This window comes from Streptomyces olivochromogenes (genome assembly GCF_001514115.1).
Lineage (GTDB): Bacteria > Actinomycetota > Actinomycetes > Streptomycetales > Streptomycetaceae > Streptomyces > Streptomyces olivochromogenes.
This window is the reverse complement of sequence record NZ_KQ948471.1, coordinates 89424-147094: the sequence shown is the minus strand read 5'-3', so window position 1 is coordinate 147094 and position 57671 is coordinate 89424. Positions and strand designations below refer to the sequence as shown.

Genomic DNA, 57671 nt, shown 5'->3' with positions numbered 1-57671 from the left:
TGACAACTAGATGCGGGCATGCGCGCCGAGGTTCCACACCGACCGGCGAGATGATCAGCTCCCTCGCGCGATCTCGTGCAGCCTCTCCAGGCACTCCCCCGTCCCCTCGTTCTTCCGGGTGTACGTCACCATCCGGGCGCCCGCCTCGAAGCCCGGCCACAGGTCTGTGTGTTCCGGGGTCGGTTGACCCACGTACAGGTTGAGGAACTCCTTGGTGTTCGTGCGGCTGCATTCCTGCGGGGTCAGCTCGCCGTCCGGACCACCGTGTCGCCGGGCGGGGTGTCAGCCGCTTCTTCCTGCTGTGGGGTGTGGTCCGGGGGCGCCTCCGGTGTCAGTCGCTGCGGGCCTGGGGCAGTACGCAGTCGGCACGGGACCCGCTGGGCTTCCTTGCGTCCCCGGTCGGGCGGCCTGTCCGCGGCCTGGTGCTGATGGTGCTGGTCACCACCGCCGGCGTCCACGACAGCATCCCCGCGAAGGAACTGCTGTTCCGGCTCGCCCTCACACATCCCGAGATCTCCATCGTCCGGGCCGGCTCCGCCTACGGCGGGAAACTGGTGACCTGGGCGAAGAAATACCTCGACATCACCATCAAGACGGTACGGCGCCCGCCCGACGCCAAGGGCTTGGTCGTACTCCCGCGGCGCTGGGCAGTCGAGCGATCCTGGTCGTGGATCATGCGCGCCGCCACTGCCGCGACCACGAACGGCTCCCCGAAATGAGCGAATCCCTCATCACCTGGGCCGCCATCACCGTGATGACCAGACGGCTCACCCGCCGCAAAGGCCGCACCGCCCCGCCCGGGGTTCCCCACCACGCGTCGAGTCACGGGTGGAACCGCCACCGGCCCTCAGAAATGACATCCAGCTTGTCGTCCCTGACTCGAATGGCCGTCTCGTCGTCGATGAAGTAGATCGGGAAGTCCGCCCGCGCAGCGATGCGATCAGCCCAGGCGTCGTCCCGCTCGGGGAAATCCGGTGAGTACAGGTGGGGCTTGAGATACCAGTCGAAGAGGCCGAACGGCGGCTCCACTGTCGTCGCGCCGAGCACGTGGAGGTCCGTCGCGTCCCCGATGACGTCAGCGGAGTGCTCGGTGAGATTCCGGCTGAAGATCATTGATCCGGCGCTCACTCCCACATAGACCCGGCTCTCCAGCGCCTCCAGGAAGCCGTTGGCCAGGTCGTTGCCGGTGATGCTGCGCGCAAGGTGGTAGTGACTGCCGCCCTCGACATAGATGACGTCGGCGTGGAGCAGCCGGTCGAGCACCATCTGCCGGGGCAGGCCGTTCAGTTCCAGGACGTCGAACTCCCGCCAGCCGAGGCCGTGCAGCCGGTTCATGTCCGCGACGAACCACCCGTGGTCCCCGGGCTCGGCAACGGACGCCGTGGGAACGTACACGACGTTCGCCGACCCGAACGGCTTTCCCAGCATGTCCCGCAGCGCATCCCGCAGTGTCTCGTTGCGCAGGCCACTCGCCGTCAACAGAAGCTCCATCGGGCGAGCCAACCACGGCTGACAGGCGCGCGCAACGAACCCAGGATCACCACCGCCGTCATGGCATGGGCCGCATCAGGAACAGGCAATCAGCCTGCGGTGCCCCAGACGGTCAACTGACCGCGTCCGTCGCTGCCCTGGATACGGAGCGCTGCATCGGTAGCAGTCCCCTCGGCTTCGTCCTCACCACCACGGGTGATGCGAGTACGTGCGCTGCCGCATCGGACGCACACAGGGGCCGTCCCTGTGCGAGGCAGGCATGGTGGCGGAGAGCGGAGGGGCTTGTCCTTCACTCATTCTCAGTGGCCTGACTGGGTAATTCCGTCTGCGAGTTGTCCGACCACGTTGAGGATCCCCTGCCCGAAGGCGGTGGGGGCGACCAGCACGCCGAAGACCAGCACGATGAGCACGGTCAGCTGCTCGTCGGATCGTTTCCGCGCCTGAGTGCGGCGCCGAAGCCGCGGGATGATGATGACCGCCAGGAGCACCGCCAGGGGTGGTCACGGTTGCTCCGGTCTCTCACGGCGACCGGAACGGCCGAAGCCGGCACTGTGCGATTCGCGGGCCGGGCGCCCGGCTCTGGATCGGTAGGCATAGGGGTGCAGAGCTTTCCTGCGGTCATGAGCCACATGCCTGGAACACCTGCACGTCTGGTGGTGAGTCCGTTCCGGCCACTTCTGGTTATGGTCGCGCGTGTGGTCGCAGAGTTGCCGCCCGGCCAGTAGCCGAGCCGGCGACAACCCCGCCGCCCATCAACCGGATACCAGTCGGCGAAGTGCTCATCGGTGAACAGTTCGCCCAACCGGTCACGCACCCACATGGCCGCCGTGCCCCGCGGAATACTCGCCCGCGCCATCCGCACCGTCAACGGCGGAATCCTCCGCCCGAACCTGAACCCATCGACATCGCGGCCACCCCTCCGACCGCTCGGACCACCCCGCCCGAACCAGCGCAGCACACCGCACCGATCCACCGGCCAACCATGACATGGCTTCACCGAAACGAATGGAGATCGCCAACGGCATCCCGATTGCGTGACGGAGCCGTTGAGTTGGCACACCTCGAGGCCGCAGGGAAAAGATCACCGCCTGCCGACGAGGCGGCGCCACCTGATTGGGGAATGCGACGGAGAATCCGCCGGTGCGAATATTCGGACAGGTGGCGACTGTTACGAGGCCCATCGGAAGTACAGGAGTGGATATGCTCTGGACCGGAGCGCGGGACACCCGAGCGAGGGGTGGGGGATGCAGATCAAGCCACGCCAACACCTGCTTGATATATGGCAGGCGGTGTCACGCCATTCGTTTGAGAGCGGTGAATGGGACTGGGGTGAAGAGGGAGGCCTCAGCAGTGTCGCCGACGCCGAGCGGCTGTTGTGCCTGATGTATCCGGCCACGGAGATCCCCGCATTCCGGTTGGACGACCCGGACACCCTGCAACACGACGTGCAGACCGCGCTGAAGGATGTCGGCGGCCCGACGGAGATCCCGGTGAAGCTGGTGCGCATCCTCGCCGAGTTCATGGACACCTATACCGCCGAGGACGAGGGGCCCAGCTTCGCGGGCGGTCATTACTTCGACGCATGCGACCCCGGCGAGGAACTCACCGAGGAACAGCGCCGGCTGGGCGTCGTCGACTCGTTCTCGATGTCGATCACTCTGTGCCTGGCCACCCTCGGCTTTCTCAAGGTCTACAGGGGCAGAACCCGGCGCGCCGAGGTGCACGCCCTCATCGAGAAGCTCAGGGCCGCCACCGAGACCCGGCTCACCGCCGCCATGGTGAGCCTGCTGCGCTCCTTCACCGTCAACGTCTTCGATCCCGACGATCCGCAGGGCCGCACCCTGTGCGACATCCTCGGTCAGGGGCAGATCTCCCGGCGCGTCGTGGTGGAGCGATTCCAGCAACGTTTCAAAGCACTGCGCGCCACCGTCAACGAGCGCCTCGTGCTCGGCGTCGACATCGCCGACCGCCTCACGGACCAGAACCAGCTCTTCGAGTGCGGGTGGGCCTGGACCCTGGTGAAGGACTCTCCGCCGGTCGAGACCAGGGAGCCCATCGGCCGGCAGCCCGCCGGCGTCGCCTGGCCTGTCCCGTACCTCTACTTCACCGTCGTCGCCCTCGACGGCATCCAGGACCTGTCCTCCGAACGCACCCTCACCCTCGGCCTGCTGACCCCTGAGCAGCAACGGCTCGCCGAGGCGTTACGCCTGCGGTGGGAGATCACTCAGCAGTACTGGTCCGGCATCGCCCGGTTCGGCGACGTCTGGCCGCTGGAGGACATCCGCTGGCGCACGACCGGGCAGAGCATGGAGTCCGCGTACTTCTCGTTGTCGGCCGCCTCCATCCTGGTCCACGACCTGGTCCGCCGCCGCGCCACCGACGAGGACCTCACCCGTACCGTCGCGGTGATGGAACGGCTCGCCGAGCACAGCCGGATCAGCAGCCGGATGACGGAAGAGGACACGGCGATCGTCCTGCATGCCCCGGGTGTGCGACTGGCGCTCCAGGGCAGCGGCGACACCGGCCCCCCGATGCAGTGGACGGTGGCCGATTTCCCCGCCCAGTTGCTCAAGCGGAGCATCCAACTCTGCGCGCTGTCACGGAACGTGTCCTCGCACGACCGGCTGCTGAGGCTCACCGAGCGCGTCTTCGCCCACGTGTGGGAGCGGCGGATCCGCTATGGCAAGGGCGCCGGCCTGTGGGACGACGTCCAGGCCGTCTACCCGAGCGCGCCGGCCATGGAGCGGCCGCCGTCCTGGAGCTTCACCGAACGCGTCGTCGAATGCATGGTGGCCGGCCACTGGCTCTACAACCAGGCGCCGCTCCGCAGCAGCGAACTGGTCCGCAGTGCCTCCTCGCTGCTCAGCGAGGCGACCCACCTGTTCGGCGGGGAATTCCTCGAACCCGCCTCGGCCCAGGACAGCTCCCGCAGCCGCGCGCTCAAGTCCGTCGAGGCCGGACTTGCCCGGGCACGGGAGGTCCTCGACCAGCAGCCCGGCACCGCGATGGCACTCGTCCTGGGAGCCCTGGCCGAGCTCGACAGCCTGGCGCGGGGCAGGCGCGCCGCCTCCCGGGGAGAGTGAACGGTGCTCGTCTTCGCCGCTTCGGACAAGGGCGGCACCGGCCGCTCGGTCACCAGCGCCAACATCGCCTTCCACCGTGCCCTGGCCGGGGACGACGTCTGCTACCTGGACTTCGACTTCGGCTCGCCCACTGCCGCGGCGGTCTTCGACGTACCGAGCGTCATGGGTGGCATCGTCCAGGGCGGCCTCCACTCCTACCTCCAAGGGCAGGCGCACGAGCCGGTCCGGCTCGACGTCTGGGCGCGCACCGAGCACCCAGTACTGCGCCACCGGCCTGCCGGCTCCGGCAATCTCGTGCTCTTCCCCGGCGACCGCAGCGGCGGCGAGTTCGCCGTCGGCAACGACTCCGTGATCCGCGGCATCGACCTCTTCTTGCGGCTCCACAGCGAGTTCGACGTGGTGCTGGTCGACCTCAGTGCCGGCCGCAGCTATGCCGTCGACCTGGCGCTCGAGGTCACCGCGCGGCCCGAGCTGCACGGCGTCGGCGCCCGGTGGCTGATCCATCACCGCTGGACCCGGCAGCATGTGATCGCCGCCTCCGGGTTCGCCTTCGGCCCACGCGGCATCCTCAGCGGCGGCGTCGCCCGCGGTCACGACGTCGAGGAACTGCGCGGCAGCATGCGCTTCGTACGGGCCGCCGTGCTCGACCCCGAGACACCGCCGTGGTCCTTGGCGCCGCCCGCCCAGTCCGCGTGGATGCGCACGTGCGACCAGGGCCTCCACCGGCTCGCCGCCGACCGCGGCGTCGGCTACAGCGCGATGCTCGGCTCCGTACCGCTCGAACCCGTGCTGCAGTGGCGCGAACAGCTCATCACCGACGAGGACGTGTTCTCCAGCCGGGTCGCCGGACCGGAGACGCTGAAGGCGTTCCAGGACCTGGCCGGGAAGCTCACCGACGACGACGCCTGGGGGATACCGTGACCGAAACCGGATCCGGCGCCGTCTTCCGGGAGACGACCGCCGAGCCGCGCACCCAGGCGGTGCCACTCGCCCATGTGTCACTGGAACTCGGCCACCTCTCCATGGAGGACTTCGAGGCCGGTCCGGAACGGCTGCGCGAGCACTTCGCCCGGGTCCGGCCCTGGGCCGACACGGCGCGCACGGTCGCCGCCGCCGGCGGGCGCGGGCCCCGGGTGAGCACCTGCTTCCTGGTGGACGAATACTGCACCCCCTCCGCCACCCCGGCCGCGCTCCTTCCCGTTCTGCTCGCCGAGGCCGAACGGGCCGGCCTCGTCATCGACTACCTGGCCCGCGAGTCCGGCTGCGCCGTCGCGGACGGCGTCCCCGTCGCCGAAGGGGTCGGGGCACGCCTCGTCGAGTCGCCGCCCCCTGGCAGTGACGGTTCCCGGCCTCCGGTCGGCCAGACCGGCTGGCTCTCCAACGGCCGCCGCACCCCGGGCACGCGGACCGTGGCGGCGATGGCCGACGCCGCCGACTGGCAGCCGCCGGCCGAGACCACCGCCCGGCGGCACTCGGTCTTCCTCGACGCCGAGCTCTGGGACGCGCCCGGCGGCCGGCGCGTCTGGTCGTGCTCGTTCCTGGCCGCCGTCTGGCAGCTGGCCAGGCTCGGCCTGCTGCGGCACTTCGGCGAACCCGTTCTCCAGCCCGTGCCGTGGACGGCCGGCGAGGACTTCCCGGACGACTGGGACGCGCTGCCGCCCGTGATCCGGCTCAACCCCTCCGCTGCGCCCTTCTCCGCCTACCGCACCTGCTCCGTCCTGCCGTCCCGCTTCCTGCCGGTCGAACATGCGGTGCGGGTCGTCCTCGACCAGGTGGACGTCGAGCCGCACGCTCTCGCCCAAGTCTCCGAGCGCGCCCTCGGCGAGGGCCTTGCGGTACCCGAGGAGATCCCCGACCGCATCTCCTACGTCTTCCACGAGGGGCCCTGACATGGCCGGGCCCGCCAACACCGGTGAGCGCACCGAGCAGAGCCCGGAGCCGGTACTGGTCTTCGGCGAGGTGCACACCTGCCTGCTGCAGCACGGCCAGGCACTGACCGGGCGCGGCGCCGCCGACCTGTTGCGGCTGCGGGCAGACGAGCGGGTCCGGCTCTCCGAGCGACCCAACCTGTACGTCCGGTCGCCCGACGTGCCGACCGGCGTGGACTGCCATCTGCCCTCCGCCTCCGGTGCCAAGGTCCGCGCCGTCGGCACCGTCACCGCCCGCGCCACGCTCACCGAGGGCCGCCTGCTCCAGGCCGGCGCCCACTGCACGGTCACCGCCGACGGCCCGGGCCGGCGCCGCCGCTGGGGCCACTACCTGGCCCGCCCCGGCGTCGTCGAGCCGTTCGGCACGCTTCCCGAGCGGGACGTCGCCGACGGCTGTCTCGGCGCCGGCCGTCGCCCCGGTGACCTCGACCTGGGAGCGATCGCCGACCGTACGCTCACCCGGGTGCTGCGGGACCGGGCACTCGACAATCAACCGCCTTTCAAGTCCCAGGTCACCCGGCTGCGTTGGGTGGCGCTACGGGCCGCTGACGGCGAGGGTCCCTCCCTTGAGCGGTTCACCCTCGCCGGGGACGGACTGCGGATGGCGGAGCTACGGCTGCCGGCGGGCATTCCTGCGGCCGCCGCCGCGGGGCTCTGCCATGACCTCGCCCTGCACGACTGGCTGCTCACGACCCTCGTCAGGATGGTCGAGCGCAGTCGGCTCGGTTCGACCGACGGGCGGGACGCGCTGACGGCGCTGCGCCCCGCCGTCGACCACCTGATGCACCTGTGGATGCCGGCAGCGCGCGTGGACCAGCCCCTCCGCCCGCTGTGGGAGGCGTTGGAGCGCGAACCCGGATTCACCAGGCAGTGGCAGATCCTGGTGCAAAGGATCAGGGACCAACTGGCCCTGCAGACCGCCGCCCACCTGCAGCCCTGACCGCCCGCCGACGGGCTCGGGCCCTGCTTTCGGGTGCGGACGTGCACCATCCCTCCGGAGGAGATCACGACACATGGCTGGACCGTCGAACACGCCTGGTGCCGCTGCACTTTCCGCTGCGCACCGCCCGCCGATTCTGCTCAGGACGCTGAACGCCGTGTTGGTCGGAGGAGGCGGCTATCTGCTCACCAGCCTCACCGAACAGCCCGAAGTCTGGAAGCTGACCGTCTCGATCCTTGTGGGCGGCGCGGCGCTGATCGTCCCGCTCATGACCGGCTTCGCGAGCCGGCTCGCCTCGGTCGAGGAGACGCTCGCCACGCACGACTCCGAGATGAAGGAGCTGGTCGCCGACGGCCTTGCCCGCGTCAACGAGGTCACCGAGCTCTTCGAGCTGGTCGATCGTTCGGCGTTGCCGCGGGACGAGGTGACGCGGCTGGTCCGCAGTGCGACGACCGCCGGGACGGCCGCCCCGGCGATCGTGCAGGACTTCGTCCGTGTGGAGGTCATGCGGCTCACCGCGCTGATGGAGAACCTCGGCCTGGAGGTCGTCGACCGGGAGGGAGCGGACCACGACTGGATCATGGCGCTCACCGGCTGCGCCGCCTTGACCATCGACGCCACCAGCACCTGGGCCGACCGGGACCTCTGGGGCAGCGAACTCGGCGCTCGGTTTCTGTGCGCGCAGCGCGACGCGATCGAACGTGGTGTGCGGATCCGGAGGCTGTTCATCATCGAGGAACCGGAGCACGACACCCTCGAGCTGAGTCGGCTCTGCGAGGACCAGCAGAGCATCGGCATCGAGGTGCGGGTGCTGGCGCTCTCCGGACTGTCGCCCATCGCCCGGATCACCGGGATCGACGACTTCATCGTCTTCGACGAGGCGCTCTCCTACGAGATCGGCTCCGACCTGCGCGGAGTCGCCGCCAGGACGGTCATCGACCTGCGCTCCCACCGGGTCGCCCATCGGGTCCAGCAGTTCAGGACGCTCTGGGAGGCCGGCCAGTAGCGCCGGCAGCGGCGCCGGCCGCCCTGCCCGCAGCGCGAAGACTTCGTCCGGCCCCCTGGCTGTGAAGGACGGCGGCCCGGCGCCAGGCCCGGTGCACACTGAGGGACATGCAGCACGGACAGGTGCGACCTGCGGTCGAGGGGGACCTGGCGGCTATCGCGGCCCTGGAGGCGCGCGCGTTTCCCGGTCTCAGCTATCCGTACTTCGCACTGCGCCAGCTGTTCGATGTCCATGGCCACCACATGCTGGTCACCGCCGGCGCCGGGGGGCTGGGGCTGTACGGCTACGTGCTCCTGGCCGGCGACGGCAACGGCCGGTCGTGGCTCCTCGCGCTCGCGGTCGATCGCGCCCACCGGCAGCAGGGGCACGGGCGCCGCCTGCTCGACGCCGTGCTGGGCCTCGCGGACGACAGGGAACTCGGCGCGGTCTGGCTGAGCGTGGCGCCGGACAACCACCCCGCTCTGCGGCTGTACCAGGCGGCGGGCTTCTGCCTCGCGGAGCGGCGCCGCGACTACCTCGGGCCGGGCCAGGACCGCCTGGTGCTGGTCCGTGAGGTACCCCGCCGGACCCCTTACTGATCGTTTCAGAATGAGGTACGCAGGCGGCGAAGGTAGATGAGGCTGCAGGCCAGTTCGAGCAGACCCTGGTGGCTGCCGGGCTGCTGCAGGAAGGACCTTCAGTCTTCCCCGGTTCCTGCCGGGATCAGGTGCGGCGCGCGGGCTCCGAGGATGCCAAGCACCTCGTCCAGGGCCGTCCTGCGGAGCTCGGGGAAGAAGTCCCGGTCGATCCTGCCCTCGCGGGCCCAGATGCCGGCGAGTGACTCCGCGCAGTGCTGGGCCAGGACGCTCGCGAACTGCTCCCGCCGAAGGATCTTGAAGATCTCCTGTTCGAACCAGGCTCCCGAGTGGTCCTCCAGGTCCATGGCGGCGTCGAGCTGGTCCCCCTCGGGCGCATCAGCATCATTGAGGATGGCGAGCAACTGGACCGCGACGACATCGTCCGGCTGTGACCTCATCGACCCGGCTCTCCCTCTCGAACTGATCTTTGACTCCGCGGCGATGCTCTCACCGAAACGGCTCCCTCTGACGCCCTGTCGCTGGCGCACTCCGCCTGCCCTCGCTTCCTCAGTCCGACCGAGGTCACGGAGGAGTTCCAGATCTCCGAGCCGACGACATCATCCTTGGACGCTGGCAGATTTCCTATCGCTTTAGCCCGCGCCTTCCGTCACCCGGCAGGCAGCCGGGCCGTCACAGCGGAGCACAATGCCCTCGCCCGGGCGTCGGTGTAGCCCTGCAGTATGCCGACCGCCTCACGCCGGTGCGACGCGGCAGTGGACGGATCGCCGGTCCGGTCCAGGGCAGCCGCCAGGTTCTCCAGCGCGCCTGCGACCCGCCAGTCGTCGCCGAGGTCCCGGAACTCCGTCACGGCGAGACGGTGGAACTGCACGGCTTCCTGCGGCCGGTCCAACGCCTGGTAGGCCAGCCCGGTCATGTCAAGCGCCGTCCCCTCCATCGCCTGGTCACCCAGGAGCCGGCCGATCGACGCGGCTCGCTGAAGCGCGGCCAGTCCGTCCTCGGCCCGGCCTGCCGCGAGGCAGATCCGCCCGAGTTCGGTCTCGCACTGGCCTTGGTAGATGACGTTGCGGGTCTCGTACGCCATGTGCAGGGCCTGGCCGATGTGCCGGTCCGCGTCGGCCAGGAGGCCCGTTTCCCGGTCGATCGTCGCCTCGACCCACAGGCATTCCGAGCGGGCTCCGGGGCTCTCGCCCTCGTGCAGCTCCCGGAGCGTGGCCGCCACGCACTCGCGGGCCTCGCTGTGGGCACCTGTGTCGAGCAGCGCCTCGGCCCGCCCGATGAGTCCCCATACGATCCACAGACGCAGCCGCAGCCGTCGGGCGATGTCCAGCGCTTCCTCGTACGACTGCAGGGCTTCGTCGAGCCGGCGCCCCAGCCGCAGCGCGTGCCCCAGCATGACCAGCGCGGCGATCGTCTGCCACGCGTCGTCGGCCTGACGGGCGGCGGCCAGCGCGGCGCGGCTGTGCTCGACGGCCTCCGCGACACGGTGCGCCTGCCGGTGCGCGATGCTCATGCCGAGGAGAGTGACGGCCTGGCCGAGCAGGTCCTCGGACCGCCGGGCGGCCAGCAGCGCCTGGTCGGCCATCGGCAGCCAGCCCTGCACGGGATGCCGGTCCAGGAAGGGCGTACGCAACAGGGCCGGCAGCTTCCACGCCACCTCATGGAGGCCGGCCTCGGCCGCCGTCCTGCTGACCGCCACCAGGTTGTCGGTCTCCACGGTGAACCAGGCCATGGCCCGTTCGTAGTCCGAGACGTCCGGAAGCCCGGGCAGGTCGGCCCGCGCAGGATGCACATGCCAGTCGTCGGCGTACTGCGCGTCGTGCACCTCGGCAGCCGCCGCCATCGCCTCCAGGTACCACTCGCACAGCCGCCGCGCCGCGGCTTCGCGGCCTTCCGGCGTCTCGTCGTTCACCGCCTGCTCGAAGGCGAAGGCCCTGAGTAGGTCGTGGAATTGGAAGCGGTCGTAGGCGGACGCGGAGATCAGATGCGTACCGGCCAGGGAGTCGAGCAGCCGCCGCGCGGTGACGGTGGAGACGCCTGCCAGGGCCGCCGCGGCATGCACCGAGAAGTCCGGCCCGGGGTGCAGGCCCAGCAGCCGGAACATGCGGGCGGCCTCGCCGCCCAGGGCCCGGTAGGACCAGGCGAACACGGTGTGCACCGCGTCGCCGTCGTCTTCCTCGTCCGCCGACAGCGCTATCCAGAGGGAGGACTCGTCCTGCAGATCGCTGATCAGTTCGCTGAGCGGCATGTGCGGCCTGGCCGCCGCCCGCTCGGCCGCGATGCGCAGCGCCAGGGGAAGACGCGCGCACAGACGGGCGAGCTGGATCAGTTCCGGCTCGGGGTCGGGGCCGCGGTGCCCCCGGGTGCTGTCCCGTAACAACCGTACGGCCTCGTCCTCGGCGAGGACGTCGAGGTCCAGCCGGTGCGCGCCGTCGCGGGCCACCAGCCCGGACAGCCGGTCACGACTGGTCACCAGCACCATGCAGGAAGCGGTCCCGGGCAGCAGCAGGCGCACTTGGCGTACGGCCGCGGCGTTGTCTAGCACGATGAGCATGCGCCGCCTGGCCAGCAGGGACCGGTAGAGCGCAGCCTTGTCCTCGGGGTCGTCGGGGATCGCTCCGGGAGCGACCCCCAGCGCGCGCAGGAAGCGCTCAAGCGCCTGATCGGCGGTGACGGGCGGTCCCGCGTCGTAGCCCCGGAGATTGACGTGGAGCTGGCCGTCGGGGAATCGGTCCTTGACCCGGTGCGCCCAGTGCGTCGCGAGGGAGGTCTTGCCGACGCCGGCGGTGCCGGCGATCGTCGAGATCACGACGGTCTGCGATCCCTCGGCGCCGCGGGCCAGGATGTCGTCGAGGCTGTCGAGCGCCGTCTGCCTGCCGACGAATCCCCTCACGTCTGCGGGGAGTTGCCGTGGGCTCGGCCCCAGCGCGGGGTCCGCGTGGTGGAAGTGGATCCCGCCGGTGACGTCGCGCGCCTGGACCACGTCCCAGGCGCTCCCGGACAACTCGGAGCGTGTCGCCCCGGACCGGTCGGGACTGCGTTCGTCCCGCCCTTCGGTGCCTCCCATCGGCACGGCCTCCCGGTCGCAAGCAGCTGACCACCGCCCATGCGGCGTCCTCCTCCCAGTCAACCAGTTGAAGCGCCCAGCAGCGGTCGTATGCACAGCATTTGACGGGCCGTCGATCTGGCCGCGATCCGGGCGAGTCCCTAATCTGGAGCGGTGGCTGTCTCAGCGGATCCTGAGGTCGTCGTTGTCGGGTACGGGGTGGCGGGGCTGACCACCGCACTGGTGCTGTCGGAGGCGGGACGGGCGGTCACCGTCGTCTCCGACCGCGTGCCCCAGCGTACGACGTCGGCGGTGGCCGGGGCCCTGTGGGGGCCGTACGTCTTCGACGATCCCCGGGTGCTGGACTGGAGCCTGCACAGCCTGCCGGACCTGACGGCGATCGCCGCCGATCCGCGGTCCGGCGTCCGCATCGTCCAGGGGATCGAGGCCTCGCACGAGCCGGCGGAGTCTCCCGCCTGGCTGCGTTCGGTGAGCGGATTCGCCACCTGCGGCCCGTCCGAACTGCCGTCCGGGTTCGGCTGGGGGTGGACCTACCGGGCGCCGGTCTTCGACATGCCCGTCTACCTCGACTACTTGATGGGCCGTCTGGTCGCGTCCGGGGCCGTCGTCCGGCTGCTGGACGGCCCGCTGCGCGACCTGGACCAGGCGCTGGACATCGCTCCGGTGGTGGTCAACTGCACCGGACTGGGGGCCAGGGATCTGGTGGGCGACCGGGAAGTGGTACCGAGCTGGGGCCAGTTGGTGATCACGGAGAATCCCGGGATCGAGGGATTCTTCTCCGACTTCCCCGAGAGTGAGGACCCCACCTACTGGATCGCACACCCCGACCACGTCGTCCTGGGCGGGATGGTCAGGCACGGCAGAGGCGACCTGCGGCCGGACCCGGAGGCCGCCGAGCGGATCGTGGCGCGCTGTGCCGCCGTCCTGCCCGCACTCGGCCGTGCCCGGGTCAGGGAACTCCGGGTCGGACTGCGGCCGGTGCGGCCGCGCGTACGGCTGGAACGCGGCACCCACCACGGCGCTCCCGTGGTGCACAACTACGGGCACGGAGGCTCGGGCGTCACGCTGTCGTGGGGTTGCGCGCGGCAGGTTCAGTCCCTGATCGGTTGAGGAGAGGAATGCCGTGACCGTGTCCCTGCCGCTGGATGCCGAGCGCTACCACCCGGACCCGCGAGAACCTGTGGACCGCTGGTTCCAGACGGCGAGCGCCTCCAACGTCCGCACGACGATGGCGGTCGTCACCGACCTCGTGGGCCCGTCGTGTGGCGCCGTCGTCGATCCCTTCGCCGGCGGGGGCAGTTCGGCGGCGGCGGCCCGGCTGATGAACCTGCCGTTCTTCGGGATCGAGATCGACCCTGTCCTCGCCTGCGTCAGCCTGGCGAAGAGCCGGGCCACCGTCCGCCATGCGCGGATGCTGCGGCGACTGCCGCCGATCCACGACGTCAAGGGCCTGCTGTCGGTGCTGGCGATGCTCCCCGCGTGCGGCAGCGCCGACGAGGTGACCGTCGCGTCCTGCCTGGCCGTCGTGCTGGCACTACGGGCCTCGCGCGGTACTCCGCTCGGGTACGAGGAGGTCACCGGCGATCTCGCGCGCCACCGGCCCCCCGCTGCCACCGGCCGGCTGGTGTGCGCGGACGCAACGGCCCCGGCCGGCTGGCGCGACCTGCCGGTTCCGAAGGAAGGCGCCGTGCTGTACACCTCGCCGCAGTTCGGACGGCGGTCGCCGCTGCTGGGCGCCCCGCCGCGGCTGACCGCATCGGCTCGCGATGTTCTCGCCGCCGCCGAGGCCGACCACGGGCGGGAGGCGGCCCCGCGGGATTCGGGCTTCGCCGCAACCACCGCGGCCATGCTGCGTCAGGCGGCCGCGATGATGCGGCGTGCGACGGTGGTCATCGAGCACGAGCCCGACGACGACGGACACGACGCGACGCAGGAGGCCCTGGAACAGATCGCCGCGGCGCTGCCAGGACGGGTACACGACGCACGGGTCATCGTCTGCGGACAGTTCACCTGGCGCGGGCCGCTGTCCCTCATCGTCTTCGATCTGCGGTGAGGGTGCGAGACGTCCTCGACCGTCAGCGGTTCGCCTCGCTCCGGGCCGAGGCGATGTCGGCGGCCAGGGGCCGCATGCCACAGGAGGGCACATGAATGAGCAGCTCATCGTCCTGGTGACCGGAACGGCCGTGGTGCCACCAGAGGCTCGCCGCCTGATCGCCGACCGTGGATTTGCGCTGCGGGAGGTCACCGACGACCACGTGGGTGCCGACGACCTGCATGCGGCACTCGATGGCGTCTCCGGGTACCTGATCGGCGGATACGAGGAGCCGGAGGCCGCCCATTTCGAACGAGCCGCGGCCCTGGAAGCCGTAGCGTTCGTCGGCACCGACTTCCAGAGCTACCTGCCCGGCTGGCGCACGGCGTACGACTTGGGGATAGCTCTCGCGAACACACCGGGCGAGAACGCGGCCTCGGTCGCGGAGTTCACCGTCCTGCTCGCGCTCACCCTGGCCCGCCCGTTCACCGACGCCATTGTGAGAACCCCGCGTTCCCCGGCCGACCCGGTCTCCGCGGTGTCGCCTCCCGAGGGCCGCGAGCTGGGCGGTCGTACCCTGGGAGTGGTCGGAGCAGGCAGGATCGGGGCACGCGTCGCCACGATCGCCCAGGGACTGGGCATGAGCGTGCTGTACACGTCCCCGCGGCGCAACCAGGCGCTCGAGGCCGCCACGGGTATCGCGTACACCGACCTCGACGGCCTCCTCTCCCGGTCCGACGTGATCAGCCTGCACCGCCCGGGGCTCACCGCGGACGAACCGCCGTTGCTCGGCGCACGGGAGCTGACGCTCTGCAAGGACGGCGCTCTGCTGGTGAACACGGGCCATCACGATCTCGTCGATCCTGTGGCGCTCGCCTGGGCCGTCGAGCACAAAAACCTCCGGGCCGCGGTGGACGGCCACGGATCCGGCGACGCCTGGGCCGCGCTCACGGCGCTCGGCCCGGAACGCTTCCTGTCCGTCCCCCAGATGGGCTTCCTGACCCGGGACGCGGGGCTGCGCGCCGGCCTGCGCGCCGCCCGCGCAGTGTGCGACGTGCTGTCAGGGACCGGCTCTCCCGACGTCACCAACCCCGACTTCCGCGAACGGCGGACAGCCGTGCAGCGCCGCGGCGGCGGATGATGCCGGGGAGCCGAGGCGGGCGGGGCTGCCGGACTCAGCGGGGCGCGAACGGCTTGGTCTGGTAGGGGAAGGCGGCCTCCGCGCCGGCGGGACCCCGTGGCAGAGACCTGGCGTACGTCCTGTGCAGCCACCGGTCGTGGCCGTCCCAGCGCGGCGTGAACGCCGTGCGGCCGTGCACGACGCGAGTGTTGTCCAGGATCAGCAGGTCACCGGGGCGCATTCGCACCGTGTCGGTGACCTCGTCCAGCGCCTCGGACAGCGCCTGCAGGGCTCGACGGGCCGATGGGTCGCCGGGCTCGAGCAGTTCGCGGTCGAAGGCGAGCCGAGGATCAGCGGGAACGCCGTCGACGACCAGCACGTGCGCCTGCGGGCTCGATCCGTCCGTGTGGCGGAAGGCCAGGTCCGTGCCGCATGTCATACGGTGCTCGCGCAGGATCTCCCGCTCGGCGGCCCCGAGCAGCGGCAGCGCGGCCCGGGCTGCCGCCACGGTCGTCCCGGCAGCGCCGTCGTGGTCCGCGCGTGAGCACGCGAGCAGCAGGAAGTCCGGCCGCCACCGGTGGTAGAGCATTTCCGAGTGCAGGGTCAGCGCAGTGGTCGAGCTCTGTGCCGACAGCGGATGGGCGTTCGGCGACGGGTAGATGTCCTGAATCAGACTGCCTGAGTGCAGCTCGCGGTAAGCGGTGGGCACGCCCATTGCTGTGCATATCGCCAACAGCCAGCCTTCCATGGCGAGCAGCGGGCGCTCGAGCGGGGCGGGCCTGCTGTCAGGCGTACTCGGCAGCGCGCCGGGGGCGCAGGGAAGATCCGTCACGTGAAGATAGCCGTGGCCGTCCTGCCCCGTTCTCAGCGCCTTCAGGCGCTCCAGAAGCGGGCCTGGCAGCTCGGCGGCCATCTTGGCTGCGGCACGGGCGAACGCCGTGACATCGTGACGCGGCACCGCGGGCAACGCCACGAGCAGGTCGTCGAGTCCGTCGCGCCATTCCCCGCACGACATGTGTACGGAACGCCCTGTACCCATGGCCCGTCACTCGGCTTCCCACGGCACCAGGGAGTCGTAGAACCGGCAGCGCGCGTCGAGTGCCGCGCTGACGCCGTACTCGATGTCCGCCCTGTTTGAGGGGACTTCCGCCGCGGCGTCGATCAGCGACTCGAGGAGTTCGGTGTGCCGTGTGTCGGCTTTCATGTTCTCGGTGAAGTACGAGAGGTCGGCTGCCGGGAAACGGGATCGGACGGCGGCTTCCAGCGGGCGGAATTCGGCGAGCGACAGATACTCGTTCGCGTAGCAGAAGGCTCCCACTCCTCGCCAGGCGCTCGACGTCGTGAGTTCGCGCTGCGTTTTGAGGAACGCAAGCGTCCCGTCGGTCGCAGGGCAGTCGAGTCGGTCTCTGTCGACTCCCATCGACTCGAGCAGGTTGTCGAGCAGCACGGCGTGGGCCTGGTCGGGATTTCCCTCACCGAACTCCTCCCACAGGTTCTCGGCGAGCACCGTCCTCATGCCGAAGTCATCGGCGTACGAGATCAGTAGACCGATGGACCGGGGAAAGGCGTACGACACGTGGCGTTCCTGAAGCCCCCAGGCGACGAGATGCTCGGGATCGGCCCTGTCGGAGGCCACCAACGCGAGGAAGGGGTGGCGAAGCACCCTGTGCTGGTCCACGAAGCTCCGCAGATGTTGCGATGTTGCGCACATGGCGTCCACCTCCGCAGTATCCGATCGGCTCAGTCTTGCGTCGACGGCGTCTCCGCCCCGGGGGTGGTCGGGGGTGGAGGCGGGGCGGGGGTGTTGAAGGTCAGACCGGAGAAGTCCCGCCCTTGCACCACGTGCCCGTACTGGGTGCCGCCGCTGACCGTGTTGTGGATGTCGCCGTCGTTGGTTCGCATAAATTTCGCCTGTTCATGCCACTGTCGCAGGTCGGCGGAGAACTCCGGATCCACCGCGGCGCGCGTCGCCAATGCGGTGCTCAACGCCCGTGCGCGCGCCGTGTCCCCGGGCTCCTCCTGAAGCCGGATCAGCTCCGCCTCTCCGGTGCTGACAGCCGGAGCCTGCGCGGATGCGTCGTGGCCGTGCCCGAACGGGCGGCGTACCAGCGAGGTGAGCCCCATCCACGCCTGGTGGCCGAGCGCACCGGCGGCGCCTCCTGCCAGTTCCGCGAGCAACGCCGCCGACACCGGATCCATGCCCCCACCGCCCTCGGCGCGTCCTGCCCGTCCAGGACTGGACACGTTACCGGCCCGGCGATGCCTCACGGGAGGTAAGTGCGGAATTGGTGCATACTGCGACCGCTCGCCAGCCGCACCGCGCAGCGGACCTGCTTGTCCGGGTCGAGCACCGCATCCCCGGAGGGGCGGCGCACGTATCACATCGGCAGGGCGAAGCCCGGCTCACCGCGGCGGGCCTTGTTGGCCTTCCCGGCCTGCATCCGCTGCTTGATCAGGTGGAGTTCGGCTTGTCGGGTGGCCGGAACTCCTTGCGGGGCTCCGGACCCCTGAAGGCCCTCTGGAGACGCGGTGACGGATTCGGCCAACTAGCCTCTCTCTGAGGCCAGTTGGTCTGTTCTTGTCTGCTCGCGGGTCGACACGCTTCGGTGGGCGGCTGTTACGTTGAACCGTGGCCCAACACGACGGACGGAAAGCCGGTCCACAAGGGCCGGAGCCCACCCCGCTGTGGCGGAACCGGGACTACAACATCTGGTGGTCCGGGGTGGCGGTGTCGAGGCTGGGCACCAGTGTCTCCACCTTGGCGTTCCCGTTGCTGGTCCTGGCTTCCACCGGGTCCGCCGCCGCTGCCGGGGGCGTCGGTACGTGCGGCAGTGTCGGTCTGGTGGCCGGTCTGTTGCCCGCGGGGGTGGCCGCCGACCGCTATCCGAGACGTGCTCTGCTGATCGGGTCCTCGCTGGTCCAACTGGCCGCCATGGGTGTCGTCTTCTGGATCGTGGCCGCCGGGCGCCTGTGGCTGCCGCTGATCGCGGCCGTGGCGCTGGTGCAGGGCCTGGCGTCGGCGGCGTTCGCCGGCGCGGCGGCACCACTGGTGAAACGCATCGTTCCCGCGTCACAGGTCAGGACCGCCTTCGCCCGGGTCGAGGCACGCGACTACGGTGCGCAGTTGGCCGGAGCGCCGCTCGGCGGGGCGCTGTTCTCATGGGCGCGCTGGGCGCCGTTCCTCGTGGACGCCCTCTCTTTCGGGGCCGTCGCCCTCGCCTGCCTGTTCCTGCGCACCCCCCTGGGACCCGACGCCGCCGACCGGCCCGCCGGGCGCCCTGCGCTGCGCCGCGACCTGGGCGCGGGGCTGGCGTTCATCCGAGGCAGCGCGTTCCTTCGGTACGCACTGGTGTGGATGGCGCTGATGAACCTGTTCTTCACCGGGATCGGATTCATGTTCATCGTGACGTTGCGGCACCACGGCGCGTCGCCCTCGCAGATCGGCGCGGCCGAGTCGATCGCCACCGCGTGCGGCCTCGGCGGCGCGCTCGCCGCCGGATGGGTCGTGCGGCGTCTGTCCGGCTACCGGATCATCCTGATCGTCTCCTGGATGGTCGCGGCGGGCGTCGGCGGGATCGTGGTGCTGGCGTCCCGGCCATGGCTGGCGGCCCTGTGTCTGGGCGCGAGCATCCTCTTCGTGACTCCGCTGAACGTCGTGTTCGCCAGCGGCATGGTGGCGATGGTTCCGGACGCGATGACCGCACGCGTCATGACCTCGGCGAACATGGCCTCGCAGTCGTGCGGCTGGCTCGCCCCCGTGGTGTGCGGCGCGCTGGCGGACGGTCTCGGAGTCCAGGTGCCTCTCATCGCCATCGCCGTCGGCCTGGCCCTGCTGGCAGTCGCCAACCATGTCGTGCCGGTCGTGCGCCAGTTGGGCGAAGTGCCGGAAAGCGGCGGGGAATCGGAGTCCCGCACCGACCCGGACGAGCAGACCATCGTGTGAGACGGGCCGCCCGCCCCGGGTTCGGCGGCGTCACCCGGCGGCGGACGCTCCCACGACCAGGCAGGTGTAGTCCACGCCGATCCGGCCGCCTTCCTCCGCGTCGAGGAAGGCGGCCACCTCGCCCAGCAGCCGCCGCCGCAGCGCCTCGGGCAGGGCGAGGTGGCGGCTCTCGGTGGCCAGCAGTTCACAGAACTGCCGGGAGGTGAGACGGGTCTGCCAGGGCACGGCGGTCTGGGTCACGTGCCGGAAACCGTGGGCTCGCAGTTCCTCGGCGTAGCCGTCGAGGTCGGACTCCGACAGGGAGACCCGGCCGCCCGGCCCGGCCGGCAGGCCGCCGGGGAGGACAGAGGCATAGACGTCGTTGAGACGGGGCGCGTCGCGCAGCACGTAGGAGCCGAAGTTCCAGGCGAGCAGGATCCGGCCCTTGGCTTCGAGGCACCGTGCTGCCTTCTGTGTCCGTTGTCCGGGGCGCAGCCAGTGCCAGGCCTGGCCGCACGCCACCAGGTCGAACCGCCTGCCGCCCGGCTCCCATGTCTCGAACGCGCCGACTTCGACGGCCAGCCCGCCTGCCGAGGCGACCTCCGCCATCCGTGCGTCCGGCTCGACCCCGGTGACCTCGTGGCCGAGCGTCGTCAGCGCGGCCGCGAGCTTGCCGGTTCCGCATCCGATGTCGAGTGCGGTGCCCGGCGGGCCGGCGTCCAGGGCGGCCAGGGCCCCGGTGAGGGCTTCGAGGGGGTAGCCGGGGCGCAGCCGGTCGTAGTCGTGCGCGCGGGCGCCGAAGCTGGTGGGCGCCCATACCGCTTGGTCCGTCACATCAGTCCTCCGATCAGGGTCACGAACGTGTGCTGCGGAAGGAAGAGCACATAGGTGCCCACCGAGGCGAGGCTGAAGGGTACGAGGCGTTTGGGCAGCAGTGCGGTGAAGGCGGCGTGCGTGAGGAGGCCGAGGAGTGCGCCCGCCGGCCAGGTGGCCGGGAAGATCAGCAGGAGAGGGAGTACGGCCTCCACGGCGATGGTCGCCAGTGAGGGCAGGAGCCAGCGGCGGGTGGCGAGCGAGGGGTCGGCGGTGGCGAAACGGCGCGTGAACCAGTCGGGGAAATAGTATTCGCGCCGTCCCGGGGGCAGTTCGTCGCGCAGCGCGGCCAGTTGCTCGAACATCTTCTGCAGAGTGTCCCCGCTGGTGAACTGGCGGGAGGCGGCCTTGAACCAGGCGCTGCTCCAGTACACCTGGAACATCAGCACGACGGCGGCGGCCTGCGGCCAGGAGGGTCCTGCCGGCCCGGGTGCCCGTGCGGGATCGAAGAACGCGGCCGGGGACGGGGCGTCCAGCAGCGACTGCAGGCTCAGATAGGCGTCGGCTCCGGTGGCGAAGACGAAGGGGACGCACATCATGCCCAGGAAGAGGATGTTGAACTTGCGGTCGAAGGTGAACTCGAACATGCACCAGGCGGCCACGACTCCCGCGGCGAGCGGGGTGAGCACCCCCGCCAGCAGACACAGCACCGCCACGGCCCGGGCGGCGTAGAAGACCTTGAACGCCGTGGGGCTCAGCAGCACCTTGACGGCCATGTCGTCCTGCTCGTACCGCCAGCGCACCAGTGACTTGGGGTGGAGGTCGAAGAACCGCGCCATGCCGTAGACGTGGTCGGCGGTGATCTTCCACAGCAGGGCGGCTGCCAGGATCAGGCGGAAGCAGCACAGCGCCGGTCCGGACGCCGTGCCGTGGACCGGGAAAGCGGCCGGCAGCAGGTCATGCACGCACGATCCTGCCGTTTCTGACCGCGATCCTGATGTGGCCGAAAGGCACCAGGAGTACGCCGTCCCCGACCACGCGCAGGCCGTGTTCCTCTTCGAGGTAGCGCACCAGCGAGGCGAGCGCCTCCGGGGAGCCGAAGTGGTCCTGGCGCAGTTCGTACTCCCAGGGGCACACGGGCCGCCCGTCGCGTACGTCGTGCAGCCGGGCGCGGTAGCCGCCGATGTGGGAGAACATCGCCCAGGAGCCGAAGGACCCCGGTGCGGTGAAGAAGCCGCGCCACACCAGCCAGGCCACGGCCCCGCAGGCGAGGACCGCGGCCGCGACGTCATTGACCATGCCGGCTCCTTCGGGAGGTCGGGTCAGGAGGTTGGCGTACCGCTCACAGGACCATGGACGGGACGGGCCACCGGTCGATGAGGCAGGGAGCCCACCAGTCGAGGCCGCCGAGGTCCAGCACGAGGTGCTCGGCGCGCAGTGCCACGAGGACATCGGGATCGACGCCGCTCACCTGCTGCTGCTCCAGCAGGGTCGCTGCTTGCACGTATGCGGGCTGGAGCAGGTTGAACCGTTGCAGCACTCCGTCCCGCCGGTCGCGGATCTGTACGAAGCCGGGGCCTCGGCGCCAGACGCAGCGGCCGATGTAGAACCGGTTGCGCCACTCGGTGAGGCGTTCGGCCGGCCGGGTGCCGTCGAGGGAGGCCGGGGGCTGAAGGTGTGTCAGGTCGCGTGCGGTCAGGGCCGGGTCGGCGCGCCGGCCTGCCCGCAGCTGCCAGCGCACCAGCAGGCCGCGGGCGGTGGCGACCCGGACGAAGTCGAGGGCGCGCAGATCGCGGGGGGTGGGCGAGCTCAGGTTGACGGGCTCGTGGAGTTCGGCGTACCGCACGCCGCGCGCGTACAGGTCGTGCACGTGACGCGCGGGGGGCGAGCCGTTCGGGGTCGTGGACGGCGGGGTCAGGAGATCGTCACGCATGTGGACTCCTCGGCCAGTTCCAGGGCCAGTTCGGGTCCGCCGCTCTGCGAGTCGCGCCGGATGCGGCACAGCAGTTGGTTCTCGTCCTCGGTGGCGAGGTGGACGGCACGGTCGGCCTCGACGAAGATCAGTCCCTGTCGCCGCCAGTCGCCCAGCAAAGCCTCGACGCGGTTCTCGTCCCAGGCGCGAGTGACCTGGGCCGCGCGGCGTACCAGTTGAGCGACGGACCTGGGGTCGTGCAGGGCGCGGAACAGTTCGGCCTCGACGGGGTCCTGCAGGGTCATGGACCGCCAGGAGAAGCCCGGCCGGGAGTTGGTGAGCGTGATGCGGTCGCCGCGGTCGACGTAGGACAGGCTGCTGCGGATGTAGTTGTCGGCCCACTCCTGAAGGGCTTCGGCGAGCCGTTCGGCGAGCTTGCGGTCGATGCCCTGGGCGGGGGTGTCGAACAGGTAGGCGAGGTCGGCCAGTTCGGCTTCCGGGAGGTCATAGGTGATCTGGTACTGCGGGTTCGGGCGCCGGTCGGCGAAGCCCAGCTCGGGGCGGTCGAAGTAGGGGCTGAAACGCTCCAGCGCGATCCTGTTCGCTCCGGTGCTGGGGTGGAGGTGGTGCAGGGCCGGAAACTGCTCGATGAGGGGCAGGTAGTCGTCCTGGGTCTCACCCGGGAACCCGTACAGGTAGTTCCACGCCACCGACAGTCCGTGGGTCTCGGCGTCCCGGAGGAAGCGGATGTTGTGGGTGCCGCTCACGCCCTTGTCCATGATCTTCAGCACGCGGCTGCTGAGGCTCTCGATGCCCGGCTGGACGCTGACCACACCCGCCGCACGCATCTGGGCGATCTGCGACAGCTTCATGTTCGACTTGACCTCGTACTGGATGCGCAGGTCGAAGGGGGCCTCGGCGAGCTTGTCCAGGACGGAGTCGAGGTAGGACATCTCCAGGATGTTGTCCACGGCGTAGAAGTCCAGCACATGGTGGCGCCCGGCGAGCGTGAGGATCTCCTCCAGATAGGTGTGCGGGCTCTTGCTGCGGAAGGTCATCGCGGAGCCGTTGAGTCCGCAGAACGTGCAGTGGTGCTTCTCGCCCCACCAGCAGCCGCGCGCGCCCTCGACCACGAGCACCGGCTCGTACCAGGACTGCACGCGCGAGCGCCTGAGGCGCTCGAAGTAGGCGTCGAAGTCGGGCGCGGGGATCTCGGACGGCGCAAGGAGCCGCTCGGTGGACGGGTTGCTCACGCTGGCGCCGCCGTCGCGCCGGCACAGGCCGGGGATGTGCGAGGTGTCCGGCTCGCCGTCGGTGTGAAGGGCCTCGACAAGTTGCGGGAACGTCCGCTCCGCCTCGCCGCGTACGACGTAGTCGAGGAAGTCGAAGTTGCGGTGCAGCGCGTCCCCTTGCGGGCCGTCGCAGTTGGCTCCGCCCATGACGGTCGTCGTGCCGGGGGCCAGTTCCTTGATCCGGCGCAGCAGTGCGAGTGACGCCACGTTCTGCTGGAACGTCGAGGTCGCGCCCACGAGATCGGGACCGTCGGCGACTATCTGGCGTGCGGTGGCTTCAATGAAATCGGGAACGATCCGGTGCAGTCGCAGACAGGTCTCCAACTGGTTGTCCGTGATCTTTCCCCTCAGTCCGGCGGTGAACTCGTCGACCCGCCACGAGGGGTCCTTGTAGAGGGCGGAAGAGAACACCCAGTCGCCGCATCCCAGGAAATAGCTGTGCAGGGAGAAAAAGCTGAACTCCGGGGCGCCGAGTCCTCCTTGCTGGTCCATCCAGTCGGCGAACTCGATGTTGGCGTAGACGGTCTTCGTCTCGATTTCCGGGAAGGTGTCCGCGATCCTTCGCGAAAGGATCCCGAGTGCGAGCGAAGGGGTTGCTGTCGTGGCCCACGGCATGCAGACCAGCGTGATCTTCATATGCCCTCCGGCGTGAGCCCGTGTCTCCCGGGCGGAAGCACGGAGCAAGGCTTGGAAGCGAGGCCGCGCTGGTCAGAAGGTGACGTACACCATCACCGATATCATCGTCGAATCGACGTCTTCACGGTTTTCCATCTGCGGGTTGTTGTGCACGACGGTCTTCTCCATGGCGCTCCTCCCCCGGCCGTTCGATGGTGACAGGGCGGGCATGGCATGCGGCCCGCCCCGGTGCGGTGACCCTGCCATGCCGATGTTCTTTGAACGCTTCCGGTGCGACCGGATCCTCGGGTTGCACCGGAAGCGTCTGGAAGACCCCGCGGGAATCCGGTCGGGGTCCTTCTGGACAGCGTCAGAAACTGACGCTGACTCCCACTGTGACCAGGGCAGAATCCGGATCGTCGATCTGCGGGTCGTTCTCCACGACGGTCTTCTCCATGATGTTCCCTCCCCTCCGCCGCTCGATGGAACCGGCACTCGAAAGGTGCGAAAACAGCGCCAGCGCGTCGTCACTCTTTCGGAAGTGTGGTGGGCGTGGAACGGCCTGTCGTGCCCTGTTCCGCTCAGCGGAACCGAAGGCCCGAAACGGCCGGTCCGCTGCCCGGGCCTACTGGGGCCGGACCGGGATGTGGCCGGACGGCCTGCCGGAGGTGGCCGCGGAACTCAGGCGGTCGAGGATTTCGGCGCGCAGGGAGTCGTCGTCGGGCAGGCCGAGTTCGCCGGTGAGGGACAGGGCCCGGGTCCAGGCGTCGCGGGCCGCGTCGGGCTGGTGGGCGCTGCGGTGTGTGTCGCCGAGGCAGAGCAGACAGGCGGCCTCGCTGTGGCGCTCGCCGGTGGCGCGGAACAGCTCCGCCGCCCGCCGGTAGCGGTCGACCGCCTGCTGGTACCGGCCCAGGTGATGATGGATGTAGCCCAGGCTGTCCAGGATGTGGGCCTGCCCGTCCACGTCCCCGGCCTCGTGCGCGAGCTCGAGGGCCTGCTCGCAGTGCGCCAGCGCGCCGAGGTGGTCGCCGAGGTTGGCCTGCCGCCAGCCGATGTGGTTCAACGCCGCGGCCTGTCCTGCCCGGTCGCCCGCCGTCCGGTAGTGCTCCAGGCTCCGGTACGCGTGCTCGAGCGCCTGCCGGGGGCGGCCCTGTGCCCCCGACATCCGCGACAGATGCTGATGTGTACGGGCCTGCCCCGCGTCGCTGCCCAGCGTGCCGAACAGCTCCAGTGCCCGCAGGTAGTGCTCCCGGGCCGGCCCCGGGCGCTTCAACCGGTCCAGCGCCAGCCCCAGACCGCGGTAGGAACCCGCCTGTCCGGCGAGGTCGCCCTCGCGCCGGGCCGCCGCCAGCGCGCTGCGCCCGGCCGCCAGCAAGGCCTGCCAGTACCCGTGCCGGTCCAGAAAGCTCGTCAGCACCGTGACCAGCCGCCACACATGGCCGTCGAAGTCCGGCGGCGGCTGCCGCACGATCTCCAGCAGCACCGCGTGCTCGGCGACGAGCCAGGCCCGCGCCTGCCCGTAGTCGGCGGGCTCCTGCACGTTGGACCCCGGCGCGGCCGGCCCCGTCGCCACCGGATGGGGCTGCGGGGTCACCAGTACATCGGCCGCCCTCGCGGTGTGCAGGTAGTGATCCATCATCCGGTGCAGCGCCGCCCGCCGCACCCGCTCACCGTCGTAGACGGCCGTCAACTCCCCTGCGTACACCCGCAGGAGATCGTGGAACGTGTACCGTCCCGGTACGTGCTCGACCAGCAGGTGCCCGCCGGTCAGTTCACTCAGCAGTCCCCGGGCCCGTTCCGGCGACACCCCCGCCAGCGCGGCCGCCGCCGCCTGTCCCACGTCCGGCCCCGGATGCAGCGCCAGCAGCCGGAACATCCGGGCCGCGCCGGTGCTGAGCGCGCTGTAGGACCAGGAGAACACCGCCCGCACCCGGCTGGCCTCCTCTCCCCCGTCCAGTGCGTCCAGCGGGCCGCCCGCCTGCCGCAGTTCATCCGCCAGCGCTCTGAGCGGCCTGCCCGGCTGTACGGCCGCACGGGCCGCCACCACCGCCAGCGCCAGCGGCAGTCCCGCGCACGAGGCGACGATGTCCGCCACGGCCTCCAGCTCGGCCGCCACCCGTCCCGCCCCGAGCCGCTCCGCCAGTACGTCCCGCGCCGCGTCCGGACTCAGCGAGTCGACCGCCAGCAGATGGGCGCCCTCCGTCACCGCCAGCCCGGTCAGCCGGTTCCGGCTGGTCACCAGCGCCATGCAGCCGACCGCGCCCGGCAGCAGCGGACGGACCTGTTCCTCGTCCCGCGCGTTGTCCAGCACCACGATCATCCGCCGCCCCGCCAACAGGCTCCGGTACAGGCCCACTTGGGCCTCCAGGCCCGGCGGCACCCGCTCGGGCCGCACCCCGAAGGCGTCCAGAAACCCCCGTACCACCTCCGTCAGAGGCGCCGCCGCCCCCTGCGGATCGAATCCCCGCAGGTTCACATACAGCTGCCCGTCGGGGAACGCGCCTGCCACCCGGCGCGCCCAGTGCACCGCCAGCGCCGTCTTCCCGACCCCCGCCATGCCCGACACCGCCGAGATCACCACCGCCGCGGATTCTCCCTCCGCCGAGGCGAGGATCGCCGCGAGGCGGGCCAGTTCCTCGTCACGGCCGGTGAACCCGCGTACGGCCATGGGCAGTTGGGCGGGACGATCACCCGGTCGCGCCCCCGCGGACGGCGGCTGCAGCGGGGGCTTGGCCCGCGAAGCGGACTCGGACTGGTGGCCCCGCAGGATCGCCTGGTGCAGTTGCCGCAGCGCCGGTCCCGGATCCGTACCCAGCTCTTCCGCCAGCCGCTCTCGGACGGCGGCGTAGCAGTCCAGCGCCTCCGCGCTTCGCCCGGTGTCGTGCAGCGCCCGCATCAGCGCTTCGGCCAGGGGTTCCGCCAGCGGATACTCACCGAGCAGGCCGGTCAGCGGGCCGATGACGGACACGGGATCACCCAGGCGCAGCTCCGCGCGGGCCCACCCGACGGCGGCGTCCTGGCGCTGCCGCCGCCAGGCCTCGCGCATCCGCGCCGCCCACTGTCCCTGCAGACCGGACAGGGGGTCTCCGCGCCACAGGCCGAGTGCGTCGCCCAGCAGCCGCGCCGCCCGCGCCGGGTCGCTCCGCTCCACCGCCCGCGCCTGGTCGATCAGTTGCCGGAACCGGTACACGTCCACCTGGTCCAGGCGGGCTTCCAGCAGGTACCCGCCCGAGCGCCGCGCCACGCGTAAGGGCTCTCTCGCCGTTTCGGCGGCCTGTTCGCACATCCGCCGGATCCGGGCGACATGGGCGTGCACCGCGGCCCGCGCCCCGTTCGGCGCACGCGCGCCCCAGACCCGCTCGATGACCACGTCGACGGCGACGGGCCGGCCGACGTCCACCGCCAGGGCAGCCATCACCGTACGGCGTTGCGGCGGGCCCACCTCCACCACGTGGCCCCCCACCGACAGTTCCACAGGACCGAGCAACTGCACGTCCACCATGTCGTCTGCCTCCCCTCCGGGAAGCGTCCTCCCCTGGGAGACAAGCATTCGACAAGGTTTCAAGCCACACTCCAGTGCCAGTCTGCTGGGGCGTGGTCGCACGGACGGGCGATGACCGCGTCCCGTCCGAGCACGGCGGCAGGGGCCGTCGCCTGCCGGCTGCGCAACGGGCAGACGGGGGAGGCGCGAGCGTGACCGGACGTGGAGTGATCGCACCGGGGATACGGGTGGCGGTGCAGCGGTCGGGGGTCATGCCGGAGGTCATGCCGGAGGTCATGCCGGAGGTCATGCCGGGAAATCTTCCGTCGCCGCCACCGGCACCGGCACCGGCACCGGCACCGGCGCCCGGGTCCGCGGGTGCGGCCGCAGGCACGGCTGGTGCGACTGCCACGGCTGGTGCGCCTTCGGCGGCGGGCGTGGGCGGACGGAGCGTACTCGAAGGTGCTTTCGCGTTGCTGGAAGCGGTGGAACGGGCCGTGGAGGCCGGGCCGACCAGGCTGGCGTCCGAATGCGGGCTGCCCAAGACGACCGCGTACCGGCTGCTGGAACAGCTGGCGGACCTGGGTGCGGTGGAGCGGTGCCGCGGGAGTTACCGGGTGGGCCTGCGGATGTTCAGCCTCGGGCGCGAGTGGCAGCCGCATCCCCGGTTGCGGTCCGCCGCGAGGGAACCGGTGCGGCGTCTGGTGGAGATCACGGGTATGACGGCGGGGATCGCCGTGCTGTGGAGGGGCGAGACCCTGATGGTGGAGTGGAGTCCCGGCGAGGCCGAGCAGCCGGTCCCGCTGCGGACCGGTACGACCTGGCCGTGGTTCACCGCGGCGGGCAAGGTGCTGGTAGCCGGGGCCCATCCGAACCCCCTGCTGGGGCCGCTTCCCGCGTCCTGGCTCCAGGAGGCCGCCGCGATCCGGGACCGGGGTGCCGCATTCGACGAGGAGGAAGTGACGAGCGGGGTGTGCTGCACGGCGGTGCCGCTGCTCGGAGCGGACGGCGCCCCGGTGGCGGCCCTCTGCGTCCTGACCGATCCCGCGCACCGCTTGGAACGGCTGGCGGAAGCCGCCCGGCAGACCGGCCGCGTGATCAGCGCGGGCCTGCGCGGCCGGTGAACCGGAAACTGACGGACCGGCGACCCTCCGCTCCGCGGCTGTCGGGTTCGCATCCCACACATGCTTCATGCGAGAGCGCCGAGTTCGGGCGGCGGATCACATCTGCCCTGACATGACTCGCATCATCGCTGACATCGCGGTATCCCTCGACGGCTTCGTCACCGGGCCTCGACCCCGGCCCGGACGGTCTGGGCACCGGCGGCGAGACCCTGCTTCGCAAGGCCCAACGGGCCACCCGCAACATCCGTGCCAGAGCACGGGAGTTGTGGCGACGCGGGGCCCCTTCAACGGTCCCTGCCCGTTCCCCGGAATCACCCGGATGGGGCTGGACGCAAACACAGCATCACACCCAGTGATGCCCGTTGTGCAAGCCCGGCGCTTTAGCGACGCTCGCAGGCCCTGATAGGCGGCCGGTTGGACCGCGTAGCCGCCCGGGGCCCGGGTGAGGCCGGTGACGGCGATGGTGGCTCCTACGGGGAGAGCGAGATGGGTCAGTGCCTGGTGGGCGGTGAGGCCGTTCATGGGAAGGCCGGTCGCGTCGTGCAGGTCCGCTTCGTCCGGCAGGGGCGCGGCGTGGTCCTGCGGGGTGACGATGCATTCGGCTTGGGCACCGCCGTACGGGTGTAGCGGGTTGACGTACGCCATCACACGTTGGCCGGGGGTGAAGTCGGTGCCGGGGCCGGTGGCGTCCACGGTTGCGGAGGCGTCCATGCCGGGGGTGCGGGGCGCCGAAGTTGTGGATGCCGATGGCTCGCACGGGACTCGGGATCTCCGTTCTGGAGGTCGGCGTCGGTCGCGTGCGGCGGATGCTCCCGTGGCGGGCTTGCGTGCGGTTTGCAGGGGGTTCGGGTGGCGCTGCGGAGCCGGCGGGGTGGGCCTGCGGCCGCGGGCGGTCTGCGGTGGCCGGCCGGCTCATGACTACGTGTGCGCCGGTGCGTGCGGGGTGAGGTGGCGGGCCAGGACCTCGAGGGCGTCCTTGACTTCCTTGAGTTGTTGGGGGGTTGCGTCGTCGAGGGCCGTGGTGAGGGCGTCGTCGATGGCGCCCGCCCTGACTTCGGCGACACGGCCGGAGATGTGGGGGGCCTGGCGGACCAGGAGGCGGCGGCGGTCCGCCGGGTCGGGGGCCGTGATGACGGCGCCGGCTTCCTTCAGGCGGGCGACGGCGGTGGAGACCTGACTCTGGTGGAGGCCGGTGCGGGCGGCGATCTCGCCGACGGCGCTGTCGGGGTGGGTGGCCAGGTCACTGGCGACGATGAGGACGGACCGGACACTGCCGCTGTAACGGGCGAGTCCGCCTTCGGGTTCCGGGATCGCGGCTTCACCGATCTTCATCAGGGTGCGTCCGAGGAGGAACAGCTCTACTCCGTTCATGCGCCCACATTACATCAAAAGAGATACATCTTGCTTGATGCATCTCTCTTGATGCATCACAAAAAGATGGGTTACCGTCGTTGCGGAGACCCGGGCACCGCCGGGGCGAAGAGAAGGAGCACAACCGTGCGCAAGTGGCGAGGGAACCCGTGGGCCGTCCTGGTAACGCTCTCGCTCGGGTTCTTCATGACCCTGCTGGACCTGACGATCGTGAACATCGCGATCCCGGACATGATGAGCGGCCTCGGCGGCTCGCTGGACCAGATGCTCTGGGTAGTCAGCGGGTACGCGCTGGCGCTGTCGGTACTGATCATCACAGCGAGCCGGCTCGGGGATCTGCGCGGGCCGCGGACCCTCTTCGCGGCGGGACTCGCCGTCTTCACCCTCGCCAGCATCGCCTGCGGGCTCGCACCCACCGCCACCGCGCTGATCGCCGCCCGGATCGTCCAGGGTCTGGGCGCGGCGCTGCTCACCCCGCAGACCATGACAGTGATCGTCGCCGTCTTCCCCGCCGAGCGGCGCGGCACCGCCATGGGCATCTGGGGCATGGTCGCCGGGCTGGCCACCCTGTCCGGCCCGACCCTGGGCGGCGTCCTGGTGTCGGCCGTGGGCTGGCGGTGGATCTTCCTGGTCAACGTGCCGGTCGGCGTGGCCGCGTTCGTTCTGACGTTCCTGGTGGTACCCGACATCCGGCCCTCGCGCACCCACCGCTTCGACCTCACCGGTGTGCTGCTGTCCGCCGCCGCCCTGTTCTGCCTGGCCTTCGGTCTGCAGGAGTGCGAGAAGTACCAGTGGGGTCCGGGCATCTGGCTGCTGCTCGCCGTCGCGGGCGCACTGGGCGCCGGGTTCGTACGGCACCAGCAGCGCCGCCAGGACCGTGAACCCCTCGTCCCGTTCGCGCTGTTCAAGGACCGCAACTTCACCGCGATGACCGCCCTGGTCGGACTGGTCTCCGTCGCCATGCTCGGCCTGGTCCTGCCCTTCAACCTGTATCTGCAGTCCGTGCTGCACCTCAGCGCCGTCAAGGCCGGGCTGGTGCTCGCGCCCTCCTCACTGGTGTCCATGACGGTCGGGCCCTTCGCGGGCCGCCTGGCGGACCGTATCGGCGGCAAGTACGTCCTGCTCACCGGACTCGTCTGCTACGCCGCCGGCATCCTCGCCATCACGCTGATCGCCGCGCCCGGCAGCGTCTGGTACGCGTTCGTCCCGGCCACCCTGGTCACCGGTCTCGGGGTCGGCTGCATCATCGCCCCCATGTCCACCGAGGCCATGCGGCACATCCCGCCGCAGCTCGCCGGTGCCGCCTCCGGAGTCAACAACACCGTGCGGCAGATCGGTTCGGTGGTCGGCGCCGCCGCCGCCGGCGCCCTGCTGCAGGGGCGGCTCGCCGCCGAGCTCGCCACCGGCAAGACGTACGCCGCCGCCTTCACCGCCACCCTGCACACCACGGCCCTGCTGCCGCTCACGGTGCTGGCCGTCGGAGCGGCGGCCTGTGTGATGCTGCGCAGCCGCGCCGCACGGCCCGAGGCGGCGGGGGTGAGCGCCCCGGCAGGCGCGGGCCGGCCCGCCGTCGGCCGCTGAACCGGACGGCACGGCAGGGCCGTCATCCGCGACAACTCCGCACGTACGAAAGGCCGGTGCCGGCATCCCGAAGGGGCGCCGGCACCGACCTGCGCGGTTCTCGCGGGAGGGAGGGCTACGGCATCAGACCAGGCCCTGGGCCCGCATGGCCTCGGCGACGCGTTCGAAGCCGGCGATGTTGGCGCCGGTCGCGTAGTCGCCCGGGGCGCCGTAGCGGTCGGCGGTGTGCCAGCACAGGTCGTGGATGTCACGCATCACCGTGGCCAGTTCGCTCTCCACCCGCTCCTTCGTCCAGCTCTCGCGGGCACTGTTCTGCCGCATCTCCAGGGCGCTGACCGCGACACCGCCCGCGTTGGCCGCCTTGCCGGGTCCGTACGCCACGCCCGCGTCGCGCAGAATGCGGACGGCGGCCGGGGTGACGGGCATGTTCGCACCCTCCGAGACCGCCTTCACTCCCCCGCGCACCAGAGCCAGGGCGTCCTTGGCATCCAGTTCGTTCTGGGTCGCCGAGGGCAGCGCAAGGTCGGCGGGGACCTCCCAGACCGAGCCGCCGGGGACGTAACTCGCCGAGGCGCCGCGCCGATGCGCGTAATCCTCGACCCGGCCGCGCTCAACTTCCTTGACCTGCTTGAGGAGGCCGAGGTCGATGCCCTTCTCGTCGACGACGTAGCCGCCCGAGTCGGACACCGTCAGGGCCCGCGCCCCGAGTTCGCCCAGTTTCTCCACCGTGTAGATCGCGACGTTGCCCGAGCCGGAGACCAGCACCTGCTGGCCGGGCAGGTCCTCGCCGCGGCGGCGCAGCATCTCGGCGGCGAAGAGGACGTTGCCGTAGCCGGTGGCCTCGGTACGGCCGGCCGAGCCGCCCCACTCGACGCCCTTGCCGGTGAGGACCCCCGCCTCCCACCGGTTGGTGATGCGCCGGTACTGCCCGAACAGGTAGCCGATCTCGCGGCCGCCGACACCGATGTCCCCGGCCGGTACGTCCGTGCTCTGCCCGATGTGCCGGTACAACTCGGTCATGAACGACTGGCAGAACCGCATCACCTCGGCGTCCGAACGGCCCCGCGGGTCGAAATCGCTACCGCCCTTGCCGCCGCCGATGCCGAGGCCGGTCAGGGCGTTCTTGAAGATCTGCTCGAAGCCGAGGAACTTCACGATGCCGAGGTTGACGGAGGGATGGAAGCGCAGACCGCCCTTGTAGGGGCCCAGCGCGCTGTTGAACTCGACGCGGAAGCCGCGGTTGACGTGGGTGCGGCCGGTGTCGTCCTGCCAGGGGACGCGGAAGAGGATCTGGCGCTCCGGCTCGCAGACCCGCTCGACCAGGGCCGCCTCCCCCAGCTCCGGGCGGGCCGCCAGCACGGGGGCCAGCGTCTCCAGGACCTCCCGGGCCGCCTGGTGGAACTCCGGCTGGGCCGGACTGCGGCGGACCACCTCGTCGTGGACGGCGGTGAGGTGGTCCCGCGCGGATACTGCGGATGCTGTCATGGCAACCCCTTCCGGGCCGATGGCACATGAGCGAGCGTCAGTACACTCCGCCCGGCTAGGGCCCCGGCAAAGCAGCGCTCGGCCCGGCCGGCCCCGCCCGCAACGCCAGTGCCGCCGCCGTTGCGGGACGCGGTGCCAGGTCGTGCACGCTCCAGCCGTCAGGGGCAGACGCGTGGGGGCCGCAGCCGACGTACGGCTCCACCGCGCCCTCGGCCGGCCCCTGGCCCGTGGCCTTGAGGCAGACCTCCTCGCGCGCCTGGCAACGGGCGAACGCGGTCGGGCGCTCGTGCCCCGGCAGAGCGGACAACTCGGCGCGCTCGCACGGGTGGAGCAGCCCCGCCACGTCCGCCGCCGTCGCGGGCGAGGGGACCTGCTCGGCGTCGACGCCCACCGGTACGGCGGCGAAGGCGGCCGGCACCAGGTCTCCGGCATACGACAGGGAGAAGACGCACCGGGCCCGCGCCGGCGGGCGGCTCGACGACCGGCCCCCGGTCCGGGCAGGGCTGTGAACGACGCCGCACTCGCGGCCGAAGCGGTTGGCCTCCGCGGCGGAGCCCGTCATCCGGTGCAGCCCCAACCTGTAGGCCACGGAGGCGATCTGCTCTGGCGTCAGATGCAGCTCAGATGCAGCTGCCACCGCTTGATCCCGTGATCACACGACGCCGAACGGAACTGCTCCACCAGCTGCCGGTCCGAATCCGCCTCACCGGACGTCGACTCGGGCCGGGGACGGGACTGGGCGTAGGCGAGGCTGTCGTGGCCCTACGGCGTCAGACGGGCCGCCACCGCACGGGCCGACCCTCCAGCGCCGACAGCTCCGCGCGGTCCTCGCTCCCGGCAAGCTCCACCAGGCCCTGGTTCTCCGGGGCGTTCACCTGCCGCTGGTGCGCCGGGAGGAGCTCCGTGTCCAGCGCCCAGCCGTGCCCGGCCGCCTGCCCGCGCTCACACAGCGCCTCCAGCACCGACAGCGCCCTCTCCCAACCCCTCACCCCACTCCCCCGCGTGGGCCTGTGCCCGTTCGTGTCCGCCGACCTTGAAGTGCTCTCCCAGCTGAAGCAGGGAGATTCCCGCCTACCTTGCGGTGGCGGGCTTGACGCGCGGTGCGCGCCTGGCGACTGCCCTCCCGGCAGCCGGGATGAGCGCGAGGCCCATCCGGTACAGGTGCAGGATGTTGCGGGCCGCGTTGTGGTCGGCGTTGCCGGACCATGCGCAGTCGGAGTTCTTGCACACGAACAAGGCCTGGGTCTCCCGGCTGCCGGGTGTGGTGAGGCCGCACGCGGAGCAGCGTCGGGAGGTGCCCGGGGCGGGGACCTTGGCCAAAGTTCCGCCTTGGCGGGCGAGTTTGTACGTCAGCATGGTGACCGTGCGGCCCCACGCCTGTCCGCTGATCGAGCGGTTCAGCCCGGATTTCTGGGCGACGTTCTTCCCCGGCTCCTCGATGGTCCCTCTGGCGGACTTGACCATGCTCGTGATCTGCAATGCCTCCACCACCGCGACGCTGTACGTGCGGGCGATGTCGGTGGTGGTCTTGTGCTGCCAGTCCAGTGCCCGGCGCTTGGCTCTCGCGCGCAGTCCTGCGATCTGGTCGTAGGTGTGGTGCAGCCGGCGGGAGGTGCGTTCGCCGGGCTTGCGGTGCTTCTTGCGCTGTGCGGCGCGCTGTTCCAGGCCCAGGAGCCTGGCCTGTTCCCGGTTGGTCAGCCACTGTCCGTGCTTGTACGTCTCACCGTCGGAGAGGGCCAGGGGCACGGTGATACCGACATCGATGCCGACCTCCGGCCCCTGGTGCGTTTCCGGCGCCTTTTCGAGGGTCTGGACGCGGAAGGCGATGTGCCAGCCGAGCGTGTCTTTGACCAGGCGCGCACCGGTGATGCGGTTTTCCTTGCCGGCCTGCTTGCCGACGGGTAGGTCTTTGGTCCAGCGGAAACGGACGCGGCCGATCTTCGGCAGACTGGCCATGCCCCACCGGCGATGGACACGGACGATGTTCAGATCCCTGCCCTGCGGCACATCAACGGTCAGGGTGCTGCGGAAACGGGCCTTGAAGTTCGGGGCGTCCGCCCGGCCGTCCCAGCAGTTTTTCCACGCCTGAAAATACGTCTTCAACACCGCCTGCGCGGCCTGCGCGGGAAGGACGGCGAGGAAGTCGACGTCCCTGCGGGCCTGGCGGATCGCGGCGTCCGCGTCCGCCAGGGTCCGCTTCTCCTTCGGCATCATCTGCCACCAGGCGTGCAGGAGATTCCACACCGTGCGGGCCGCGTGCGCCTGATCGTCAGCCTTGAGCGCCAGGGCAGGGGACAGCGCAAGCCGGGCGCGGTGCCCGAACTGCCGCGTCTCCAAGCCGCGATCACTCACGGACGACACACTACGGTGTTGGTTTAGGTCACCACGCTGGAATCCAAACCCCGATGTGCGCACCGGCCGTCACGTCGTGCACAACCTGCACGTCCACTTGGTTTTCGTCACCAAGTACCGGCGGAAGGCGTTCACCGACGCCACGCTGACCCGCTGCGAGGAGGTCATGCGCGAGGTCTGCACCAACTTCGAGGCCGAGCTGAAGCAGTTCAACGGAGAACAGGACCACGTCCACCTCCTCGTGCACTACCCGCCCAAGGTGCAGCTCTCCAAACTGGTCAACAGCCTCAAAGGCGTCTCATCCCGACGCCTGCGCCAGGAGTACGACAGCCACGTCCACAGGTATCTGTGGGGCGGGCACTTCTGGTCCGGCTCCTACTTCGCCGGCTCATGCGGCGGAGCACCGCTGACCGTCGTACGCCAGTACATCGAGGACCAGCAGCGCCCCACGAGCTGAGGCAGACAGCACAGACGCATGCTCACACGCGAGTCAGAGCAGTTCCGAGATGGCCTTCACCCTCGCCGTAAACGACGGAGCACTGGCCAAGATCAGAGGTAGATGCTTACACGCCGGCCGCGAGGCACTTCTGCCGGTCCTCTGCCTGACATGCCCGGCGCCGGGGACTCGAGCCCGCGGGAGGGAATTCTCCAGGCGACACCCACACCAGCATGTCACATTTGTCACTTTATGTGCATGTGTGTAGCAGTCTTGGGGCGTGACGAACATCCCCAAAGACCTCAAATACACGAAGGACCACGAGTGGCTCCTCACCATGACCGGCGGCAAGGCCCGCGTCGGCATCACCGACCACGCCCAAAAGCAGCTCGGCGACCTCGTCTATGTGGAACAACCCAACATCGGCGACCGGTTTGACGCCTACGAGCCGTTCGGCTCCGCGGAATCGGTCAAGGCTGTCACCGAGCTCTTCATGCCGGCCGCCGGCCAGGTGACCGCACGCAACGATCGGCTGAACGACGAACCCGAGCTGGTCAACACAGACCCGTACGGCGACGGATGGCTGATCGAGATCAGCCTGCAGAACCCGAGCTCCGACGGCCTGCTGAGCGCGAAGGAGTACGACGCCTACATCACGTCCGAGGACTGACCCCTCACGCGAGGCGGGGCCCGGCCAGGCCCCGCCGCATCCCTCGCAGTCACGGGCGGCGGGACGTACCGCTATGGGCGGATGCCGACGTCTTCGACGATGGCCAGAGGGAAGCCATGGCCCGGCGCCCTGGTCGAGGCCGACCCAAAGGGGGCGTGAGCACTATCGGCCGGCCCGAACTGACGGATCCGGGTCTTGGGTGCGACCGCGCACCCGAGCGCTTCCGTCGTGGCGCAGGCCGCATGGAATCTGGTCATGGACCTCGAGGACGCGGGCTGCCAGGCCCGGTTCCTCATCCGGCCATCGGCCCCATCAGGGCGCCGCGAACGCCGCCCCGTGCGCCCGCTGCCCGCACCGATCACCTATCACCTATCACCTATCCGGAGAAGATCATCCGTCTCGACATACGTCGACACGAACGGCTCGGCGGCATCCTGCACAAGTACCAATATGCGGCGTGACCAGCATGGATGGGGTTTACGGCAGGCGCAGCCCGCGGTGTTGCCCAGGGTGAGTGGTCAGGTAGTGACGGGGCCGCACAGAATGGGCTGGAACATCGGGGTGGGCTTCTTGTCCTTGGACAGGATCTGAGAGCCGTCGCCGAGGTGGATGTTGAGGTAGGTTGCGCCGGTCAGCTGGGCGGACTGATTGGGGACCTTTACGGTCTGGTCGATGACGCCTTGGCCATCGGCGGTAAGGTCTCCGAGCATCACCAGGACCGGGCCTTGCTTGGTGCACGTGCCCTGGTGCAGGTGCGCCGCGTGCCGGGAGTTCGGTGCCAGTCCGGTGGCCTTCACCTTCACGGTGTAGGTCTTGGTGGCGGCGTTGTAGGCGACGGTGGCGTCGCCCTCCCTCTTGGTGGAGCCGACAGGCTGCACCTTCACGGGTGAGTTGCCGGGCATACCGCTGGGCAGCGGCACGCACGCGATCGGTTCCTTCTGCTGCTGGGAGTCGCCGTCGCTCAGCCGTACTACCAGGACCGCGTTGTCGGGCAGCCCCCGAAGTCCTGACTGCGTGCTTTGGACAGTGGTCTTGAGGTTGCCGAAGTCGTCGTCGGTGACGGTCGGGAAGGACACCAACGCGGAGCCGGACTGCGGTCGGGCACAGCTGCCCGGCACTATGTCGACAGCGTGTTTGATGCCGGGTGCGAGACCGGTGATGTCGAACGCGGCGGAGACCTTTCCGCCCGGCAGGCCGAGCTTGACTGTGCCGACCGGCTGGGCCTTGACTGCGACCTTCGCGGAGGAGAAGGCGCCCTTCGACACGGACGGCGAGGCAGAGTCAGCAGCCAGCGGCGAAGCCGCGGCGGCCGCCGACGGCGAGGACGAGGACGAGCAGGCGGTAGCAGCCAATGCGGTCGCTATGGCAATGACGGCGAAGGTCGCACGCCGGATGGCTGTGGACATGGGGATCCCTTACTTCGGCAGTGTGGTGTCAGCGGCTCGTACGAGCAGGGTCGGCAGACCCGTTCCCGCTGTGATCTCAATGGGGGGTTTTACCTGTTTCGGCATGTTGTACGCGCATCCGCAATGGAATCCACTCCACTGGTCGCGGCATGCAGGATGGCGGTGCCATCTCACTGCCCTCAGGCGGCGCACCCCTCGGTGTGTGGTTCGTGCATCCGGTGTTGCAGGACGAAATGGGGGGTGCGCGGGCCGTCTGGCGGGGGTGGGGGAAGGCGAAGGGGGAAGAGGACTTCCTCCAGGCGGCCGCATGTACCACAGCCGTCTTGGTGACCACCCCGTCGAGGTCGAAGAGGCAGGCCACGTTACCTTCGGGCAAGCCGAGCTCGGCCATACGGCACCTTTCCCACGGCGGCGCGGCATTGAGGGGTGTCAAGTGCCACAGCCGACGTGCTGTTCGACGAACAGGGTGTGCCCCCTGTCCGCATCCGTTGCGTCGTGCGGGAGGAAGAGGTACTCATGGCCGATTGCCGGCCCCGCACCAACCCGCCACCCGTGCGAGCACGCGTCCAGGCGTCTCGCTTGTCCTGTCAAAACTGCCGCACGACCCGGGCCGGACGGTGTCCCCCGAGCGGAGGACCAGACGGTGGACGCTGCTCATGTGCGCGCCTCCTGCCGGGGTCCACGACCGATGCGGCGGGGCTTCTGTTGTGGTCGCCGGCGGACTGCAGAGAGGCGGCCGTCGAAGGTGAGCTGTGGGCGTTCTCGCCTCCACAGGAACCGGGTTGGCCACGGGAGCTGGGCTGTGGCAATGGCAGCGAGCCCAGGCCCGTGAAAGCACGGGCGAGCTTCCGCGCCCAGCGGGGGCAACCGACGAAATGCGGTGCTCGGGGTGACGGAATGCGCGGCGCGCAAGGTCAGTCGGTTGGGCGGCTGCCTCAGGGCTTTACGACGGACCGCGGGACGGCGACGGGTCCCCGGGGGAGCCATAGCACCAGGGGCGCGGGGAACTGCGCGACAAGCCACAGCGGAGCGTTCGGACGGGGACGCACCCCCGGGAGCATGACGGCGTTCTAAGATCCACCGCATGTCTTGGATACGTCGCCGAGCGCGTGACGCCGAACCGCCGCCCGAACGCCTGCCGGACCTGGAGTTCCTCGCTCTGGTGAAGGCCAGTCTGGAGAGGTACGCGCCGGGTGTGACGGAAGGGACCGAGCTGAAAGGCAACTCCTTGAGCAGCCCGCACGGGTGGGCGATCGGCGTGATGCCGCCCGTGCACGGCGGTCCCCACCACTACGACCTGGTCGCGCTGCCGGACACGAGCCTCCAGCCCGACGTGCCGTGCTTCATGGACTGCGTTGTGGCGATCGCCGGGGACGCCCCCAAGGCGGCCGACACATGGGTGCAAACCGCCGGTGCGTGCATGTTGGAACTCCTGGACCGGCGCCAGCACTTCGCCGACCATGCCGGTCCCGATGACGAACGCGGCGTTCCCGGGTGGCACTGCATCGCCTCCGGGGCCGTCGGCCTCGGCGTCGACGCCGAGGAGAACCGTCGCCTGCAAAATTCCCTGGTCGACGCGAACGTGCTCCACCACATCGCGGACACGTTCACGGCAGACCTGGAATCGCCGTTCTTCAACGGCATCAAGGTCTTCTACGGTGGGCAACCCGGCAAGATGCAGGCGGAGATCCGCGTCAACGGGGAACGTCACGAAGCGGCCTCCGCGGCCTTGGCGGCCATGGACCTGCCCGAACCCCACGCGTTCACGATGGTCCGCGCCTACGCCCTGCTGCTCCCCATGCCGGAAGACGGAACCGGGCCGCTGTATCCGCCAGCCCGTCTGGACCTCACCCACACCCGCGCCTGCGGCTGCGGGAACCAGCCGACGTGAGCGCGATACTTACAGTGACGCGTCGGCGGGAACCGGTCATAAGCACCCAAATCGACGACACCGGCCTACCGCGGTTCACCGGGAAACTCCGCTCCTTCGTGGGACGCGCTTGAGGAGGCCCAACGTACGTCCGTCATTCGCCGGGACCCCTCCACCGCGACTGGATCAAGCAGGCTGACACAGGTCAGTCTGCTCTCCGGCGTCGCCGTTCCTCCGGCCGGACTTGGTCCGGGCAAAGATGCGTGACGGTCGGCCCGACGCGGATTGACGGGAGACCTCCGGACTGCAACCCGCCGCGTCACATGTCGCGGCCACCGCTGCACACCAACTCGGTGTCCTGCGTGCCAAGTTGGGTGAACGGTACGCTGCGGTCGTACGCGGAGACAACGAATACAACACGGCCTTCGCCTGATCCTGTGCTCCGGCCAAAGAGGCACCTGCCCGGCGGCGGAGACACCGTCCGAGTCCTGGTGGACCTCGCGTATCCGGGCGGCGGGCTTCGCGTCGGCCGCCTGGCGGATCCCCCGCTCGCCCGCGGTCCTGCGCCAGTAGCGGAAGCTCGGATCGAGCGGGCGCCCACCGGAAACTGCCGGCCGGATCGGGGGGCACGATGGGGTGGTGGATCCGCCGTTCGGCCTACCCGGAGCCGTGTACGCACGACCTAGCCTGGAGTCATGTACGCACGACGCCGTCACACCTACTTCGCCATGATGGGGACATGTATCGCGCTCTTCGTCCTGGCCTGGGGCGTCGTGCGTATCTGGTCGGTTCCCGCGGCGGTCGGCATGTGCGTGGTCGCCATGGTGATCCCGCCGGTGGCCGCCATCGTCGCGAACCGGCGCGGCCCCGACGACCGCTGGTGGGACGCCCCGTCCGGCGACCCGAAGTCCGACGAGTGGTGGGACGAGATGGACGGCAAACAACGTCGCTGAAGCCCGTTCCACGGCCACAAGGCCGCTGCCTCCTCACACAGCTACCGGTTCTCGGCGAAAGTGCGGGCCGTCGTCGGCGCCGGCACGAAACATGTGGTCGCCGGCACATGGGAATGGTCTGCGGGATTACGCCGCCTGCATCGGCACCGTCCGGTTGCCCCGCGTCGCAGACCGGGAGCAGGCATGCGAGAAGGCGTATGGCGCGCCACGGGCTCCTCAGCGGCTGCCGTCCGATCGGTGTCAACGCAGGACATCCGTGCGGCGTTCGTCCTGGACCCACTTGCCGGCCTTGGACCCACTGCCGGCCTGGATCCCCATCCCCTCCCCTGCCGCGTCCCGCCGCATGGCTGCCGACGGCGGCCATCACACCTTCAACACCGCCATCGCTGTGTCCAGCGGGGGCATCCGCCAGGGTCTGCGGCCGGTCCGGTCAACCGGTTCCCGGCCCGCTCCGGTGTGGCGCCTGAGCGGCGCGTATCCGGCGGCAAGCACTCCGACGCGACTACGGCAGCCCCCACCGTGCGGTCCCCCGGTTGACGGATCCGACCGGGCACTGGAATGCGTTCGAATGGTGAGCAGTTCCATCGACGACTCCTGAAGCCCGCAAGGCAGAGAAGGATCACGAACCATGGCGTTTCAGCATGCCCCCCATCAAAGCCGAGCCGGTTATACGATTCGGCAGATAGCGGACCGGTTCGAGGTCTACGCCCGCGGTGGAAGGTTCATCGGAGAACACCTCCTTCAGGCCTCCGCAGAGCATGAGGTGGCCGTACTTGAACGCGCCGGCCGAAACAGGGAATTGCCTTCCGTTCTTGGAAACTAGCGCAGGGAAGTGCCGGCAATGAGGTACGCCGGCGCACGGGTGCAGCAGTCCGCCGAAGGCGAGGGCGTAGGCCGTGATGACCCACTGACGGTTGCCGTCCGATATCCCCAGGTCCTGCTGGGCGGAGGGCAGTGCGATGTTCACGATGACCGCTTCGTCACCGGCCTGATCGGCTTCGCCGGCGCCTCCGCTCTCGGCGGCGCCGCGCAGGGCGAGGCCATGATGCTCGGCGCCCGCGCCCTGCAGGGTGTGTTCATCAACTCCGGCCCCGGACAGTACCCAGATCACCGGTTCCGACGCCGACGAGAGCGCCGGGGATGGGGGTCAGCCGGCGGGCGGGTCTTCACCCTCAGGCGCTCAACTCGTCAGCCGGCGGCCGCGCGTGCCGTTGGAAAGGCCATGAGGTTTTCGAGTCGGCCCCTGACCGGCGGTCAGGGCCAGGGGCGGGCATCCCGCCGGCCGCGGACGGTCCGTGCCGAGTGGTGGCGCGGCTACCGTGGGTGCACGGCGTAGGTCAGGTGCGTCACCCGCGACGACGGCTCCGAACGGACCGGCTCCAGCGCGACCCTGGACGCGTCCACGCCGTCGAACAGGCGGGTGCCGGCGCCGAAAAGCACTGGTGACAGCGTGATCGAGAACTCGTCGACCAGGCCGGCGTTCAGGTACTCCAGGATCGTCGTGCCGCCGCCGGCGATGCGGACGTCGCGGTCGCCGGCGGCGGCGCGGGCCTGGTCGAGGGCGTGCTCGATGCCGTCGTTGACGAAGTGGAACGTGGTGTTGCCGGGCCGCTCCCACGGGTCACGCTTGGTGTGCGTCACGACGAAGACCGGGGTGTGGAAGGGCGCCTCCTGCGGCCATGACTGCTCGCCGAGGTCGAACATGCGCTTGCCCATGACGCTCGCGCCGGTGCGCTCGAACGTCTCCCGCGCGACGTCGTTGTCGAGGCCCTCCTCGCCGCCCTCGCCCAGCTTCAGGTTCTCCCGGAAGAACCGCAGCGGGAAGATCCACTGCTGCAGCTCCGTCCACTGCGCCATCCAGCGCCGAACGTCCGGGTCGTCCTGCCTGTGGGGCGCGAAGAGCTCGTCCTGGGCGGGCACGGGCTCGGGTGCGATGAAGCCGTCGAGCGACATCGACACGCTGAAGAACACCTTCCCGGCCATCAGCTCTCCGCCCCCTTCCGCGCGAGGTCGCTGACGTAGGCCGCCAGGCTGCTCAGGGTCTGCCGGCCGCCCTCGATCGCGTGGTACTTCTCGACCGCCTCGTCGCGCAGTTCCTTGGTGGGGAACACCGTGCGCATCACGATCCGGGTCGCCGCGCCGTCCGGCGCGAAGGTCAGGTCCGACTCGAAGGCGTTCGGGTCGTCGCGGGACTCACCGTGCAGCAGCTCGATCCGCTCCGGCGGGACGATCCGCAGCCAGCGGATCCACTCGGAGTAGTCGGTCCCGTCCGGCCCGTGCAGCACGAAGACCCACTCCCCGCCCTCGCGGAACTCGAAGGACCGCGTCGCGGTGGTGAACCCCTGCGGACCCCACCACCGCGACAGGTGCCGGACCTCGGTGAACGCCTCGAACACCAGCTCCCGCGGGGCGTCGATGACCCGGGAGATCACGATCTCCCGGTCGGCCGTCGCCGGCTCCGCCCGCGTTTCTTGCCTTGGCCCTGCCATCGGTCATTCCTCCTGCCGTGTCTGCTTGAGGTCCTGCACGTAGGTGTCCAGCCGGTCGAAACTCTCGTTCCAGAACCGCTCGAATCCGCCGACCCACTCGTGGACCGGCCGCAGCCCGCGGGCGTCCAGGCCGTACAGGCGCTGCTTGCCCGCCCCGCGGACCCGCACCAGCCCCACCTCCCGGAGCACCCGCAGGTGCTTGGACGCCCCCGGCTGGCTCATCCCCAGCTCCCGGGCCACGTCGGTCACCGGCCGCTCCCCCGCCCGCAGCAGCGCCAGGATGTCCCGGCGCTGCGGCTCGGCGATCGCGTTGAACGCGTCCGACGTCGTCGCTGCTCGTGCCATGACCGCCATCATATTCCCATATCGGAATGCGTCAAACGGGTTGGGAATCGGGCGAGTCTGGGGTGGCAGCACCGGGGGTTCTTAACTGCTGTGGGCTTCGTCATCGAATCTCAGCGTTTGTCAACTTCCGTTAATGGTCGGGGGGTTGTCGGTGGCGGCCGGTAGCCTGATCGGGTGATCGTCACGCATGCCTACCGGTTTGCACTGGACCCGACGCCTGGTCAGGTCGGGGCGCTGCTGCGGCATGCCGGTGCGGCCCGGGTGGCGTTCAACTGGGGTATCGCGCAGGTGAAAGCGAACCTCGGGCAGCGGGAGGCGGAACGGTCCTACGGCATTGCCGAGGCCGGTCTGACGCCGTCGTTCGGCTGGTCGATGTATTCCATGCGCAAGGCCTGGAACGCAGCGAAGACCGAGGTGGCGCCGTGGTGGGCGGAGTGCTCGAAGGAGGCGTACGCCACCGGGCTGGACCAGCTCGCCCGGGCCTTGAAGAACTGGTCCGATTCCAGGCGCGGCAAGCGCAAGGGCCCGCGGATGGGCTTTCCTCGCTACAAGTCGAAGCGGAAGACCACGCCGTCGGTTCGGTTCACCACCGGCACGATCCGCTTGGAAGACGACCGCAGGCATGTCACGCTCCCGGTCCTGGGAACGATCAGGGCGCATGAGTCCACACGGAAGCTGCACCGCCGGATCGCGGCCGGCACGGCGGTGGTGAAGTCGGCGACCGTCCGCCGCGAGGCGGGCCGCTGGTTCGTGTCCTTCACCTGCGAAGTCGAGCGCACCGACCGTACCCCGTCCCGAGCGGATACGGTGATCGGCGTCGACCTGGGCATCAAGCACCTCGCGGTGTTCTCCGACGGCCGCCCGACCGCCGAGAACCCCAAACACTACGACACCGCGCGCCGCAAGCTCGGCCGCCTGTCCCGCACGGTCGCCCGCCGTCTGGGCCCTGACCGGCGCACCGGGCAGCAGCCTTCGAAGCGTTGGCAGCGCGCGGATGCGGCCCGCAACCGGGTGCACTACCGCACCGCGAACCTGCGGCGGGACGCGCTCCACAAGCTCACCACCAGCCTGGCCCGCGAGTACGGCACGATCGTGGTGGAAGACCTCAACGTCTCGGGGATGCTCAAGAACCGCAAACTCGCCCGCGTCGTGGCCGACGCCGGGTTCGGCGAGATCCGGCGTCAGCTCGCCTACAAAACCCGGTGGAACGGCGGAACGCTCGAAGCGGCGGACCGCTGGTTCCCCAGCAGCAAGACGTGTTCCGGATGCCAGGCAGTGACACCCAAACTGCCTCTCCGGATACGGATGTACGTATGCGAACACTGCGGACTCGTCCTCGACCGGGATGAGAACGCGGCACTGAACCTCGCCGCGCTCGTGAAGCGGCACGTCGCCGGGAGTGGCCCGGAGACAGAAAACGGACGTGGAGCCGACCGTAAGACCCCGTCCTGCGGGGCCGGTGGTATTGAAGCGTCTACCCCGCATTGATACCTCCTGGTATTGAGTGAGACGGGGACCTTCGCCCAGCAATGGGCGAATCACTGAGACTCGTAGAACTCGGTGAACGGCTGCAGCCACAGCACCTCGCCGCCGGTCGCAGGCTCCGGGCGGCACTTGGCGAGCAGGTCCAGGCAGGCGTTGGTGGCGATCCGGTACAGCCAGGCCCGGAACGTCGACCGCCCCTCGAAGGTCTCCCGCCGCCGCCAGGCACGGAGGAACGTTTCCTGCACGGTGTCCTCGGCGTCCTCGAACGACCCGAGCATCCGGTAGCAGTGCACGTGCAGCTCCCGCCGGTGCCGCTCCGCCAGCCCCGAGAACGCCGGCTCCTCCAGCCGCGTGTCCGCACTCATCACGTCATCCTTCCGTCTCGTCGTGTCCCGTCGTAGGTGTGACGGGTGCGGGCGCGAAAACTCATCACCAGGGTCGGTCGGCATGGCTGAGCGTTTCTCATCCTTGGCAGGCCGGGTTTTCGACGTGGTGGAGAACGAGGATGGCCTGCACCATTGCGGTCGTCCGGGAGGGGCTGCAGCGCAGCTTGGTCAGAATTTTCCAGGTCTTGAGGGTGGCGACGGCGCGTTCGCCGCGGCAGCGGATCCGGGCGTGGGCCTTGCAAACCGCTCCATGCACCGTCTGTGCCATAAAATAGTCACCACACAGGCGAATCGGTTCTCAGCGCCGCCACAGCGAAGTTCACGGAGACATCGGCTTCTTAAGAGAAAGGTGGGAGCCGGCTGTCCGTGGTGTATCTGCGCGGGCGCACCGCCCGTGCAGGCGCGCCGGAGTCGATCCGGTTGTGATGGCGTTGCGTACTCCAGAACATTTCAAGGAGGGCTCGGCATCGCAAGCCACCCCCTGGCACAGCCAGCTCCAGGGCGATAGCCGGTAAGAGGATGACATGACACTTCCGGACTCATTCCCGACCGCTCGAGAAAGTGGCCGACCAGATCGAGGGGACATGGCCGAAGTGCCTGCCCTGCACCTGCAAAGGGCCTTTAGATGGCAGGCGATACTTCGGATCGCCATCGTTGTTGCACTCACGGCAGACTTGGCAGTGTTTCCGCCGTCTGAGCAGATGCAGATTTCGGTGACGCTGGCTGCCGTCTATGCTCTATGGACCTTTGGAATGCTCTGGGCGTCCTGGAGATCGCGCAGGCCGTATCCAAGCTGGGTATATCCACTGGTCGACCTGGCTTTGCTCACCGCATTGATAGCAATTTCCGGCGATTTTTCTGACCCGAACTGGAGCTCGCCGGTATCTGCTGACATTTTTCTCTTCATACCCGTCCTCGCCTCGTTCCAGATGCGGCCGGTTCTTACTGCGGCATCTGGAGTGCTCGCAGCGGCGAGCTACGCCGTCGGTACTGCCGTCGGCCATCTGCAGCAGCCGTACTGGAATTTCATACTCATGCACACCCTGTTCATTCTTGTGGTTTGTGCGGGCTGTGTACTTCTGTCGGATGTCCAGCAGCACAGGGTGAGGGCGATAAGAGAGTTGGCGGAACATCGCCTATGGCTGCTGGACCGGATCATGGCGACGGAGGAGAGGGAACAGCGCAAAATTGCGGAAGTGCTGCACGATGGCGCATTGCAGAACGTTCTGGCGGCCAGGCACTCCATCGACGAAGCGGCATGCAGCCCCGGGGTGACCGATGCGCTGCAGCGTGCCGATCAGGCTCTTGCCGCGGCAAGCAAGCAGCTCCGCTCGTCGGTACGCACCCTGCATCCTGAAGTCCTCGTTTCAGGGGGGCTGGTGCCCGCTCTGCAGCATCTGACTCAACAGGCTTCCGAGCGCGGGAGATTTCACGGAGAGGTTCGGTCCAGCATCGCGTCTGCAGGTTCTGTGGATCGACCGCTCTACTGGCTGGCTCGCGAAATTCTGGAGAATGCCGTGAAGCATGCGCAAGCAAATAATGTCATCGTGACCTTGCAGCAGAACGATTCAGCGAGTGTTAAACTCTCGATTTCTGATGACGGTGTAGGGATATCCAACGAATGCTTGGCCAGGAGTCTCTCGTCAGGCCATATCGGGATCGCTTCGCACCGTGCGCGAATCGAGGGCCTGGGAGGTGTTTTCACCCTCCGAAGAAATGCATCAGGCGGCACGACGGCCGAAGCCGTTGTACCAGTGGAATGAGCGATGGTTTCTTGCATCGCGCCCTGCAGGGTGATTTGGTGATCATTCCAGCAGGCCTCGCCGCATGGCTTCCGCAACCGCTGCGGCGCGATCCGACACCTGTAGTTTCTCGTAGAGGTGCTGAGCGTGCGTCTTGACCGTGCTCGTACCGAGGATCAGTTCTTTGGCGATCTGCGGAATGCTGAGTCCCCGGGCCATACCGTTCAGGACCTGGCTTTCCCGCTCGCTGAGGGTCGGCGAATTCTGGGATCGCCTCATGCGGATTTCGTCGGCCAGCCCTCCTGTCACTTCGGGTGGCACGACAGTTTTACCCTGTGAGATCGCCCGCACCGCTTCCACGACTTCCGAGCGTTTGCTGTCTTTGGTCAGGAACCCCGCAGCTCCTTCTTCCAATGCACGGTAGACAGAGGAGCTGTCGGTGAAAGCGGAAAGCATGAGAACCCGGGTGTCAACTCGGTCCCGAACCAGGGCGTGAAGCACTGCGATTCCGTCAAGTTCAGGCATGCGCAAATCCAGCACGGCGACTTGTGGAATTTCTCGGCGAATGATCTCCAGCGCATCCCGGCCGTTCTCCGCCTCGGCCACGACATCAATGAACCCACTTAGTTGCAGCGCGCGCGAGATGCCCTCACGAAACAAGGGATGGTCGTCGGAAATTACCACTCGGATGCGAGGAGGGCTTGGCGTTGCCACGGCAATCCCGACCTTTCGTCTGCGCTTTTACTGCTTTACGATCGCCGGCAAGTTTTCGATGACTCTTACCAAGGTATATGAGCCCCTGCTGCCGGGCCATGTGTGGCTCGTTGCCGTAATGCGGGGAGACATGAGGGGGTCAGTGACGGGTCCTCAGCGGACGGCGGCCGTCTCCCGCCGTGCGGCGGCCCGGGCCGCCCTGGAACCGAACAACGTGATCGTCACGACGCCCAGCATCGCCAGCAGGCCGACCCCTACCGTTCCGGACCAGCCGGCCACGTGGAAGGCAGTGGCACCCACCGTGCTACCGACGCTGGAGCCGATGTAGTAGGCGGACTGGTAGAGGCCGGAGGCCTGGGCGCGACCGTGGGTGGCCGTCTTGCTGACCGTCGAGGCGGCGACCGCGTGGCCGGCGAAGAAGCCCGCCGTGATCAGGACCATGCCCAGCAGGACCAGCGGGAGAGTGCCGAGGAGGGAGATCAGCAGGCCCGCCGCCGTCGTGGCGGCCGCCAGACAGAGGGCGCCCCGGCGGCCCAGGCGGTTCACCAGCCGGCCCGCCGCCGACGCCGAGACCGTACCCACCAGGTACACCAGGAAGACCGAGCCGATGATGCCCTGGGGGAGCGAGAAGGGGGCGCCGGTCAGGCGGTAGCCGATGACCGTGTAGACACCGCCGAACACCGTCATGAACAGTGCGCCGATCACATAGAGGCGGCGCAGCAGTGGGTCGGTGAGGTGGTCGCGGACCGTGCGGGCAAGTGTGCGGGGGTGCAGGGAGCCCGCTTTGAAGTGCTTCGGTGCCGGCAGCAGCAGCCGGAAGGCCACCGCACACGCCACCGCGATCACGCCGATCACCCCGACGGCCACCCGCCAGCCCCACTCCTGGGCGACCCAGCCGGTGACGACTCGGCCGCTCATGCCGCCCACGCTGTTGCCGGCCACGAACAGGCCGATCGCCGTGACCAGGGCCCTGGGGCGGACCTCCTCCGCGAGGTAGGCCTGTGCCGACGCAGGCAGGCCGGCCAACGCGGCGCCCTGCAGCGCCCGCAGCACGATCAGCGTGCCCAGCGACGGCGCGAACGGCACCAGCAGGCCGACTGTCACCGCGACCGCCAGCGACGCCGTCATCACCGTGCGCCGCCCGAATCGCTCCGACAGAGCGCTCATCGGCACGACGAACACCGCCAGCCCGCCCGTCGCGGCCGCCACCGTCCAGCTCGCCTCGCTCGCCGTCGCCCGGAACTCTCCGGAGATCAGCGGCAGCAGCGCCTGCGTGGAGTACAGCAGGACGAAGGTCGCGGCACCCGCGAGGAAGAGGGCGAGGTTCATCCGGCGGTAGCCGGGACCGCCCGGGGCCATCCGGGAATCGGATGCGGCGCCCACGGCGGTGGACACCTCGGGATCGGCAGGAGACATGCTTTGACTGTAGGAATCATCCGATTCATCCGTCTAATGTACGTATTCTTCATAATCGTTCCCATGGTGCATCAGCACAGGTCACAAGGCCGCCTTTCGTGAACGAGTGACACAGAAGACACCGGTCAGGCGGGCTGACGGAGGAGGCGCCCGATGCACGATTGGATCTTGGTGAGGAGTCCGATGACGGGTTCGTCGTCGCGGATCGTCCTACGCACATGGGTGTCACCGTCCGGGCGTGTTGCCAGTTCGCGCAGACGCTGGGTGTGGAGCCCCTCGAGGTACAGACGCATGTCGTCGAGGGCGTCGGCCAGGGCTGCTGCGTGGGCGGTCCGTTCGTCGGCCTGTGGCGCGGTCAGGGCTGCGGGAGCGTGTGTGCCGTAGTCAGAAAGCCCTGGGATGAGGGCTGCCTGCCGTGTGGAGTGAGCGGTCAGGGCGGTGAGATGTTCCATGAGCGTGGCCAGGACGGCGAGAGTGGTGGAGGCATCCGAGACGGCCCTGGGGTCGTGGCCGGGCTCCCGGCGCGCGTGCTGCTGTGAGGTCTGAGCTTTGGCCAGGATGCTTTCGGCTCTGCGGCGGGTCTGGTCCGTCGAGGGGCTGCGGGGGTGGGTCAGCCGGTTCAGCGCCGCGTCCAGGTAGGCGGCGACTGCCCGTGTCGCTTCGGTGGTCTGTTCGGTGAGGCGGTCGTGGTCCCAGGTGGGCCAGAGCAGGTAGCCGCCGAGGAGTGCGGCGACGCTGCCGAGAACGGTCATGGCGATTCGCTCAAGGGCGGAGCCCCAGTCGCCTGGCTGGGTCACGTCGCCGATCAGCAGCACCAGCGGGGTGCCGAAGACGACCCAGAAGGCGTAGTTGACGGGCCTCAGGGCAAAGCCGGCACTGATGACGGCGAACAGCATGACCGCGAGGAGGGCGGGCTCCTTGACTCCGGCGATGATCAGGGCGGCGCAAGTGCCGCCGACCAGGTTGCCGGTGATGCGCTGGCCGGCGCGTTCGAGGGTGGCGCCGTACTGAGGGCGCAGGACTCTCAGGACGGCCAGGGTCGCCCATTCGCCGTGCGGAAGGCGAGCTGCCCATACCAGGGTGAACACGGCGGCGGCGACGGCTGTGACGCGTAGGGCGTGGCGGTATGCGGAGGAGCTGAATGTCATGGTCGCGCGCAGGCGCGCCGCGTCAAAGGGAGCCTGCGGGGCTGGAGCCGGGTGAATGCGCGTGCCGGCCACGCCTCGAAGGGTGCGGGCGTGATGGTGTGCGGTGCCGGTCGCGGTGCGGATGCGAGCCAGCAGTCGGCGCTGGCGCCCGGCCTTGGCCACCGCGGGGTAGGGCTCCTGCCCGGTGGCCGCGCGCGAACGCAGCCTGTCGCAGGCGAGGGTGAGCGTCGCCATCGCGTCGGCCATGTCCTTCAGGGAGGTTCCGCGGCCCGGGCGGCGAGTGAGCAGGCCGGCCACCTGGGCGATCTGGTCGGCCAGCGCCCGGCTTGCAGCGGTGAACGGCTCAAGAACGGCCTGGGGCGGGGCGCCGGTCTCCGCGAGCGCCGCGGTGAGGTCGACCAGCACGGATGCCTGGCGCAGCAGCGGGGCAACGAGGGAGGCCAGATACTCGTCGCCGTCCGGGCCGTGCAGTGCCTGCGCTGCTTGTTCCGCTCGCCGCAGTGCGGCCACTGCGCGTGCATGGTCGCCACCCGGCCGGTGGGAGGCGGCGGCGATCCGATCGAGGTGTCGGCCGGTCTCCCGAAAAGGCTCGGCGACAGCGGCCAGCACACTTCGCAGGCGGGGCACCGGGGTGAGCAGACCGGTGGCAGCGGCGTACCAGAGCCCTCCGGCCAGCACGAGGAGGAACGCACGCACGGTTCCCACCGCGTCCGAACCGGCCTGTCCGGCGCCTGCCAGCAGGGCGGTTGCGGGCATCGTGCCCAGGCGGGCCACTGTCCCATGCACCGCCTGCCCCATCGCGGCGAGGAAGACCAGCGCCGTGAGCAGGGCCAGGGCGAGCGGGAACAGATCGGTCACCAGTTCCCCGGCCCAGAAAGCGAGCGCGTTGACGGCGCCGGCCACAGCCAGACCCGCGGTCCGCTGCCCGCGGGGGCCGCCCTTGTTGGTGAACGCCGCCACATACGCGCCCAGGCACGCCAGCGCGCCCGCCGCAGGATCACCGGCCGCCACGCCCACCAGCAGGGGAAAGCCGACGGCCACCCCATTGGTCAGTCCGGCGAGGGCCGCAGGCCTGCTGCCCGGGACCGGCTCGAACAGGCGGGCCCAGCTCCTGTGGCCGGTCAATCCCGCTGGAACCGGCCCATCAGCGCCGCCCGCTCCACGACATGACCCTCCATCGCCTCCTCCACCTCGGGCCGCCCGGCGGAGAGCGGCAGGTCCAGGACGGTGTCCAGCGCGTAGAGGGTGCAGAAGTACCGGTGCGGGCCGTCACCCGGCGGCGGTGCCGGACCGATCCACGGACTCTCAATCCTCATGTCGCCATACTCCGCCGCGCCGGACAAACAGGCCTGTTAGGCGCCCCCGACTCAGCCCGGGACAACCCGTCGCGGCACATGCCAGATTTGCTGCGACCGAGCCTCTACGACAGTCTTCGTGACCTGTGGCGGAGCAGCTTCGCGTCTGGACTGCGCCCCGGCGGGCACCGAAACCGCGGATGCCGCAATGGAGCGTGCTCAACCCAACTGTTCGGCCAGGCCCTCGACGGCTCCGCCGCCGCCCTCCAGTGCTTCCCCCGCCTGCCTGGAAGACGTTGACACCGCTCGCCAGGGCCCGGGCCGCCGGGTCCGCCGACGGCGGATGATCCGGGCTCATGGGCGCACTCCCCCGCCAGGAAACCTGCAGGTCAGCCGTATCGGGGCCAGCCACCGTCACCGTTGCGACCTTTGGAATTTCCGGCAGGGGCATGGTCCACTGGCCTGGGGGCCGGCCGCCGCCAGGCCGTCGGCACAACAGCCCACGGGGACCTTGTATGAAGGACCACGAACACCGGCACGGCCACGCCAGGGACGGCGAAACCCACGACGGACACAGCCATGGCGTGACCGCGGACGCGGACCGACGATGGCTGAGCCTTGCGCTGACCCTGATCGTGGTCTACATGTGCGGCGAGGTGGTCGTGGGTGTCCTGGCGCACTCGCTGGCGCTGATCTCAGACGCCGCGCACATGCTCACCGATGCGGCTTCCATCGTGTTGGCCCTGGTGGCGATGCGGTTGGCCAGCCGCCCCGCGCGCGGCGGCTACACCTACGGCCTCAAGCGAGCGGAGATCCTCTCAGCGCAGGCCAACGGCGTCACCCTGCTGGTGCTGTCAGCGTGGCTCGCGTACGAAGCGGTGCGCCGGCTGATCGCCCCGCCCGAGGTCACCGGCGGCCTGGTCGTGATCACGGCGCTCGTCGGAATCGTGGTCAATATCGCAGCGGGCTGGGCGATCGCCAAGGCCAACCGTTCCTCGCTGAACATCGAAGGTGCCTACCAGCACATCCTGACCGACCTGTACGGGTTCATCGCCACCGCCATTGCCGGCGCCGTCGTGCTGCTGACCGGATTCTTCCGCGCGGACGCGATCGCCTCGCTGTTCGTCGTGGTGCTGATGCTCAAGGCCGGGATCAGCCTGGTCCGCCAGTCCGGGCGGATCTTCCTGGAGGCCGCCCCGGCCGGCCTCGACCCTGACATCCTCGGCGGCCGCATGGCCGCCACCGAACAAGTCGTCGAGATCCACGACCTGCACATCTGGGAGATCACCTCCGGTCAGGCCGCTCTCTCCGCGCACGTCCTGGTCACCCCAGGCGGTGACTGCCACGCCGTGCGCCGAGCCCTTCAGCTGCACCTGCGCGAGGCGTACGGCATCAGCCATGCCACCTTGCAGGTCGACCACCTCGGCGAAGACCGCACCGGCACCGGCCCTCTCCTGCACATCACCACCCGCCCGGACGGCAGCGCCAAGGACGGCGGGGAGCCGCCGCACGAGGAAGACATCCACGGCCCGGTCCACCGCCCCGGTCCCCACACCCCCTGACCCGCCGAGGCGCGCCTGTTCTTGTGGGCGGCCGGCTTCACGTCACCATCGACGGGTTCGAAGGAACACACACCAGCACGAAGACCGTGGGACACGTCTGCTGCATCATGCGGTCTCGCCCCGGGCCGGTCCAGTGATCCGCACATTCAGGTTGCTCAGCACAGGCCCGCCACGGCCGAAGGCCCCGCCGCCGAACCTTCCGATGCACTGAACTCGGCACCCCGCGGAAGCTTTCTCCGCGAGGTGCCGAGTTCTGGGGACTCTTCAACGATCAGCCCTGGGTGCCACCCTGGGTGTTGCCGCCCCCGCCGCCCTGGGTGCCGCCCTGAGTGTTGCCGTTGCCGCCACCCTGCGTGCCGCCCTGGGTGTTCCCGTTGCCACCACCCTGCGTGCCGCCCTGAGTGTTCCCGTTGCCGTTGCCCTGGGTGCCACCCTGAGTGTTGCCGTTGCCACCACCCTGCGTGCCGCCCTGAGTGTTCCCGTTGCCGTTGCCCTGGGTGCCACCCTGAGTGTTGCCGTTGCCACCACCCTGCGTGCCGCCCTGAGTGTTGCCGTTGCCACCACCCTGCGTGCCGCCCTGGGTGTTGCCCATGCCGTTGCCCTGGGTACCGCCCTGGGTGTTCCCGTTTCCGTTGCCCTGCGTGCCGCCCTGGGTGTTGCCGCGACCGCCACCCTGCGTGCCACCCTGGGTGTTGCCGTTTCCGTTGCCCTGGGTACCGCCCTGGGTGTTCCCGTTACCGTTGCCCTGGGTACCGCCCTGGGTGTTGCCGCGACCGCCACCCTGCGTGCCGCCCTGGGTGTTGTGCTGGTGGTTCATGCTGGACGAATGCGCAGCTGCATGGTGCATGGGCGCGGCCTCGGCGCTGGCCACACCGACGGTTCCTGCGGCCAGTGCGGCGATGCAGGAAATCCCTGCGATGCGGGCCATGTGACGTCGAGTGTTGAACATGAGGAAACCTCGTTTTTCTAGGTGGACGAACTTTCGTAAATTCATTTCAGCTCGTCTGGCCTCTGCCGCGCGTCCCCTGATCAGAGGAGCAACAGGTTGATGTGTTCGTTGGCCGAGGAAAGAGAGGCTTGGCTGATGCTGCAGGCAGTAGGTCTTGACGGACCGCGTTGCCGTCTTCGTTGACCCGCAATGGAGCGGTCATCGACAGACCGCTGATGGGGACTTGGGCACCGGCTCCACTCAGCGGAGCGGTACGGGTTGGACGCGGATGTGGTCCTGCCGGGGCGGCTCTGCGGGCGGCGGCCTTTCCTGCGGACGAGCTTGCCGGCGCCCGGGCGTGATCGTGGACGTCGGCGGTGCCGAGGCAGGAATGCCTTCACGTAACGCGTAGGCACTCCGCTGAGTGGGTTGAACGCCTGCCTCTGACGGATCGGACACCGGCTGCCGGTGGCAGCTTGCACCGTCGGTCGTGCTGACGGGTGACGATGAGCATCGTCACCCACTCCCCCAGCACATGGGGAAACCAACGAGGCCCCCGGGGCTGTGGTGCGAAGACATCGGAATATCCCGCTCAACAGTTCGGGGGCCTCGCCGTCACGACAGCGGCCTCACCCGATCAGTGATCGACGTCAGAAGACTCGTTGTGAACGCCATGGGTGAAGCAGAAGGAGACGGGAGCGGCGCGGTGATGATGCGCCCTGCTGCCGAATTCCGGACACCCTGCGTGCCGCCCTGCGTGTTCCCGGTCCCGCCCTGCGTGCCGCCCTGCGTGTTCCCGGTCCCGCTTTGCGTGCCGCCCTGGGTATTGCCGGTCCCGCCCTGCGTGCCACCCTGGGTATTCCTGGTCCCACCCTGCGTGCCGCCCTGAGTGTTGCCGGTCCCACCCTGCGTGCCGCCCTGCGTGTTCCTGGTACCGCCCTGCGTGCCGCCCTGCGTGTTCCCGGTCCCGCCCTGCGTAGCGCCCTGGGTGTTGCCAGCACCGCCCTGCGTGTTCCCGGTGCCGCCCTGGGTGCCGCCCTGGGTGTTACCGATCTGAGTGTTATTGCTGTTGCCGTTCACCTCATTAAAAACATTTCCGTAAGACCCGCCGTTGTTGAAAACAACGGTAACTCCTGCGGGAGTTTCAGGATCGTTGCGGAGTTCCGCGGAAGCCTGGCCCGCCGTTGCGCCTGTCAGTGCCACGGCGGCGACAAAGGGCAGGGTTGCGTAGATACCAAACCTTTTCACAGCACCCCTTTCTTGTTGCAGATAGAGATAGGAATCTTTGTGGACTAAACTGTCGCAACACATCACTCCATAACTACAGCGACACGGCAATGTCACCCATACAGAGTGTTAAGCGGACTGCGCCTTGATTATGGGGTTTTATGAATGCGGGACCCCTTATGGCCCACCGGGGCCAGGCCGACGCCCTGCGGTGGACCCGGCCGGACTCATCGGGCTCGGCGACGCATTCGAGCTTGTCGCGGACAGCCGCCGCCCCGCGGCCGGGAGGTCCGAGCAACGCGTCGAGCATGTCCTGCTCGACCGGTCGGCTCCAGCCGCTCCAACTACTCCTGGGCGAGGCCTGCTTGGCGGCACGGTCGACCTGCTCGCGAACGCCGCCCGCCCCGCTCCAGAACGGTGAGGCCGTCGCGATCACGACCGTGTCGTACCGCCCTCGCCCTCCGGTACCAGGACCTCCAGGTGTCTTCTGCGCTGCTCAACGCAGTGACAGCGCCTCCTGCAGTTTGTTGTCGCGATCAACGACGTGCCGACAAGCAAAAAGGGAGCGAGAACTCGAGGAACTCTCCCCACGGCCGGATCCTCGGTTGGCTCTCTGGATTACATGCAGCGCATCGATGCGTTCACGGGGCTTTCCCCCATGACCGCCCCGCACATTCCGCATTACCGCTGCACTCCCGTCGCCAGGCCGTCGACCAGAAGATACGGAAGTATTATTCGACTGGCGCCCACGACAGGTTCGGCAGGGAGGTTCCTCGCCTCCGGCAGTGAACGTCCACGTGTTCGACATCCCGGGCGAGGCCAGGATGCCGGGTGGTGGCGCGTGGAGCATTCAGGACCTCCGCCCTCGGTATCGCCGTGGCCCGCTGGGAATTCGGCCTGTTCATCGACTTCGGCCCGACAGCCACAGTCCGAGCAGCGCGACTTTCTCGGTCACCGCGATCCGAAGAACCCGACTGGGCCGACCACCTGACCCGGCACCGTCAGGCCGGCCACGCGGCCGGCAGGCTACTTGTCCCCGCCCACTTCCGCCCAGGAGCGGCTGGCCGGCGAGCAGCGAACCGTGTGCGGAACCTGCGGCATGTCTCTGCCCCCATCGTCAGCGACCGGAGGCTGGGTGCTGTTACGGACGGTCTGCGGCCGACGTCCTGTCGCCGCCGCGGAAGCCTTCGTCTCTACGCTCGCGCCGGCCACCCAGGTACCTACCCCCCGCCCGAGTGGCTGGTCCAGCATGGCCGGACGGACACGGCCCCCTGCTCGGAAGCCTGGGTGAGTGAGGCGACTGTCGTGGTGACCCTGTTCTCGACCGACTCCCAGTCGCCGGGCTGGAGCCGAGCCGGGACGTACGTGTAGCTAATTCCAGCTACAGGGCCGCCCGAGTCTATATGTGGATTGCGGCGATCTTTTGCCATCGAAGTAAATTGACGGTAACGGGCTCAACGGAGGCCCTTGGGTCGTCCGGATCTAAAGTGTGGGTCTTTCTAGTGACAAGCGGTGTGGTTAGGCCCTTTATAGCCCACGATTCGAGTTGACTCAGCCGACGCGTGAGACCAGTATCGGGATTGTAACTTCGTCGCTGTGCAGGTATCCAGGCGCCCGATATTACAAAGCGCGGCGCTTCTCTTCCCGCGCACTGGCCTCCAGGGGCTGCACTGGCACTCGGCCCGGCAGCGGAGCTAAGCACCCGGCGGATCCAGCACCTTCAGGTGCGGGATGAAGGAATTCATGGTTATTGCGCTAGGCCTTCAATTGGCCGGACGTGTCTTCTGAGTGGCCGACAACACCACGATCGGATCGGACCACGCTCTGCGCATCGTATGACCAGACGCCGAAGCGAAGAATAGTGCTTAATACGGAAGAGAGGAGCACGCGCGTGCGGCAGACTCGGAAGCAGAAGATGGCGACAGCAATAGTGTCGGCGGCAATGGCTGGAGGAATAGCCGCCATCGGGGCCCCTGCCTCAGCGGCGCCGGCAGTGACTGGCACAGTTTCCCACGTCCAGACACTTGCCAGTAAAGGTACATCGCAGGCTCAGCCCCTGCTGCCGGACAAGCCGTGCAAGCAGAAACACTGCAATACCGGCAACACTCAGGGCGGCACGCAAGGCGGCAGGGGTGGCAACACCCAAGGCGGCACCCAGGGCGGCAGGGGTGGCAACACCCAGGGCGGCACGCAAGGTGGCGGCACCGGCAACACCCAGGGCGGCACCCAGGGCGGCGGCACCGGCAACACCCAGGGCGGCACCCAGGGCGGCGGCACCGGCAACACCCAAGGCGGCACCCAGGGCGGCGGCACCGGCAACACCCAAGGCGGCACACAGGGCGGCGGCACCGGCAACACCCAAGGCGGCACACAAGGTGGCGGCACCGGCAACACCCAAGGCGGCACCCA

General features: G+C 69.4%; 50 protein-coding genes and 5 pseudogenes. 22 read left to right on the top strand and 33 right to left on the bottom strand.

Annotation, left to right across the window (positions count from 1 at the left end; all coding sequences use genetic code 11):
• Window positions 1-413 precede the first annotated feature (413 nt).
• Window positions 414-802 (top strand): annotated as a pseudogene (locus tag AQJ27_RS40225) (transposase); the annotation flags it as partial.
• A gap of 20 nt (window positions 803-822) precedes the next feature.
• On the opposite strand, the gene AQJ27_RS40220 reads toward AQJ27_RS40225, so the two are convergent.
• Both AQJ27_RS40220 and AQJ27_RS40215 read right to left on the bottom strand, forming a co-directional pair.
• A complete protein-coding gene (locus AQJ27_RS40220; protein ID WP_067380353.1) occupies window positions 823-1491 on the bottom strand; it encodes a Type 1 glutamine amidotransferase-like domain-containing protein in 669 nt (222 codons plus the stop codon).
• Between the two features lie 299 nt (window positions 1492-1790).
• Entirely contained in the window at window positions 1791-1985 is a 195-nt protein-coding gene (locus AQJ27_RS40215; protein ID WP_067380350.1) for a hypothetical protein, read from the bottom strand.
• Between the two features lie 750 nt (window positions 1986-2735).
• Between AQJ27_RS40215 and AQJ27_RS40210 the strand changes: the two genes are divergently transcribed.
• The 6 genes from AQJ27_RS40210 (at window position 2736) to AQJ27_RS40185 (ending at window position 9026) form a co-directional block, all read left to right on the top strand.
• The gene (locus AQJ27_RS40210; protein ID WP_067380347.1) at window positions 2736-4574 is read left to right on the top strand and encodes an SCO2524 family protein; all 1839 of its coding nucleotides are present in this window, start codon (window positions 2736-2738) and stop codon (window positions 4572-4574) included.
• Window positions 4575-4577: 3 nt separating this feature from the next.
• Window positions 4578-5495 (top strand): SCO2523 family variant P-loop protein, encoded by a 918-nt coding sequence (locus tag AQJ27_RS40205; RefSeq protein WP_067380343.1) that lies wholly within the window; start codon window positions 4578-4580, stop codon window positions 5493-5495.
• Entirely contained in the window at window positions 5492-6463 is a 972-nt protein-coding gene (locus tag AQJ27_RS40200) for an SCO2522 family protein (RefSeq protein WP_067380340.1), read from the top strand. Before AQJ27_RS40205 ends, AQJ27_RS40200 begins: the two co-directional genes overlap by 4 nt.
• A 1-nt stretch (window position 6464) precedes the next feature.
• Complete coding sequence (locus AQJ27_RS40195; RefSeq protein WP_067380337.1) at window positions 6465-7442, top strand: SCO2521 family protein; 978 nt, start codon at window positions 6465-6467, stop codon at window positions 7440-7442.
• 157 nt (window positions 7443-7599) lie between these two features.
• The gene (locus AQJ27_RS40190; RefSeq protein ID WP_067380334.1) at window positions 7600-8448 is read left to right on the top strand and encodes a DUF6879 family protein; all 849 of its coding nucleotides are present in this window, start codon (window positions 7600-7602) and stop codon (window positions 8446-8448) included.
• A 107-nt stretch (window positions 8449-8555) separates the two neighbouring features.
• Entirely contained in the window at window positions 8556-9026 is a 471-nt protein-coding gene (locus AQJ27_RS40185) for a GNAT family N-acetyltransferase (protein WP_067380331.1), read from the top strand.
• Window positions 9027-9124: 98 nt separating this feature from the next.
• Here the strand turns inward: AQJ27_RS40185 and AQJ27_RS40180 are convergent, their stop codons facing one another.
• Window positions 9125-9463 carry a hypothetical protein gene (locus tag AQJ27_RS40180; RefSeq protein ID WP_067380328.1) on the bottom strand — a complete coding sequence of 113 codons (339 nt, stop codon included), beginning with the start codon at window positions 9461-9463 and terminating at the stop codon, window positions 9125-9127.
• Window positions 9464-9672: 209 nt separating this feature from the next.
• A complete protein-coding gene (locus tag AQJ27_RS40175) occupies window positions 9673-12090 on the bottom strand; it encodes an ATP-binding protein (RefSeq protein ID WP_079065605.1) in 2418 nt (805 codons plus the stop codon).
• A 153-nt stretch (window positions 12091-12243) separates the two neighbouring features.
• On the opposite strand from AQJ27_RS40175, the gene AQJ27_RS40170 reads away from it, so the two are divergent.
• The 3 genes from AQJ27_RS40170 (at window position 12244) to AQJ27_RS40160 (ending at window position 15263) form a co-directional block, all read left to right on the top strand.
• Window positions 12244-13200 carry an FAD-dependent oxidoreductase gene (locus AQJ27_RS40170; RefSeq protein WP_067380326.1) on the top strand — a complete coding sequence of 319 codons (957 nt, stop codon included), beginning with the start codon at window positions 12244-12246 and terminating at the stop codon, window positions 13198-13200.
• Between the two features lie 13 nt (window positions 13201-13213).
• Window positions 13214-14143: a hypothetical protein gene (locus AQJ27_RS40165; RefSeq protein ID WP_067380323.1), complete on the top strand. Its 930-nt coding sequence runs from the start codon at window positions 13214-13216 to the stop codon at window positions 14141-14143.
• Between the two features lie 91 nt (window positions 14144-14234).
• The gene (locus tag AQJ27_RS40160) at window positions 14235-15263 is read left to right on the top strand and encodes an NAD(P)-dependent oxidoreductase (RefSeq protein ID WP_067380320.1); all 1029 of its coding nucleotides are present in this window, start codon (window positions 14235-14237) and stop codon (window positions 15261-15263) included.
• Window positions 15264-15297: 34 nt separating this feature from the next.
• On the opposite strand, the gene AQJ27_RS40155 is transcribed toward AQJ27_RS40160, so the two are convergent.
• From AQJ27_RS40155 to AQJ27_RS56755, 4 genes are all read right to left on the bottom strand, one after another.
• Complete coding sequence (locus tag AQJ27_RS40155) at window positions 15298-16281, bottom strand: TauD/TfdA family dioxygenase (RefSeq protein WP_079065604.1); 984 nt, start codon at window positions 16279-16281, stop codon at window positions 15298-15300.
• A gap of 6 nt (window positions 16282-16287) precedes the next feature.
• Window positions 16288-16953, bottom strand: a complete 666-nt coding sequence (locus AQJ27_RS40150) for an iron-containing redox enzyme family protein (protein WP_096240448.1) — start codon at window positions 16951-16953, stop codon at window positions 16288-16290.
• Window positions 16954-16982: 29 nt separating this feature from the next.
• Entirely contained in the window at window positions 16983-17441 is a 459-nt protein-coding gene (locus AQJ27_RS40145; protein WP_067380311.1) for a hypothetical protein, read from the bottom strand.
• A gap of 179 nt (window positions 17442-17620) precedes the next feature.
• Complete coding sequence (locus AQJ27_RS56755; protein WP_159064520.1) at window positions 17621-17788, bottom strand: hypothetical protein; 168 nt, start codon at window positions 17786-17788, stop codon at window positions 17621-17623.
• 83 nt (window positions 17789-17871) lie between these two features.
• Between AQJ27_RS56755 and AQJ27_RS40140 the strand changes: the two genes are divergently transcribed.
• Window positions 17872-19185, top strand: a complete 1314-nt coding sequence (locus AQJ27_RS40140; RefSeq protein ID WP_079065602.1) for an MFS transporter — start codon at window positions 17872-17874, stop codon at window positions 19183-19185.
• Between the two features lie 30 nt (window positions 19186-19215).
• Here AQJ27_RS40140 and AQJ27_RS56750 read toward each other — a convergent pair whose 3' ends face one another.
• From AQJ27_RS56750 to AQJ27_RS40110, 6 genes are all read right to left on the bottom strand, one after another.
• Window positions 19216-19998, bottom strand: a complete 783-nt coding sequence (locus AQJ27_RS56750; RefSeq protein WP_067380307.1) for a class I SAM-dependent methyltransferase — start codon at window positions 19996-19998, stop codon at window positions 19216-19218.
• On the bottom strand, window positions 19995-20942 hold the full coding sequence (locus AQJ27_RS56745) for a hypothetical protein (RefSeq protein ID WP_067380305.1): 948 nt from the start codon (window positions 20940-20942) through the stop codon (window positions 19995-19997). The genes AQJ27_RS56750 and AQJ27_RS56745 overlap by 4 nt, the downstream gene beginning before the upstream one ends.
• Window positions 20935-21276, bottom strand: coding sequence for a hypothetical protein (locus tag AQJ27_RS40125; RefSeq protein ID WP_067380302.1), 342 nt, complete (start codon window positions 21274-21276; stop codon window positions 20935-20937). Before AQJ27_RS40125 ends, AQJ27_RS56745 begins: the two co-directional genes overlap by 8 nt.
• Before the next feature lie 43 nt (window positions 21277-21319).
• Entirely contained in the window at window positions 21320-21910 is a 591-nt protein-coding gene (locus AQJ27_RS40120; RefSeq protein WP_159064519.1) for a DUF5825 family protein, read from the bottom strand.
• A complete protein-coding gene (locus AQJ27_RS40115) occupies window positions 21892-23817 on the bottom strand; it encodes a RiPP maturation radical SAM C-methyltransferase (protein WP_067380296.1) in 1926 nt (641 codons plus the stop codon). The genes AQJ27_RS40120 and AQJ27_RS40115 overlap by 19 nt, the downstream gene beginning before the upstream one ends.
• Before the next feature lie 604 nt (window positions 23818-24421).
• Window positions 24422-27298 (bottom strand): AfsR/SARP family transcriptional regulator, encoded by a 2877-nt coding sequence (locus tag AQJ27_RS40110; RefSeq protein WP_067380293.1) that lies wholly within the window; start codon window positions 27296-27298, stop codon window positions 24422-24424.
• 452 nt (window positions 27299-27750) lie between these two features.
• Between AQJ27_RS40110 and AQJ27_RS40105 the strand changes: the two genes are divergently transcribed.
• The gene (locus AQJ27_RS40105) at window positions 27751-28401 is read left to right on the top strand and encodes an IclR family transcriptional regulator (RefSeq protein ID WP_235613889.1); all 651 of its coding nucleotides are present in this window, start codon (window positions 27751-27753) and stop codon (window positions 28399-28401) included.
• Between the two features lie 112 nt (window positions 28402-28513).
• Window positions 28514-28613, top strand: a pseudogene (locus AQJ27_RS59225) (dihydrofolate reductase family protein); the annotation flags it as partial.
• Window positions 28614-28968: 355 nt separating this feature from the next.
• Here the strand turns inward: AQJ27_RS59225 and AQJ27_RS60975 are convergent.
• Both AQJ27_RS60975 and AQJ27_RS40095 read right to left on the bottom strand, forming a co-directional pair.
• Window positions 28969-29241 (bottom strand): annotated as a pseudogene (locus tag AQJ27_RS60975) (alcohol dehydrogenase catalytic domain-containing protein); the annotation flags it as partial.
• A 78-nt stretch (window positions 29242-29319) separates the two neighbouring features.
• On the bottom strand, window positions 29320-29772 hold the full coding sequence (locus tag AQJ27_RS40095) for a MarR family winged helix-turn-helix transcriptional regulator (RefSeq protein WP_067380282.1): 453 nt from the start codon (window positions 29770-29772) through the stop codon (window positions 29320-29322).
• Window positions 29773-29898: 126 nt separating this feature from the next.
• On the opposite strand from AQJ27_RS40095, the gene AQJ27_RS40090 reads away from it, so the two are divergent.
• Entirely contained in the window at window positions 29899-31353 is a 1455-nt protein-coding gene (locus AQJ27_RS40090) for a DHA2 family efflux MFS transporter permease subunit (protein WP_067380280.1), read from the top strand.
• 123 nt (window positions 31354-31476) lie between these two features.
• Here AQJ27_RS40090 and gdhA read toward each other — a convergent pair whose 3' ends face one another.
• The 4 genes from gdhA to AQJ27_RS40070 all read right to left on the bottom strand — a co-directional run bounded on the left by gdhA (window position 31477) and on the right by AQJ27_RS40070 (window position 35190).
• Entirely contained in the window at window positions 31477-32838 is a 1362-nt protein-coding gene (gdhA, locus tag AQJ27_RS40085; protein ID WP_067380277.1) for an NADP-specific glutamate dehydrogenase, read from the bottom strand.
• A gap of 55 nt (window positions 32839-32893) precedes the next feature.
• Complete coding sequence (locus tag AQJ27_RS40080) at window positions 32894-33475, bottom strand: DUF6417 family protein (protein ID WP_067380274.1); 582 nt, start codon at window positions 33473-33475, stop codon at window positions 32894-32896.
• 133 nt (window positions 33476-33608) lie between these two features.
• Window positions 33609-33827 carry a hypothetical protein gene (locus AQJ27_RS40075; RefSeq protein ID WP_067380271.1) on the bottom strand — a complete coding sequence of 73 codons (219 nt, stop codon included), beginning with the start codon at window positions 33825-33827 and terminating at the stop codon, window positions 33609-33611.
• A gap of 82 nt (window positions 33828-33909) precedes the next feature.
• On the bottom strand, window positions 33910-35190 hold the full coding sequence (locus AQJ27_RS40070) for an RNA-guided endonuclease InsQ/TnpB family protein (RefSeq protein ID WP_167552140.1): 1281 nt from the start codon (window positions 35188-35190) through the stop codon (window positions 33910-33912).
• Window positions 35191-35245: 55 nt separating this feature from the next.
• Between AQJ27_RS40070 and tnpA the strand changes: the two genes are divergently transcribed.
• Window positions 35246-35647 carry an IS200/IS605 family transposase gene (gene tnpA, locus AQJ27_RS40065; protein ID WP_079065600.1) on the top strand — a complete coding sequence of 134 codons (402 nt, stop codon included), beginning with the start codon at window positions 35246-35248 and terminating at the stop codon, window positions 35645-35647.
• Between the two features lie 259 nt (window positions 35648-35906).
• The gene (gcvH, locus tag AQJ27_RS40060) at window positions 35907-36296 is read left to right on the top strand and encodes a glycine cleavage system protein GcvH (RefSeq protein ID WP_079065599.1); all 390 of its coding nucleotides are present in this window, start codon (window positions 35907-35909) and stop codon (window positions 36294-36296) included.
• Window positions 36297-36814: 518 nt separating this feature from the next.
• Here the strand turns inward: gcvH and AQJ27_RS40055 are convergent.
• Window positions 36815-37702 carry a CHRD domain-containing protein gene (locus AQJ27_RS40055; protein WP_079065598.1) on the bottom strand — a complete coding sequence of 296 codons (888 nt, stop codon included), beginning with the start codon at window positions 37700-37702 and terminating at the stop codon, window positions 36815-36817.
• 1084 nt (window positions 37703-38786) lie between these two features.
• On the opposite strand from AQJ27_RS40055, the gene AQJ27_RS40050 reads away from it, so the two are divergent.
• Complete coding sequence (locus AQJ27_RS40050; protein WP_067380265.1) at window positions 38787-39593, top strand: DUF6348 family protein; 807 nt, start codon at window positions 38787-38789, stop codon at window positions 39591-39593.
• 674 nt (window positions 39594-40267) lie between these two features.
• Window positions 40268-40525: a DUF3099 domain-containing protein gene (locus AQJ27_RS40045; protein WP_067380262.1), complete on the top strand. Its 258-nt coding sequence runs from the start codon at window positions 40268-40270 to the stop codon at window positions 40523-40525.
• 619 nt (window positions 40526-41144) lie between these two features.
• Here AQJ27_RS40045 and AQJ27_RS59220 read toward each other — a convergent pair.
• From AQJ27_RS59220 to AQJ27_RS40025, 4 genes are all read right to left on the bottom strand, one after another.
• Window positions 41145-41636: a hypothetical protein gene (locus tag AQJ27_RS59220; protein WP_067380259.1), complete on the bottom strand. Its 492-nt coding sequence runs from the start codon at window positions 41634-41636 to the stop codon at window positions 41145-41147.
• Window positions 41637-41839: 203 nt separating this feature from the next.
• A complete protein-coding gene (locus AQJ27_RS40035) occupies window positions 41840-42508 on the bottom strand; it encodes a dihydrofolate reductase family protein (RefSeq protein ID WP_067380256.1) in 669 nt (222 codons plus the stop codon).
• Entirely contained in the window at window positions 42508-43014 is a 507-nt protein-coding gene (locus AQJ27_RS40030) for an SRPBCC family protein (RefSeq protein WP_067380253.1), read from the bottom strand. The genes AQJ27_RS40035 and AQJ27_RS40030 overlap by 1 nt, the downstream gene beginning before the upstream one ends.
• Window positions 43015-43017: 3 nt before the next feature.
• Window positions 43018-43359: an ArsR/SmtB family transcription factor gene (locus AQJ27_RS40025; RefSeq protein ID WP_067380484.1), complete on the bottom strand. Its 342-nt coding sequence runs from the start codon at window positions 43357-43359 to the stop codon at window positions 43018-43020.
• Between the two features lie 174 nt (window positions 43360-43533).
• Between AQJ27_RS40025 and tnpB the strand changes: the two genes are divergently transcribed.
• Entirely contained in the window at window positions 43534-44847 is a 1314-nt protein-coding gene (gene tnpB / locus AQJ27_RS40020) for an IS607 family element RNA-guided endonuclease TnpB (protein ID WP_067380250.1), read from the top strand.
• A 68-nt stretch (window positions 44848-44915) separates the two neighbouring features.
• On the opposite strand, the pseudogene AQJ27_RS40015 reads toward tnpB, so the two are convergent.
• Both AQJ27_RS40015 and AQJ27_RS53165 read right to left on the bottom strand, forming a co-directional pair.
• Window positions 44916-45209: pseudogene (locus tag AQJ27_RS40015) on the bottom strand (sigma-70 family RNA polymerase sigma factor); the annotation flags it as partial.
• Window positions 45210-45306: 97 nt separating this feature from the next.
• Window positions 45307-45477 (bottom strand): annotated as a pseudogene (locus AQJ27_RS53165) (IS5/IS1182 family transposase); the annotation flags it as partial.
• A gap of 337 nt (window positions 45478-45814) precedes the next feature.
• Between AQJ27_RS53165 and AQJ27_RS53160 the strand changes: the two are divergent.
• On the top strand, window positions 45815-46993 hold the full coding sequence (locus AQJ27_RS53160; RefSeq protein ID WP_159064518.1) for a sensor histidine kinase: 1179 nt from the start codon (window positions 45815-45817) through the stop codon (window positions 46991-46993).
• Window positions 46994-47035: 42 nt separating this feature from the next.
• On the opposite strand, the gene AQJ27_RS40010 is transcribed toward AQJ27_RS53160, so the two are convergent.
• The 4 genes from AQJ27_RS40010 to AQJ27_RS39995 all read right to left on the bottom strand — a co-directional run bounded on the left by AQJ27_RS40010 (window position 47036) and on the right by AQJ27_RS39995 (window position 51566).
• Window positions 47036-47686 carry a response regulator gene (locus AQJ27_RS40010; protein WP_079065594.1) on the bottom strand — a complete coding sequence of 217 codons (651 nt, stop codon included), beginning with the start codon at window positions 47684-47686 and terminating at the stop codon, window positions 47036-47038.
• Between the two features lie 153 nt (window positions 47687-47839).
• Entirely contained in the window at window positions 47840-49102 is a 1263-nt protein-coding gene (locus AQJ27_RS40005; protein ID WP_067380247.1) for an MFS transporter, read from the bottom strand.
• Between the two features lie 125 nt (window positions 49103-49227).
• Window positions 49228-51375 (bottom strand): FUSC family protein, encoded by a 2148-nt coding sequence (locus AQJ27_RS40000; protein WP_096240444.1) that lies wholly within the window; start codon window positions 51373-51375, stop codon window positions 49228-49230.
• Entirely contained in the window at window positions 51372-51566 is a 195-nt protein-coding gene (locus tag AQJ27_RS39995; protein ID WP_067380241.1) for a hypothetical protein, read from the bottom strand. The genes AQJ27_RS40000 and AQJ27_RS39995 overlap by 4 nt, the downstream gene beginning before the upstream one ends.
• A 494-nt stretch (window positions 51567-52060) precedes the next feature.
• On the opposite strand from AQJ27_RS39995, the gene AQJ27_RS39990 reads away from it, so the two are divergent.
• Window positions 52061-53107, top strand: a complete 1047-nt coding sequence (locus tag AQJ27_RS39990; protein WP_067380238.1) for a cation diffusion facilitator family transporter — start codon at window positions 52061-52063, stop codon at window positions 53105-53107.
• 271 nt (window positions 53108-53378) lie between these two features.
• On the opposite strand, the gene AQJ27_RS56740 is transcribed toward AQJ27_RS39990, so the two are convergent.
• Window positions 53379-54035: a hypothetical protein gene (locus AQJ27_RS56740; RefSeq protein WP_067380235.1), complete on the bottom strand. Its 657-nt coding sequence runs from the start codon at window positions 54033-54035 to the stop codon at window positions 53379-53381.
• A 615-nt stretch (window positions 54036-54650) separates the two neighbouring features.
• Complete coding sequence (locus AQJ27_RS56730) at window positions 54651-55346, bottom strand: hypothetical protein (protein ID WP_159064516.1); 696 nt, start codon at window positions 55344-55346, stop codon at window positions 54651-54653.
• A 1909-nt stretch (window positions 55347-57255) separates the two neighbouring features.
• Between AQJ27_RS56730 and AQJ27_RS39980 the strand changes: the two genes are divergently transcribed.
• A partial coding sequence (locus tag AQJ27_RS39980; RefSeq protein WP_208948612.1) for a hypothetical protein occupies window positions 57256-57671 on the top strand: 416 nt, incomplete at its 3' end.

Bases quoted from the DNA above. Each gene is read 5' to 3' on its own strand.
- AQJ27_RS53160 (WP_159064518.1), top strand. From the start codon at position 45,815: ATGGCCGAAGTGCCTGCCCTGCACCTGCAAAGGGCCTTTAGATGGCAG.
- AQJ27_RS40115 (WP_067380296.1), bottom strand. From the start codon at position 23,817: ATGAAGATCACGCTGGTCTGCATGCCGTGGGCCACGACAGCAACCCCT.
- AQJ27_RS56730 (WP_159064516.1), bottom strand. From the start codon at position 55,346: ATGTGTTGCGACAGTTTAGTCCACAAAGATTCCTATCTCTATCTGCAA.
- AQJ27_RS56740 (WP_067380235.1), bottom strand. From the start codon at position 54,035: ATGGCCCGCATCGCAGGGATTTCCTGCATCGCCGCACTGGCCGCAGGA.
- AQJ27_RS40220 (WP_067380353.1), bottom strand. From the start codon at position 1,491: ATGGAGCTTCTGTTGACGGCGAGTGGCCTGCGCAACGAGACACTGCGG.
- AQJ27_RS40050 (WP_067380265.1), top strand. From the start codon at position 38,787: ATGTCTTGGATACGTCGCCGAGCGCGTGACGCCGAACCGCCGCCCGAA.
- AQJ27_RS40110 (WP_067380293.1), bottom strand. From the start codon at position 27,298: ATGGTGGACGTGCAGTTGCTCGGTCCTGTGGAACTGTCGGTGGGGGGC.
- AQJ27_RS40125 (WP_067380302.1), bottom strand. From the start codon at position 21,276: ATGGTCAATGACGTCGCGGCCGCGGTCCTCGCCTGCGGGGCCGTGGCC.
- AQJ27_RS40155 (WP_079065604.1), bottom strand. From the start codon at position 16,281: ATGGGTACAGGGCGTTCCGTACACATGTCGTGCGGGGAATGGCGCGAC.
- AQJ27_RS40030 (WP_067380253.1), bottom strand. From the start codon at position 43,014: ATGGCAGGGCCAAGGCAAGAAACGCGGGCGGAGCCGGCGACGGCCGAC.
- AQJ27_RS39990 (WP_067380238.1), top strand. From the start codon at position 52,061: ATGAAGGACCACGAACACCGGCACGGCCACGCCAGGGACGGCGAAACC.
- AQJ27_RS40210 (WP_067380347.1), top strand. From the start codon at position 2,736: ATGCAGATCAAGCCACGCCAACACCTGCTTGATATATGGCAGGCGGTG.
- AQJ27_RS40025 (WP_067380484.1), bottom strand. From the start codon at position 43,359: ATGGCACGAGCAGCGACGACGTCGGACGCGTTCAACGCGATCGCCGAG.
- AQJ27_RS40045 (WP_067380262.1), top strand. From the start codon at position 40,268: ATGTACGCACGACGCCGTCACACCTACTTCGCCATGATGGGGACATGT.
- AQJ27_RS40055 (WP_079065598.1), bottom strand. From the start codon at position 37,702: ATGTCCACAGCCATCCGGCGTGCGACCTTCGCCGTCATTGCCATAGCG.
- AQJ27_RS39995 (WP_067380241.1), bottom strand. From the start codon at position 51,566: ATGAGGATTGAGAGTCCGTGGATCGGTCCGGCACCGCCGCCGGGTGAC.
- AQJ27_RS40150 (WP_096240448.1), bottom strand. From the start codon at position 16,953: ATGTGCGCAACATCGCAACATCTGCGGAGCTTCGTGGACCAGCACAGG.
- AQJ27_RS40035 (WP_067380256.1), bottom strand. From the start codon at position 42,508: ATGGCCGGGAAGGTGTTCTTCAGCGTGTCGATGTCGCTCGACGGCTTC.
- AQJ27_RS40005 (WP_067380247.1), bottom strand. From the start codon at position 49,102: ATGTCTCCTGCCGATCCCGAGGTGTCCACCGCCGTGGGCGCCGCATCC.
- AQJ27_RS40185 (WP_067380331.1), top strand. From the start codon at position 8,556: ATGCAGCACGGACAGGTGCGACCTGCGGTCGAGGGGGACCTGGCGGCT.
- gdhA (WP_067380277.1), bottom strand. From the start codon at position 32,838: ATGACAGCATCCGCAGTATCCGCGCGGGACCACCTCACCGCCGTCCAC.
- AQJ27_RS40195 (WP_067380337.1), top strand. From the start codon at position 6,465: ATGGCCGGGCCCGCCAACACCGGTGAGCGCACCGAGCAGAGCCCGGAG.
- AQJ27_RS40180 (WP_067380328.1), bottom strand. From the start codon at position 9,463: ATGAGGTCACAGCCGGACGATGTCGTCGCGGTCCAGTTGCTCGCCATC.
- AQJ27_RS40095 (WP_067380282.1), bottom strand. From the start codon at position 29,772: ATGAACGGAGTAGAGCTGTTCCTCCTCGGACGCACCCTGATGAAGATC.
- AQJ27_RS40145 (WP_067380311.1), bottom strand. From the start codon at position 17,441: ATGGATCCGGTGTCGGCGGCGTTGCTCGCGGAACTGGCAGGAGGCGCC.
- AQJ27_RS40175 (WP_079065605.1), bottom strand. From the start codon at position 12,090: ATGGGAGGCACCGAAGGGCGGGACGAACGCAGTCCCGACCGGTCCGGG.
- AQJ27_RS40160 (WP_067380320.1), top strand. From the start codon at position 14,235: ATGAATGAGCAGCTCATCGTCCTGGTGACCGGAACGGCCGTGGTGCCA.
- AQJ27_RS40120 (WP_159064519.1), bottom strand. From the start codon at position 21,910: ATGCGTGACGATCTCCTGACCCCGCCGTCCACGACCCCGAACGGCTCG.